The 56554-nt window shown below is 70.0% G+C and carries 50 protein-coding genes, 1 tRNA gene, 4 pseudogenes and 1 riboswitch (2 of these 56 only partly in view); of the genes and pseudogenes, 24 read left to right on the top strand and 31 right to left on the bottom strand.

Features of this window, described 5'->3' with window-relative positions:
- Nucleotides 1–1501, bottom strand: partial view of a urocanate hydratase gene (hutU, locus tag ABZV38_RS09400; protein ID WP_352265590.1) — the 5' portion only. The gene continues 161 nt to the left of window position 1, outside the view; 1501 of the gene's 1662 nt are visible here — the first part of the coding sequence; its start codon is at nt 1499–1501; its stop codon lies off the left edge, out of view.
- A 266-nt stretch (nt 1502–1767) separates the two neighbouring features.
- On the opposite strand from hutU, the gene ABZV38_RS09395 reads away from it, so the two are divergent.
- The 4 genes from ABZV38_RS09395 to ABZV38_RS09380 all read left to right on the top strand — a co-directional run bounded on the left by ABZV38_RS09395 (nt 1768) and on the right by ABZV38_RS09380 (nt 4000).
- Nucleotides 1768–2196: a hypothetical protein gene (locus tag ABZV38_RS09395; RefSeq protein ID WP_356326165.1), complete on the top strand. Its 429-nt coding sequence runs from the start codon at nt 1768–1770 to the stop codon at nt 2194–2196.
- 101 nt (nt 2197–2297) lie between these two features.
- Nucleotides 2298–3041, top strand: coding sequence for a helix-turn-helix domain-containing protein (locus ABZV38_RS09390; RefSeq protein ID WP_356326220.1), 744 nt, complete (start codon nt 2298–2300; stop codon nt 3039–3041).
- A 38-nt stretch (nt 3042–3079) separates the two neighbouring features.
- A complete protein-coding gene (locus ABZV38_RS09385; RefSeq protein ID WP_356326164.1) occupies nt 3080–3547 on the top strand; it encodes a roadblock/LC7 domain-containing protein in 468 nt (155 codons plus the stop codon).
- Between the two features lie 78 nt (nt 3548–3625).
- Nucleotides 3626–4000, top strand: a complete 375-nt coding sequence (locus ABZV38_RS09380; protein WP_356326162.1) for a hypothetical protein — start codon at nt 3626–3628, stop codon at nt 3998–4000.
- A 16-nt stretch (nt 4001–4016) separates the two neighbouring features.
- On the opposite strand, the pseudogene ABZV38_RS09375 reads toward ABZV38_RS09380, so the two are convergent.
- From ABZV38_RS09375 to ABZV38_RS09365, 3 genes and pseudogenes are all read right to left on the bottom strand, one after another.
- Nucleotides 4017–4253: pseudogene (locus ABZV38_RS09375) on the bottom strand (hypothetical protein); the annotation flags it as partial.
- Nucleotides 4254–4328: 75 nt separating this feature from the next.
- Nucleotides 4329–5183 (bottom strand): MurR/RpiR family transcriptional regulator, encoded by an 855-nt coding sequence (locus ABZV38_RS09370; protein WP_356326161.1) that lies wholly within the window; start codon nt 5181–5183, stop codon nt 4329–4331.
- Nucleotides 5180–6757 (bottom strand): aromatic amino acid ammonia-lyase, encoded by a 1578-nt coding sequence (locus tag ABZV38_RS09365; protein ID WP_356326219.1) that lies wholly within the window; start codon nt 6755–6757, stop codon nt 5180–5182. The genes ABZV38_RS09370 and ABZV38_RS09365 overlap by 4 nt, the downstream gene beginning before the upstream one ends.
- A gap of 156 nt (nt 6758–6913) precedes the next feature.
- Between ABZV38_RS09365 and ABZV38_RS09360 the strand changes: the two are divergent.
- The 6 genes and pseudogenes from ABZV38_RS09360 (at nt 6914) to ABZV38_RS09335 (ending at nt 11280) form a co-directional block, all read left to right on the top strand.
- Nucleotides 6914–8043: pseudogene (locus tag ABZV38_RS09360) on the top strand (ABC transporter ATP-binding protein).
- Nucleotides 8040–8684, top strand: coding sequence for an ABC transporter permease (locus tag ABZV38_RS09355; protein ID WP_356326160.1), 645 nt, complete (start codon nt 8040–8042; stop codon nt 8682–8684). The pseudogene ABZV38_RS09360 and the gene ABZV38_RS09355 overlap by 4 nt, the downstream one beginning before the upstream one ends.
- Nucleotides 8685–8687: 3 nt before the next feature.
- The gene (locus ABZV38_RS09350; protein ID WP_356326159.1) at nt 8688–9350 is read left to right on the top strand and encodes an ABC transporter permease; all 663 of its coding nucleotides are present in this window, start codon (nt 8688–8690) and stop codon (nt 9348–9350) included.
- Between the two features lie 11 nt (nt 9351–9361).
- Nucleotides 9362–10321 carry an ABC transporter substrate-binding protein gene (locus ABZV38_RS09345; RefSeq protein WP_356326158.1) on the top strand — a complete coding sequence of 320 codons (960 nt, stop codon included), beginning with the start codon at nt 9362–9364 and terminating at the stop codon, nt 10319–10321.
- A pseudogene (locus tag ABZV38_RS09340) lies at nt 10322–10792 on the top strand (cytosine permease); the annotation flags it as partial.
- Between the two features lie 65 nt (nt 10793–10857).
- Nucleotides 10858–11280, top strand: a complete 423-nt coding sequence (locus tag ABZV38_RS09335; RefSeq protein WP_356326157.1) for a hypothetical protein — start codon at nt 10858–10860, stop codon at nt 11278–11280.
- 434 nt (nt 11281–11714) lie between these two features.
- Here ABZV38_RS09335 and ABZV38_RS09330 read toward each other — a convergent pair whose 3' ends face one another.
- The gene (locus ABZV38_RS09330) at nt 11715–13118 is read right to left on the bottom strand and encodes a cystathionine beta-synthase (protein ID WP_356326156.1); all 1404 of its coding nucleotides are present in this window, start codon (nt 13116–13118) and stop codon (nt 11715–11717) included.
- A 155-nt stretch (nt 13119–13273) separates the two neighbouring features.
- Between ABZV38_RS09330 and ABZV38_RS09325 the strand changes: the two genes are divergently transcribed.
- The 3 genes from ABZV38_RS09325 (at nt 13274) to ABZV38_RS09315 (ending at nt 16955) form a co-directional block, all read left to right on the top strand.
- The gene (locus ABZV38_RS09325) at nt 13274–14425 is read left to right on the top strand and encodes an SGNH/GDSL hydrolase family protein (protein WP_356326218.1); all 1152 of its coding nucleotides are present in this window, start codon (nt 13274–13276) and stop codon (nt 14423–14425) included.
- Between the two features lie 149 nt (nt 14426–14574).
- Nucleotides 14575–15795 carry an acetyl-CoA C-acetyltransferase gene (locus ABZV38_RS09320; RefSeq protein ID WP_356326155.1) on the top strand — a complete coding sequence of 407 codons (1221 nt, stop codon included), beginning with the start codon at nt 14575–14577 and terminating at the stop codon, nt 15793–15795.
- A gap of 299 nt (nt 15796–16094) precedes the next feature.
- Nucleotides 16095–16955 carry a hypothetical protein gene (locus tag ABZV38_RS09315; RefSeq protein ID WP_356326154.1) on the top strand — a complete coding sequence of 287 codons (861 nt, stop codon included), beginning with the start codon at nt 16095–16097 and terminating at the stop codon, nt 16953–16955.
- A 91-nt stretch (nt 16956–17046) separates the two neighbouring features.
- On the opposite strand, the gene ABZV38_RS09310 is transcribed toward ABZV38_RS09315, so the two are convergent.
- On the bottom strand, nt 17047–17364 hold the full coding sequence (locus ABZV38_RS09310; protein ID WP_356326153.1) for a hypothetical protein: 318 nt from the start codon (nt 17362–17364) through the stop codon (nt 17047–17049).
- A gap of 100 nt (nt 17365–17464) precedes the next feature.
- Here ABZV38_RS09310 and ABZV38_RS09305 point away from each other — a divergent pair, with 100 nt between their 5' ends.
- Nucleotides 17465–17692, top strand: coding sequence for a DUF4287 domain-containing protein (locus ABZV38_RS09305; protein ID WP_030976961.1), 228 nt, complete (start codon nt 17465–17467; stop codon nt 17690–17692).
- 77 nt (nt 17693–17769) lie between these two features.
- On the opposite strand, the gene ABZV38_RS09300 is transcribed toward ABZV38_RS09305, so the two are convergent.
- From ABZV38_RS09300 to ABZV38_RS09285, 4 genes are all read right to left on the bottom strand, one after another.
- A complete protein-coding gene (locus ABZV38_RS09300; protein WP_356326152.1) occupies nt 17770–18672 on the bottom strand; it encodes a Bax inhibitor-1/YccA family protein in 903 nt (300 codons plus the stop codon).
- 148 nt (nt 18673–18820) lie between these two features.
- Nucleotides 18821–18906 (bottom strand) — tRNA-Leu (locus ABZV38_RS09295).
- Between the two features lie 252 nt (nt 18907–19158).
- Entirely contained in the window at nt 19159–19812 is a 654-nt protein-coding gene (locus tag ABZV38_RS09290) for a hypothetical protein (RefSeq protein WP_356326151.1), read from the bottom strand.
- Nucleotides 19813–20102: 290 nt separating this feature from the next.
- Entirely contained in the window at nt 20103–20447 is a 345-nt protein-coding gene (locus ABZV38_RS09285; protein ID WP_356326149.1) for a hypothetical protein, read from the bottom strand.
- Between ABZV38_RS09285 and ABZV38_RS09280 the strand changes: the two genes are divergently transcribed.
- The 3 genes from ABZV38_RS09280 (at nt 20437) to ABZV38_RS09270 (ending at nt 24535) form a co-directional block, all read left to right on the top strand.
- Complete coding sequence (locus tag ABZV38_RS09280; protein WP_356326148.1) at nt 20437–20940, top strand: substrate-binding domain-containing protein; 504 nt, start codon at nt 20437–20439, stop codon at nt 20938–20940. The genes ABZV38_RS09285 and ABZV38_RS09280 overlap by 11 nt on opposite strands.
- 231 nt (nt 20941–21171) lie before the next feature.
- Nucleotides 21172–21942, top strand: coding sequence for an ABC transporter ATP-binding protein (locus ABZV38_RS09275; RefSeq protein WP_356326147.1), 771 nt, complete (start codon nt 21172–21174; stop codon nt 21940–21942).
- A 70-nt stretch (nt 21943–22012) separates the two neighbouring features.
- On the top strand, nt 22013–24535 hold the full coding sequence (locus tag ABZV38_RS09270) for an FtsX-like permease family protein (protein WP_356326146.1): 2523 nt from the start codon (nt 22013–22015) through the stop codon (nt 24533–24535).
- A gap of 92 nt (nt 24536–24627) precedes the next feature.
- Here the strand turns inward: ABZV38_RS09270 and ABZV38_RS09265 are convergent, their stop codons facing one another.
- From ABZV38_RS09265 to ABZV38_RS09205, 13 genes are all read right to left on the bottom strand, one after another.
- Nucleotides 24628–25932, bottom strand: coding sequence for a cyclopropane-fatty-acyl-phospholipid synthase family protein (locus ABZV38_RS09265; RefSeq protein ID WP_356326145.1), 1305 nt, complete (start codon nt 25930–25932; stop codon nt 24628–24630).
- Between the two features lie 298 nt (nt 25933–26230).
- The gene (locus tag ABZV38_RS09260) at nt 26231–27616 is read right to left on the bottom strand and encodes an NAD(P)/FAD-dependent oxidoreductase (protein ID WP_356326144.1); all 1386 of its coding nucleotides are present in this window, start codon (nt 27614–27616) and stop codon (nt 26231–26233) included.
- 464 nt (nt 27617–28080) lie between these two features.
- Nucleotides 28081–29022, bottom strand: a complete 942-nt coding sequence (locus ABZV38_RS09255) for a Ppx/GppA phosphatase family protein (RefSeq protein ID WP_356326143.1) — start codon at nt 29020–29022, stop codon at nt 28081–28083.
- Nucleotides 29023–29068: 46 nt separating this feature from the next.
- Nucleotides 29069–29626 carry a DUF501 domain-containing protein gene (locus ABZV38_RS09250; RefSeq protein ID WP_356326142.1) on the bottom strand — a complete coding sequence of 186 codons (558 nt, stop codon included), beginning with the start codon at nt 29624–29626 and terminating at the stop codon, nt 29069–29071.
- 70 nt (nt 29627–29696) lie between these two features.
- Complete coding sequence (locus ABZV38_RS09245; RefSeq protein ID WP_356326141.1) at nt 29697–30167, bottom strand: septum formation initiator family protein; 471 nt, start codon at nt 30165–30167, stop codon at nt 29697–29699.
- Between the two features lie 102 nt (nt 30168–30269).
- Nucleotides 30270–31550 carry a phosphopyruvate hydratase gene (gene eno, locus ABZV38_RS09240; RefSeq protein WP_352265547.1) on the bottom strand — a complete coding sequence of 427 codons (1281 nt, stop codon included), beginning with the start codon at nt 31548–31550 and terminating at the stop codon, nt 30270–30272.
- Nucleotides 31551–31832: 282 nt separating this feature from the next.
- A complete protein-coding gene (locus ABZV38_RS09235; RefSeq protein ID WP_356326140.1) occupies nt 31833–32531 on the bottom strand; it encodes a transglycosylase family protein in 699 nt (232 codons plus the stop codon).
- A gap of 3 nt (nt 32532–32534) precedes the next feature.
- A riboswitch (cyclic di-AMP (ydaO/yuaA leader) is annotated at nt 32535–32705 on the bottom strand.
- Between the two features lie 300 nt (nt 32706–33005).
- The gene (locus tag ABZV38_RS09230) at nt 33006–33929 is read right to left on the bottom strand and encodes a transglycosylase family protein (protein WP_356326138.1); all 924 of its coding nucleotides are present in this window, start codon (nt 33927–33929) and stop codon (nt 33006–33008) included.
- 94 nt (nt 33930–34023) lie between these two features.
- Nucleotides 34024–35337, bottom strand: coding sequence for a cytochrome P450 (locus ABZV38_RS09225; RefSeq protein WP_356326137.1), 1314 nt, complete (start codon nt 35335–35337; stop codon nt 34024–34026).
- A gap of 9 nt (nt 35338–35346) precedes the next feature.
- Complete coding sequence (locus tag ABZV38_RS09220; RefSeq protein ID WP_356326136.1) at nt 35347–36309, bottom strand: nucleoside triphosphate pyrophosphohydrolase; 963 nt, start codon at nt 36307–36309, stop codon at nt 35347–35349.
- Nucleotides 36310–36415: 106 nt separating this feature from the next.
- A complete protein-coding gene (locus ABZV38_RS09215) occupies nt 36416–37072 on the bottom strand; it encodes a SurA N-terminal domain-containing protein (protein WP_356326135.1) in 657 nt (218 codons plus the stop codon).
- Between the two features lie 138 nt (nt 37073–37210).
- On the bottom strand, nt 37211–37612 hold the full coding sequence (locus tag ABZV38_RS09210; protein ID WP_356326134.1) for a GtrA family protein: 402 nt from the start codon (nt 37610–37612) through the stop codon (nt 37211–37213).
- A complete protein-coding gene (locus tag ABZV38_RS09205; RefSeq protein WP_356326133.1) occupies nt 37609–38568 on the bottom strand; it encodes a glycosyltransferase family 2 protein in 960 nt (319 codons plus the stop codon). Before ABZV38_RS09205 ends, ABZV38_RS09210 begins: the two co-directional genes overlap by 4 nt.
- Nucleotides 38569–38702: 134 nt before the next feature.
- Between ABZV38_RS09205 and ABZV38_RS09200 the strand changes: the two genes are divergently transcribed.
- On the top strand, nt 38703–41273 hold the full coding sequence (locus ABZV38_RS09200) for a YfhO family protein (protein ID WP_356326132.1): 2571 nt from the start codon (nt 38703–38705) through the stop codon (nt 41271–41273).
- A 115-nt stretch (nt 41274–41388) separates the two neighbouring features.
- On the opposite strand, the gene ABZV38_RS09195 is transcribed toward ABZV38_RS09200, so the two are convergent.
- From ABZV38_RS09195 to ABZV38_RS09180, 4 genes are all read right to left on the bottom strand, one after another.
- Nucleotides 41389–42225 (bottom strand): glycoside hydrolase domain-containing protein, encoded by an 837-nt coding sequence (locus tag ABZV38_RS09195; RefSeq protein WP_355763619.1) that lies wholly within the window; start codon nt 42223–42225, stop codon nt 41389–41391.
- Between the two features lie 460 nt (nt 42226–42685).
- The gene (locus ABZV38_RS09190) at nt 42686–44218 is read right to left on the bottom strand and encodes a protein kinase (RefSeq protein WP_356326131.1); all 1533 of its coding nucleotides are present in this window, start codon (nt 44216–44218) and stop codon (nt 42686–42688) included.
- On the bottom strand, nt 44215–44883 hold the full coding sequence (locus ABZV38_RS09185) for a hypothetical protein (RefSeq protein WP_356326130.1): 669 nt from the start codon (nt 44881–44883) through the stop codon (nt 44215–44217). The genes ABZV38_RS09190 and ABZV38_RS09185 overlap by 4 nt, the downstream gene beginning before the upstream one ends.
- Before the next feature lie 129 nt (nt 44884–45012).
- Nucleotides 45013–47187 carry an N-6 DNA methylase gene (locus tag ABZV38_RS09180; RefSeq protein ID WP_356326129.1) on the bottom strand — a complete coding sequence of 725 codons (2175 nt, stop codon included), beginning with the start codon at nt 47185–47187 and terminating at the stop codon, nt 45013–45015.
- 235 nt (nt 47188–47422) lie between these two features.
- Between ABZV38_RS09180 and ABZV38_RS09175 the strand changes: the two genes are divergently transcribed.
- On the top strand, nt 47423–48274 hold the full coding sequence (locus ABZV38_RS09175; RefSeq protein ID WP_356326128.1) for a DUF4190 domain-containing protein: 852 nt from the start codon (nt 47423–47425) through the stop codon (nt 48272–48274).
- 43 nt (nt 48275–48317) lie between these two features.
- Nucleotides 48318–49043: a hypothetical protein gene (locus tag ABZV38_RS09170; protein WP_356326127.1), complete on the top strand. Its 726-nt coding sequence runs from the start codon at nt 48318–48320 to the stop codon at nt 49041–49043.
- A gap of 46 nt (nt 49044–49089) precedes the next feature.
- Here the strand turns inward: ABZV38_RS09170 and ABZV38_RS09165 are convergent, their stop codons facing one another.
- The gene (locus ABZV38_RS09165) at nt 49090–49836 is read right to left on the bottom strand and encodes an N-acetyltransferase (RefSeq protein WP_356326126.1); all 747 of its coding nucleotides are present in this window, start codon (nt 49834–49836) and stop codon (nt 49090–49092) included.
- 379 nt (nt 49837–50215) lie between these two features.
- A pseudogene (locus tag ABZV38_RS09160) lies at nt 50216–50488 on the bottom strand (HNH endonuclease family protein); the annotation flags it as partial.
- Nucleotides 50489–50621: 133 nt separating this feature from the next.
- On the opposite strand from ABZV38_RS09160, the gene ABZV38_RS09155 reads away from it, so the two are divergent.
- From ABZV38_RS09155 to ABZV38_RS09145, 3 genes are read left to right on the top strand one after another with little or no spacing between them, the layout of a single operon-like run.
- Entirely contained in the window at nt 50622–51797 is a 1176-nt protein-coding gene (locus tag ABZV38_RS09155) for a tyrosine-type recombinase/integrase (RefSeq protein ID WP_356326125.1), read from the top strand.
- A complete protein-coding gene (locus tag ABZV38_RS09150; RefSeq protein WP_356326124.1) occupies nt 51787–54039 on the top strand; it encodes a tyrosine-type recombinase/integrase in 2253 nt (750 codons plus the stop codon). The genes ABZV38_RS09155 and ABZV38_RS09150 overlap by 11 nt, the downstream gene beginning before the upstream one ends.
- Nucleotides 54036–54443 (top strand): DUF6262 family protein, encoded by a 408-nt coding sequence (locus tag ABZV38_RS09145; protein ID WP_356326123.1) that lies wholly within the window; start codon nt 54036–54038, stop codon nt 54441–54443. Before ABZV38_RS09150 ends, ABZV38_RS09145 begins: the two co-directional genes overlap by 4 nt.
- Nucleotides 54444–54467: 24 nt before the next feature.
- Here the strand turns inward: ABZV38_RS09145 and ABZV38_RS09140 are convergent, their stop codons facing one another.
- Both ABZV38_RS09140 and ABZV38_RS09135 read right to left on the bottom strand, forming a co-directional pair.
- Nucleotides 54468–55958, bottom strand: a complete 1491-nt coding sequence (locus ABZV38_RS09140; protein ID WP_356326121.1) for a hypothetical protein — start codon at nt 55956–55958, stop codon at nt 54468–54470.
- A gap of 195 nt (nt 55959–56153) precedes the next feature.
- Nucleotides 56154–56378, bottom strand: a complete 225-nt coding sequence (locus ABZV38_RS09135; RefSeq protein ID WP_356326120.1) for a hypothetical protein — start codon at nt 56376–56378, stop codon at nt 56154–56156.
- Between the two features lie 165 nt (nt 56379–56543).
- On the opposite strand from ABZV38_RS09135, the gene ABZV38_RS09130 reads away from it, so the two are divergent.
- On the top strand, nt 56544–56554 hold the 5' end (the start) of the coding sequence (locus ABZV38_RS09130; RefSeq protein WP_356326216.1) for an HNH endonuclease family protein. Its footprint extends 631 nt past the window's final position; the window shows 11 of its 642 coding nt (coding positions 1–11); it begins with the start codon at nt 56544–56546; its stop codon lies off the right edge, out of view.

Raw genomic sequence — 56554 nt, 5'->3', positions numbered from 1 at the left:
CGGTCACCTGCCCCGCGTGGATGGAGCGTCCCATCCCGACGCCGCCGCCGTGGTGGATGGAGACCCAGGAGGCGCCGGACGCCACGTTGACCATGGCGTTCAGCAGCGGCCAGTCCGCAATCGCGTCGGACCCGTCGAGCATCGCCTCGGTCTCGCGGTACGGGGACGCCACCGACCCGCAGTCCAGGTGGTCGCGGCCGATCGCGAGCGGTGCGGCCAGCTCACCGCTGGCCACCATGTCGTTGAACCGCTCACCGGCGCGGTCGCGCTCGCCGTAGCCGAGCCAGCAGATCCGGGCGGGCAGCCCCTGGAAGTGGACGCGCTCACCGGCCATCTTGATCCACCGGTGCAGCGACTCGTTCTCAGGGAAGAGTTCGAGCATCGCCTTGTCGGTCTTGTGGATGTCCGACGCCTCGCCGGACAGCGCGGCCCAGCGGAACGGGCCCTTGCCTTCGCAGAACAGCGGCCGGATGTACGCGGGGACGAACCCGGGGAAGTCGAATGCCCGGTCGTAGCCCGCGAGCCGGGCCTCGCCACGGATCGAGTTTCCGTAGTCGAAGACCTCGGCACCGGCGTCCATGAAGCCGACCATCGCCTCGACGTGCTTGGCCATCGCCTCGCGCGCCCGCTGCGTGAAGTCGGCGGGCTTCTCGGCGGCGTACGAGGCCATGTCGTCGAAGTCGACGCCGATCGGGAGGTACGCGAGCGGGTCGTGCGCACTGGTCTGGTCGGTGACGATGTCGATCGGGGCGCCCTCGGCGAGCATCCGGGGCAGCAGCTCCGCCGCGTTGCCGAGCAGCCCGATGGAGAGCGGCTTGCGCGCGTCGCGCGCCTCGACGGCGAGCTGGAGTGCGTGCTCCAGGGAGTCGGCGCGCACATCCAGGTAGCGGTGCTCGATGCGGCGCTCGATGGCCCGCGGGTCGCAGTCGATACAGATCGCGACGCCGTCGTTCATGGTGACCGCGAGCGGCTGGGCGCCGCCCATGCCGCCGAGTCCGGCGGTCAGGGTGATCGTCCCGGCCAGCGTCCCGTTGAACTTCTTCGCGGCGACGGCGGCGAACGTCTCGTACGTGCCCTGCAGGATGCCCTGCGTGCCGATGTAGATCCACGACCCGGCCGTCATCTGGCCGTACATGGTGAGTCCGAGCGCCTCCAGGCGGCGGAACTCCTCCCAGTTCGCCCAGTCGCCGACCAGGTTGGAGTTGGCGATCAGGACGCGCGGCGCCCACTCGTGGGTCTGCATGACGCCGACCGGCCGCCCGGACTGGACGAGCATCGTCTCGTCCTGCTTGAGCGTCTGCAGCGTGCGCACCATCGCGTCGAACGAGCGCCAGTCGCGGGCCGCCTTGCCCGTGCCGCCGTAGACGACGAGCTTGTCGGGGTGCTCGGCGACCTCGGGGTCGAGGTTGTTCTGCAGCATGCGGAGGGCGGCTTCCTGCTGCCATCCCAGGGCGCTCAGTTCCGTACCGCGCGGTGCCCGTACGGGGCGGGGTCCTGACATGGCAATGCCTCCTCGCGTCTGTGATGCTTCTATTCACATCCTGTCGCTCTGAATACTTATAGTCAACAGGCGCGCCCGAAAGAGCTGCCCGAAAGACGGGGAGCGGCACCGAACAGGGACAGAACACGACAGGGGCGACAGCGGGTCCGACCGTTTCCGACCACCTTCCGCATGTACCAATGGAAAATGCCAGAACTCCCACCTGGGGCGAACACGTTGCGTAGCCTCGGGGTCACAGACGCAAGTCCGGTCGGGAGGGAGTCCGCGTGCCCGGAATCGACGAGTGCCTGCTCGAAGTCATGAGGCTGCCCGGTGCCCGCGGCGCCGCGGTGGTCGACTGGACGAGCGGACTCGCCCTAGGCACCATCGGCGACTCACCCAACGGCGATCACGAGGCTACCGCCGCCGAGACGGCCGAGGTGGCGCGCATGGCTGCGGAGCAGCCCGCGTTCGCCCTCTCCGTCCCGGAACCCTCAACAGGCCCGGGAGAGAACGCCGTTACGGGGCCGGGAACGGCGCCACCGGTGGAGGACGTCATCGTCACCACCCCCGCCGGCTACCACATCCTCCGATTCGTCGAGACGGCCTTCGACAGCAGCGTCTTCCTGCATCTGTGGCTCGACCGCTCCGACGGCAACCTGGCGCTCGCCCGGATACGGCTGGGCGAGATGGCGGAGCGGCTGGTCCTGGCATGAGAACCACCACGCCCGGGAGAACACTCCCCGGCAGACTCCCTTCCGAGAGCACCTCACCCGAGAGAACCTCCCCCGTGAGAGCAGCCTCCGCCCTCTCCCCCATGCTCCAGCGCCTCGCCGCCGAGCGTGCCACCGGCGCCCTGATGCGCGATCGCGGCACGCTCTACCTCGCCGACGGCCAGGTCGTGCACGCCGAGAGCCCCGCGACGCCCGGCATCGACATCCTGCTCACCACGAGCGGCACCGTGCATCGCGACGGCTGGTGGGACGCGGTCGCCCAGGCAGGCGCCGGGCAGCGGGTCGGCCGCTACCTCGTGGACAGCGGACGGATACCCGGCGGCGCACTGGAGCTCTGCCACTTAGGGGCGTTGTACGACGCCGCCTTCTTCGCCCTCGCCCCCTCCCGGACCCCGGCCCGGTTCCGTTACGGGGTCTCGCACTGGATCGGTCCCGTGCACCCCGTCCCCGTCGATGCCGTGCAGCGCGAGACGCTCCGGCGCCGGGAGCTGCTGGACCGGATCTGGCCCGACGCGACGACCGACACCGCCCCGCTCGTCCGGGCGGCCCATCCCGTCGACGCCCCCGTCCCGTCGCGCCGACGCCGCGTACTCGACCTGGTGGACGGAGTGCGTACGGCCTCCGACATCGCACAGCACCTGGGCCGCTCGGCGTTCCACATCCTCGTCGACCTGCGGCGGCTCACGGCCGCCGGACTGGTCGAAGCGGTCCGGCAGACGGCGGTCCCGTCCGCCTCCGCGCCCGGCCGGATCACGCTTCCCGAGGTCACGGCCGACCCCGACGTCGCCCTGCTGCGCCGGCTCAGAGACGCATTGGAGGCCCTGTGATACGCGCGCTCAGACAGCGTGCCGGGAGGAGACAACTGATGGTTCCCGAGGCCGAAGTCCAGGACGTCCTGGCCGAACTCCAGCGGCTACGCGCCCGGGTTCCGCTCCTCGCAGGCGCGCTGGCGGCCAGCACCGACGGACTCGTCCTGGCCCAGGACACCCCGGGAGTGGAGGCGGAGGGCGTCGCCGCACTGACCGCGGCCTCGCTCGGCGTCGCGCTCCGGATGGCGGAGGCGACCGGCCGGGGCGGCTTCCGCGAACTGCTCGTACGAGGCGAGAGCGGCTACATCGCCACGTACGCGGCGGGCTCCTCCGCCGTCCTCACGCTCCTGGCCGAGGACCGGATCAACGTCGGCCGGCTCCACCTGGAAGGCCGCCGGGCGAGCACCCGGATCGGCGAACTGGTCGACGCCGCACTGCAACGCACCGCACAGCCCGCGCCCGCGTCGCACGCCCCGCGCCCACGCACCCCGCCCCCCGGCGGCCCCCTCCCGCACCGCACGTAATACCAGTCACATCCGCATCAGGAACGCCAGATAACGGAGCCGGTCACCTCGGCCGGCAAGGAAAGGAAACGAGCACTCATGGCCAACACCGAAGCGTCACTCAAGGAAGCGATGACCTCCATCGAGGGCACCCTCGGTGTCGCACTCGTCGACTACACCAGCGGCATGGCGCTGGGCACCCTCGGCGGCGGCAAGGACTTCAACCTGGACGTCGCGGCCGCGGGCAACACCGATGTCGTACGCGCCAAACTCCGCACCATGGAACACCTCGGCATCAAGGACGAGATCGAGGACATCCTGATCACCCTCGGCGCCCAGTACCACCTGATCCGGCTGCTCAAGGCGCGCGGCACCAACGGTCTCTTCCTCTACCTGGTGCTGGACTCCGCCCGCGCCAACCTGGCGATGGCCCGCCACCAGCTGAAGCGGATCGAGGCCGAACTGGAGGTCTGACCTCCGCAGCACACCCTCAGCGACGCCGCGCCCCACCGGGCGCGGCGTCGCCCGCCACCGGCCCGGTCGTCCGGTACGCCGCGACCTGCTTGCCCGCCGGCCGCCCCTTCTCCACCCAGTCGGTCCGCACCCAGTACAGGACGTCGTCCTTGCGCTCCCGCTGTCCGATCCAAACCGTCTTGAGCCAGAGCCCGGCCCCGGCACCCGCGAGCACCAGCCCACCGGCGCCGGGCAGCAGGAACCCACTGGCGATCCCCTCAGTTCACGGCGTCCGCCATGCAACCCCCGCCCGGCAGGACCCAGCCCATCCCCGGCCCCGGCCCCGCGCTCACTCGGCGAACAGCCCGCGCGCCGCCGCGCGCGCGTCGAACTCCTCCAGCCGCGCCTGTGCGTCGGGCAGGTCGTCGCACATCGCCTCCAGCAGCACCCGCCCCAGCAGCATCGGCGCACACGCGGTGTCGAAGGCGAGCCCGGTGCCGACGGCCCCCGGAATCAGCAGATCGCTGTGTTTGGCAACCGGGGCGAACGCCGAGTCGGCGATCGACACCACGGTCAGCCCCTGTTCCTGGGCGTACGCGAGCGCGTCCACGACCTCCTTCGGGTGGCGCGGCAGCGCGAAGCAGACCAGCGCGCTGGCCCCGGCCCTCCGGGCGGCGTCGATGCGGTCGCGCAGCATGCTGCCGCCCTCGTCGAGTACCCGCACGTCCGGGTGGACCTTGGCGGCGAAGTAGCCGAAGCCACGGGCCTGGGAGGAGGCCGCGCGCAGCCCGAGCACGGGCAGCGGCCGTGATGCGGCGAGCAGCCGGCCCGCCCGCTCGACAGGAGCGGGGTCGGCGAGCAGCTCGGCGAGGTGCTGCAGGTTCTCGATCTCGGCGTGGACGGCCTGCTGGTATTCGTTGTACGTGTCGTCGGCGGCGCCCACCGCTGCCTCACCGGGTCCGGGCGCGACCTCTCGCAGGTGCTTGCGCAGCGCCGGATACCCGTCGAACCCGAGCGCGACGGCGAACCGGGTGACGGACGGCTGGCTGACCCCGGCCAGCTCGGCCAGTTCCACGCTCGACAGGAACGCCACATCGGCAGCCCGCCGGACCATGGAGTGCGCGATGCGCCGCTGGGTGGGCGTGAGCCGGTGCCCCTCGAAGAGCTGCTGCAACCGCGCGGCCGGGCTGCTCCCGCTGCTCATGCTGTCCCCCTTGTACTGGTGAGTCCGGTGTCCGGGCTCGTTCCGGTGAGTCCGGTGTTCCACAGATCCGTGCAGCGGTCGAGCAGCTCCCCGGCCGCCGTCTTCACATCATCGGTGAGCGGCCGGTCCGCGAGGTCCGCGTCGAGCAATGAATCGGCCAGCGAGAAGGCCCGCCCGACCGGCAGATCAGGATCGGGCCGCAGGTCGCGCAGGCGCAATGCCCGTACGGCGGATACGAGTTCGCAGGCGACGACCTGCCGGTAGGCACCGCAGGCGCGCAGTGTCTGACGGGCGGCCAGCGAGGCGAAGCTGGCCTGCTCCTCGACGCCGCGGGAGAGCACCGCGTGCCCGAGCGAGGCGGGCGCGGAGAACGCCCGCAGATCGCCGAGGGCCGCCCCGGCCGCGTACTCCAGGATCATCACGCCCGAGGAAGCGGGCTCGCCGTCCGCGAGGAACGGCCGCAGCCGGGTGAAGGTCGGCTCGTTGAGCGCCGAGAGCCGGGATGTGGAGAGCCGGGCGACCTGGGTGACCGCGAGCCTGAAGTGGTCGAGAGCCAGGGCCAGCTGGGCCATGTAGAAGCCGCCGTGGTGGTAGGCGGCGGGGCTGTCGTTGAGACCGGCGTCCGGGCAGATCAGCGGGTTCTCGGCAGCAGCGTTGATCTCGATGGCGAGAACGCGCTCGAGCGCGTCGGCGGCGTCCTGCGCGGGGCCGTGGATCTGCGGCAGACAGCGGAAGCCGTACGGGTCCTGGATCCGGCCGAGCGGCGGCCCCGGACGGTCGTGGGCGCCGAGCAGCTGCCGCATCCGCGCTGCGACCTGGTACGAGCCGGGGTGCGGACGGGCGGCGTGGACCGGCTCGGCGTACGCCTCGTACGAACCGTCGACCGCGAGCAGCGAGAGTGCGGCAACCGCTTCGGTGGCGGTGACGAGCCGGCGCAGTTCGTCGAGCGCGAGGGCCGCCTGGCCGAGGGTGAGGGCGTTGCTGCTGATCAGGGCGAGGGCGTCGTTGTTGTCGAGCGGCTGGGGCTCAGGGGCGGCGCCGGGCCCCTGCCAGGGGTGCTCCCCGGCGAGCGCGAGGCCGACCTGGGCAAGGGCCGCGATGTCACCGGTACCGACCGAACCGAACTCGTTGACCACCGGATGCGCGCCGGCCTCCAGCGCCTCGCAGAGAGCGACGACGACGGTGGGCCGCAGTCCGGCGCCGCCCGCGAGCAGCTGATTGGCGCGCACGGCGAGCATGGCGCGGACCTCGCGGGCGGGCAGCGGGTCGCCGATGGCCCCGGCGTGGCTGCGCAGCAGGCGCAGCCCGTGACCGGCGGCGGCCTCGGTCGGCACGCCCTCGTTGCGATTGGCGCCGACCCCGGTGGAGCGCCCGTACACCCGCCCGGTCGCGGCGAGCTCGCAGGCGGCTGCCCATGACCGGTCGACGCGCTTCATGGCCTCGACGCCGGGCACGGGCCGGGCGGTGCCACGGGCGATCCGGACGATGTCGGCGACGGGAAGGGTCTGGCCGTCGAGCTCGACGACGGCGACGGCATGGTCCGCGGCCCAGCCACCGAAGGGTGAGGAGTCCATCATGTGGGACGGCATCATGTGCGAACCCTCCTTATTCGGACACCGAGTCTCGCTGCTCGGGCTTCCGTAACCAGTGTTTTACCCCGAAGCATTGACAACCTATTCAGTCAACGAGAACTCTGCATGACTATATGCAGCCGGGGCAAGGGACGATTGATGATCAAATTCGACGCAGTGAACAAGCGCTTCCCGACCGGCACGACAGCGGTTCATGAGCTCAGCCTGACCATGCCGGAGGGCGGTATCACCGTTCTGGTCGGTTCGTCCGGCTGCGGCAAGACCACCACGCTCCGGATGATCAACCGTATGGTCGATCCGAGCTCCGGCACGATCACGCTCGGCGGCCGGAACATCCTCGAAGCGGACGCCGCCGAGCTCCGCCGGGGCATCGGATACGTCATCCAGCAGGCCGGACTCTTTCCGCACCGCACGATCCTCGACAACATCGCCACGGTCCCGCTGCTGCTGGGCCACGGACGCAAGCGCGCCCGGGCCCGTGCGGCCGAGCTGCTGGAGACGGTCGGACTTCCGGCAGACGCCGCCAAGCGGTACCCGCACCAGCTCTCCGGCGGCCAGCAGCAGCGCGTCGGCGTGGCCCGCGCACTCGCTGCCGATCCGCCGGTCCTGCTGATGGACGAGCCGTTCGGCGCGGTCGACCCCGTCGTACGGACCCAGCTCCAGGACGAGCTGCTCCGCCTCCAGCAGGAGCTGAACAAGACCATCGTCTTCGTCACCCATGACATCGACGAGGCGGTACGCCTCGGCGACCGGATCGCCGTCTTCCGCACCGGCGGCCATCTGGTGCAGTGCGCACCGCCCGCCGAACTCCTCGCCCGCCCGGCCGACGACTTCGTCGCCGACTTCCTGGGCGCGAACGCGGCCTGAAGCTGCTCTCGTTGAGCACGCTCGCGGATCTCCCCCGGCAGGCGGCGACGACGGTACGGGCCGACGAACCCGCCCCCGCCGGGCGCGCCGACTGGCAGCTGGTCGTCTCCGCCAAGGGCGAACCCCTCGGCTGGCTCGACCCGGCAGCCACCCCGCCGGGCTCCGCGGGCGACGCCCCGCTCCTCACCGTACGGCCGTTGCGCGACACGGACTCGCTGCTCTCCGCGCTGAACGAGTCGGTCGCCTCTCCGGCCGGCCTGATAGCCCGGGTCGACGACGCGGGCGTACTGACCGGGGTCACCGCGCGCGAGGCCGTCCACGCCCGGGCGGGCGACGCCCACACCGCAGCGATCGCGGCCCCTCGGCCCATGACGGCGCCGGCCGGAAAGGGCAGCGCATGACCATCGACTGGCCGTGGATCTCCGGCCACGCGAGCGACCTCGCCACCCTCACCGTCTCCCACCTCCAGGCCGCCCTGACCGCCGTACTCCTCGGCCTGCTGATCTCGCTCCCGCTGGCCGTCCTTGCCCACCGGGTACGCCCCCTGCGCGGCTTCCTCCTGGGCCTGTCGAACATCCTCTTCACCATCCCGTCCATCGCGGTCTTCGTCCTTCTCCTGCCGGTGTCCGGCCTCACCCGCACCACCACAGTGATCGGCCTGACCGTCTACACACTGGTCGTGCTCCTCCGCAACACCGTCGAGGGCCTGGACTCCGTCCCGGCGCGCACCACGGAAGCCGCCAAAGCGATGGGCACCCGCCCGCTGCGCATCCTGCTCACCGTCGAACTCCCCCTCGCCCTCCCCGTGATCATGGCGGGCGTACGGATCGCCACGGTCATGTCGATCTCGCTGGTCAGCGTGGCCACGTACATCGGCGACGGCGGCCTCGGCCAGCTCTTCACCGACGGGTTCCAGCGCAACTTCCCGACCCCGGTGGTCGTCGGCATCGCCCTGACCCTGCTGCTCGCGCTCGTCGCGGACGCGGCTCTGGTGGCCGTGCAGTACGTGCTCACCCCCTGGAAGCGGAAGCAGAGGGCCTGACCGATGTACGAACTCTTCGCGAACCTCGGCACCTGGCTGACCAGCGCCGAACAGTGGCAGGGCCCGGACGGCATCGCACACCGCCTTGCCGAGCACCTCCAGTACTCGCTCCTCGCCACCTTGATCGCGACGGCGATCGCGCTCCCGATCGGCCTGCTCATCGGCCACACGGGGCGCGGCGCGTTCCTCGCCATCAACCTCTCGTCGTTCGGCCGGGCGCTCCCCACGGTCGGCCTGGTGGTGCTGGTCTTCCTGGCCAGCGGCCTGTCGATGACCCCGGTGTACGTGGCGCTGGTCGCCCTCGCCGTCCCGTCGATCGTCACCAATACCTACGCCGGGATGACCGCCGTCGACCCGGAGGTGAAGGACGCCGCCCGCGGCCAGGGCATGCGCGGCCACCAGATCCTGTGGCAGGTGGAACTCCCCCTCGCGCTCCCCCTGATCATGACCGGCCTGCGCCTCGCCCTGATCCAGGTCGTCGCCACCGCCACAGTCGCCGCGTACGTCAGCTTCGGCGGCCTCGGCCGGTACGTCTTCGACGGCCTGGCCCAGCGCGACCTCGTCCAGGTCCTGGGCGGCGCGGTCCTGGTGGCGGTCGTGGCCGTCGCCCTCGACCTGGCCCTGTCCGGACTGCAGCGCATCCTCTTCCGCCACCGCACCGTCTGAGGAGACCACCCATGACCCGCCAGCCCCACAGCACCACCCGCCGCTCCCTGCTGGGCGGCCTCCTCGCCGCGGCCGCCGTCCCCGCACTCGCGGCCTGCAGCAGCGGCATCACCTCGCTCGACGGCCAGGGCGGAGGTGACAGCAGCGGCGGCGGCTCCAGCGCCGGCGGCATCACCATCGGCACGGCCAACTTCACCGAGAACCAGGTGCTCGGCTACTTGTACGCCGAAGCCCTGCAGGCCGCCGGCGTGAAGACGAAGGTCCGCGCCAACCTGGGCACCCGCGAGATCCTCATCCCCGCTCTCAAGGGCGGCGACATCGATCTGCTCCCCGAGTACCAGGGCGCCCTCCTGCACTACCTCGACCCGAAGGCGAAGGCCACCGAGGAGGGCGAGATGCAGAACGCCCTGGCCATCGCCCTGCCCAAGGGCCTCCAGATCCTCCCGTACGGCATGGCCGAGGACTCGGACGCCTTCGTGGTCACGCCGGGGACCGCCAGGAAATACGGCCTGTCCTCCCTCGCCGATCTGGCGAAACAGAACGGGAAGCTCATCATCGGGGCGGCCCCCGAGGTGAAGAAGCGGACGGTCGGAGCGGTCGGTCTGAAGGACGTGTACGGAGTCGAGTTCAAGGAGTTCAAGTCGCTGGACTCCTCCGGCCCGCTGGTCAAGGGCGCCCTGAAGAAGGGCGACGTCGACGTCGCCAACCTCTTCACCACCGACACGGACATCACCGCCGAGGGCTGGGTGGTCCTCACCGACCCCAAGAACCTGATTCCCGGCCAGCATGTGGTCCCCCTGATCGCGGACCGCGCGGCGGACTCCACGGTCCGCAAGGCGCTGGCCCGCCTGGGCGCCACGCTCACCACGAAGGACCTCACGGAGCTGAACCGCCTGGTGGACAAGGACAAGAGGGACCCGGAGGACGTGGCGCACGAGTGGGCCGCGGCGCACGGCCTGGCAGAGAAGTAAGGGCAGCGGGCGCTCTCGCAGCGCGGCCGCTCCGCGTACATCGCCGTGATCATGGTCGCGGGCACGGCGGTCGCGCTGCTCGGCAAGGACAGCTTCCTCACCTCGTTCAAGGACTTCCTGCTGTTCCTGCTGACCTTCTTCACCCCGTGGTCGGCGATCAACCTCGTCGACTACTACCTGATATCGCGCGAGCGGTACGACATCCCGGCCCTGTCCGACCCGGGCGGCCGCTACGGCGCCTGGCGCTGGGACGCACTGACCGTGTACGCGGTGGGCATCGTCGCCCAACTCCCTTTCCTGGCGACGAGCTTCTACACCGACCCGCTGGTGGAGCCGCTGGGCGGCGCGGACATCTGCTGGGTGATCGGCCTGCTCGTACCGGCCCTGCTGTACTGGCTGCTCGCCCGCCGCGACACGACACACGTCCCGGCGGCCACGATCACCGCGCCGGACCGGGTCCCGGCTGCCTGAACCCGACCACCAACAGGGGGGTTAGCCCCCGTGTGCCGGGCTCCTTCGCTCCGTAACGTCGGGGCATGGAAGCCCGTGACTCCGAGCTCGAGAAAGAGCTCAATGCCACCCTGCAGGCCCGCAGCGAGCTGGGGCCCGAGTACGAGTCCGCGCTCATCGACTCGTTCCTGGAGAAGGTCGACCGGCGTCTCGACGAAACGCTCGACCGTCGCGTCCGGCGTCATCTCGCCGAGCAGCAGATCGCGGTCACCCGAAGGGCCCGGACGCCCCAGGAGCCGCTGGGGCACTTCGGTGAACGGTTCGGGTTCGGGATCATCTCGCTGATCCTGGCCATCGCGCTGTCCGCGATCGGGGTCGCGAACGCGGGTATCGAGGGGCTCGCCGTCGCCTGGCTGGGAATCGTCGGGGTGAACGCCTTCCAGGCCGCCCGCAGCCGGCCGTTGTTCCGGCACTCCAAGGCGCGTGCAGAGTCCGACTGGGAGGACTGAGCAGACCGCTGTGCACGGGGCCCCGGCGGTGCACCCGCCGGGTGGGCACCACGATCAGTCGGCGCTACGGCATGTCCGCAGGGGCGGGTGAAACCGCGCCGACGCGCGCCCAAGGGGCGCCGGAGGGAGCGGACAGACAGACGCGACGCCGCACTTGGACACGCATGGATATATCGCGGGGACCGCCGCACCCCCGGTTTCCCAGGGGGCGGGACGACGGCGGTCCCCGCGAGGGACGCGAGTCCGGGTCAGGGCCGGCTTGGTCGCGTCCGGGCGACAGTGGAGGTCCGGGAGCCGCTCCGTAGTCCGTGTCGCCGTCTCGGGTGCCGGCGGGTTTCCCTGCCGACACCCACTAATGTGCCGGAGCCTTGTTAAGCCGGTGCTGCGGGTACGTGTCGTGCTCGTACCGTTTTCACGAAGCCCCGATTCCGGCTCTACTGCTTCGGACCGGCGTCCTTCGCCAGGAACGACAGCAGGTCCTGCCGGCTCACGACGCCCTTCGGCTTGCCCTCCACCAGCACGATCGCCGCGTCCGCCGCGTCCGGACCGCTGAGCACCGACATCAGGTCCTCGACCGGTTCGCCCGAGCCGACCTGTGGCAGCGGCGGCGACATGTGCTTCTCCAGCGGGTCGGTGAGCGAGGCGCGCTGCGCGAACAGCGCGTTCAGCAGCTCCCGCTCCACCACCGAACCGATGACCTCTGCCGCCATCACGTCCGGGTGCCCGGCACCCGGCTTCACGATCGGCATCTGCGAGACGCCGTACTCGCGCAGGACGTCGATCGCCTCGCCGACGGTCTCCTCCGGGTGCATGTGGACGAGCGTCGGGATCGGGCCTTCCTTGTGGTCGAGTACGTCCCCGACCCGCGCCGACGGGCCGGTGTCCTCCAGGAAGCCGTAGTCGGCCATCCACTCGTCGTTGAAGATCTTGCTCAGGTAGCCGCGACCGCTGTCCGGCAGGAGCACGACGACCACGTCGTCGGGGCCGAGGCGCTCCGCGACCTCCAGGGCCGCCACGACCGCCATGCCGCAGGAGCCGCCGACGAGCAGGCCCTCCTCCTTGGCGAGCCGGCGGGTCATCTGGAAGGAATCCTTGTCGGACACCGCGACGATCTCGTCCGTGACCGTGCTGTCGTACGCGCTCGGCCAGAAGTCCTCGCCGACACCCTCGACCAGATACGGGCGTCCGGAGCCGCCGGAGTAGACCGAGCCCTCCGGGTCCGCGCCGACGATCTTGACCGAACCGCCGCTGATCTCCTTGAGATAGCGGCCGGTGCCGGTGATCGTGCCACCCGTGCCCACGCCCGCCACGAAGTGGGTGATCTTCCCGTCCGTCTGCTCCCACAGCTCGGGACCGGTGGTCTCGTAGTGCGAGCGCGGGTTGTTCGGGTTCGAGTACTGGTCGGGCTTCCAGGCGCCCGGCGTCTCCCGGACCAGCCGGTCGGACACGTTGTAGTACGAGTCCGGGTGCTCGGGATCAACGGCCGTCGGGCAGACGACGACCTCGGCGCCGTAGGCGCGCAGCACGTTGATCTTGTCCGTGGACACCTTGTCCGGGCAGACGAAGATGCACTTGTAGCCCTTCTGCTGCGCCACGATCGCGAGTCCGACGCCCGTATTGCCGCTCGTCGGCTCGACAATCGTGCCGCCGGGCTGCAGCGCTCCGCTCTCCTCCGCCGCCTCGATCATGCGCAGGGCGATGCGGTCCTTGACCGAACCGCCCGGGTTGAAGTATTCGACCTTGGCCAGCACCGTCGCCTCGATGCCGGCCGTCACACTGCGCAGCCTCACCAGCGGGGTATTGCCAACAAGACTGATCATCGAATCGTGAAATTGCACCGTGTTACTCCGGGGTCTCCGAGATGGTGCGGCCAGCGTATGCGTACGGGGATGAGATTGGGCGAAGCGATTGGGCGACGGTCATTACGGGGCAGTTAGCTGTAGTACGGCGGTACGGCGACGAGGAGGTGGACCGGACTGTGTCAAGGGCAAGGGTGGCACGGCGGATCGCGGCGGGCGCGGCCTACGGCGGTGGCAGTATCGGACTGCTCGGTGCGGCAGCGGTGGGCGTGGTGCTGGCGGAGGTCCAGCTGGCGAAGCGGCAGGTGGGTGGCGGTGTCGCACCCGTCCCGCCGAGTGCTGACGGGCGGTACGGGGTGGCCTTCACCGGTCCGGCGGAGCCGTTGCTGCTCGGCCTGCTCGGCGACTCCACCGCGGCCGGCCAGGGCGTGCGCAGGGCCGGACAGACCCCCGGGGCGCTGCTCGCCTCGGGGCTCGCGGCGGTCTCCGAGCGTCCGGTGGATCTGCGGAATGTCGCGCAGCCGGGGGCCCGGTCGGATGATCTGGAGCGGCAGGTGTCGGTGCTGCTGGCCGACACGTCCCGTACGCCCGACGTCTGCGTGATCATGATCGGGGCGAACGATGTGACGCACCGGATGCCCGCCACCCACTCGGTGCGGTGCCTGACCACCGCCGTGCGCAGGCTGCGCACGGCGGGCGCGGAGGTGGTCGTCGGCACGTGCCCTGATCTCGGCACGATCGAGCCGGTCTACCAGCCGTTGCGGTGGCTGGCCCGCCGGGCGAGCCGCCAACTGGCCGCGGCCCAGACGATCGGTTCGGTGGAGCAGGGCGGCCGCACGGTGTCGCTGGGCGACCTGCTGGGGCCGGAGTTCGAGGCGAACCCGCGCGAGCTGTTCGGCCCGGACAACTACCATCCGTCGGCCGAGGGGTACGCGACGGCGGCGATGGCGCTGCTGCCGACCCTGTGCGCCGTGCTCGGGCTGTGGCCGGAGTCCGACCGTCTCGACGGCTCGCGCCGCGAGGACATGCTGCCGGTGGCCAAGGCGGCGTCCCAGGCGGCCCGGGAGGCCGGTACGGAGGTCACGGGGGCGCGGGCGCCCTGGGCCCTGCTCAAGCACCGCAGGCGGCGGCGCCTGCCGGCAGCCACGGAGCCGCAGCCGGAGCCGGAGCCCCTTGCGCTGTCCCATCCGCATCCGGACGGCCGGCCGCACCCCGACGGACAGCACCCCGACGTACCGCTGCCGGACGGACAGCACCCCGACGGACACCTGGACGGGGACCGCCGCGCGGGCGGGAAACCTCAGCATCCGCTCGACCCCGTTCACCGGCCCCGTCCATTCGACTGAGCGGTCGCTTAGAAAAGAGGTCCGCATCACATGGCCTGCCGGGTGACCTCAGCGATACGGCCGGGTAACTTCCAAAGCAGTCCTGTCCGTCAGGTCTGCCGGTCAGTCCTGCCGGACAGCCGGCCTTCCAGCCCTCATGGAGCCGCGTGATGCCTGAAGCCGTGATCGTCTCTGCTGCCCGTTCCCCCATCGGCCGGGCCTTCAAGGGTTCGCTGAAGGACCTGCGGGCGGACGACCTGACCGCCACGATCATCCAGACCGCGCTGGCCAAGGTCCCCGAGCTGGACCCGAAGGACATCGACGACCTGATGCTCGGCTGCGGCCTCCCCGGCGGCGAGCAGGGCAACAACCTGGGCCGCATCATCGCCGTACAGATGGGCATGGACCACCTTCCCGGCTGTACGGTCACGCGCTACTGCTCGTCCTCCCTGCAGACGAGCCGCATGGCGCTGCACGCCATCAAGGCCGGCGAGGGCGACGTCTTCATCTCGGCCGGCGTCGAGATGGTGTCGCGCTTCGTGAAGGGCAACTCCGACAGCCTGCCGGACACGCACAACCCGCTCTTCGCCGAGGCCGAGGCCCGCACCGCCGCGCGCGCCGAGGAGACCGGTGCGAGCTGGCACGACCCGCGCGAGGACGGCCTCGTCCCGGACGCGTACATCGCGATGGGACAGACCGCCGAGAACCTGGCCCGGCTCAAGGGCGTCACCCGTCAGGACATGGACGAGTTCGGCGTACGGTCGCAGAACCTCGCCGAGGAAGCCATCAAGAACGGCTTCTGGACGCGCGAGATCACTCCGGTCACGACCCCCGACGGCAGGGTCGTCTCCCAGGACGACGGCCCGCGCGCGGGCGTCACACTGGAGGGCGTGCAGGGCCTGAAGCCGGTCTTCCGCCCCGACGGCCTGGTCACCGCCGCCAACTGCTGCCCGCTCAACGACGGCGCCGCCGCGCTCGTGATCATGTCCGACACGAAGGCGCGCGAGCTGGGTCTGACCCCGCTGGCCCGGATCGTCTCGACCGGTGTCTCCGGCCTTTCCCCCGAGATCATGGGGTACGGACCGGTGGAGGCCAGCAAGCAGGCGCTGAAGCGTGCCGGGCTGACCATCGACGACATCGACCTCGCCGAGATCAACGAGGCGTTCGCCGCCCAGGTGATCCCCTCCTACCGCGACCTCGGCCTGCCGCTGGACAAGGTCAACGTCAACGGTGGCGCGATCGCCGTCGGCCACCCCTTCGGCATGACCGGTGCCCGGATCACCGGCACGCTGATCAACAGCCTGCAGTTCCACGACAAGCAGTTCGGTCTGGAGACCATGTGCGTGGGCGGCGGCCAGGGCATGGCGATGGTCATCGAGCGGCTGAGCTGAGCTGAGCTGAGCTGCGGCGAAGCTGATCCGAGCCGGGTGCTTCCGGAACCGCCGGGCCGGGCTCTCCCGGCGGCTCACCCACCCGCGACATGGCCGGTTCCGAGCCCCGACCGTGACCGAATCTCCCCCAGGATGTGACCTATCTCCTGGGGGAGAGGTGTTTTTGCAGGTCACACCTGCATCAGGGGTAAACAACCATCCCAAAGACCTGTCCAATTCGTGACGTAATGCACTGACACCGGGCACAGGTGCGGTCCAAGCTGATGTAGGAAGTCGAGGGATCAATTGAAACCGGGAGTATGTCAGTGAGCATCATGCCTCTTGCCCTGTTGCTGACCACCGCCGCTGCGACGGCTGTGGGTGCTGCTGCTCTGCACGCTGCACACGGGCTGCGCAAGCAGGTCACGGCGCTGCGCACCGAGCTGGCCGCGGGCCGCGCCCGTACCGCCTCGGTACCGCCGCAGAGCCGTGCCGCGGCTACCCCCGCCGCCGAAATACGCGCTGCTGTGGCCGAAGCACTCGCAGAGGAGCGCGAGCGCGAGCTCGCCGAGGCCCGTGCCTTCTGGGCCTCCCAGGAGGCACGTGACGACGCCGACGCCCCGTCCCTGCTGGGCGGTCTCTCCGGGCTCGGCGAGGATGCGCCGTTCTTCATGCCGCGCCAGGCCGACTTCGCGGGCCTGGAGGCCATGGACCTCGACGCCACCGAGGCGCTCGAAGAGCTGACGGAACTGGCCGAGCTGGCGGAGCTAACCGAGCTGCCCGAGACGGCGGAGTTCGCCGAGGACTCCCCCGAGCTGGCCGCTGCCCGTCGCCGCCACCCCTCGCACCCCGATTTCGTGCCGGTGCAGACCCCGGTCGTCACCGACCACGAGCGCACCGTGCGCCGGCTGGAGGAGCTCGCCGACAGCCGTACCGAGCTCGCCGATGTCCGCCCCGGCCCGCTCGGCACGCTCGATGTCTATGTCTTCGCCGACGGCACCACGCTCTGTATGACCCCCGGCCACCGCGAGACGGCCGAGCAGCTCGGCCGAGCGCTGCTGGCCGGCGAGCACCCGGTGCTGCTGGGCGGCTCCGGTGTCTCCGGCGCGTACGCGCTGACCTTCTCCTGCGGCAGGGAGAACGTCTACATTCTCGCCGACCGCGTCATCGCCTCGTTCTGACCCACCGGGAGAACGCCCGGAACCCCGTGGAACCCTCCGGGCAGCCCGGGTTTTCCCGCAGCGGCTCTCGCCGGCCGGTGCCCGAAGGCCGCTAAGCGAATGCCCGAGCGGTCGCTTCCTCGACGAATCGCACGGCCTCATCCAGCTCCACGGACGGGGCCGTTTCCAGTGCTACCGCCAGATCCCGCCCCGCGACCGCGAGTTGGTCGCCGATTGCGAACATCCCGACGTCCGGCACGATGCGCGGCTCGCGGTCCGGTGCCTCCAGGCGCTGGGCCCGTACGGCCAATTCCCTGGCCGTGGCCAGCCCTTCGGCAGCGGCTCCGCGCTGCAGCCTGCTCTGCGGAGCGGAACGCAGCCGGTCGGCAAATCGGTCCACGGCGGTGATCAGCGGGGTCGTATCGAGCACTCCGTGACCCTACGCGCCGGTCCGGGATGGTTGCCAACGGGCCAACGCTCAGGCACGGTGTCGGAAAGGACCAGCAACGCGCAATGCGTCGGAGGCGCCGATGAACCATGTCTTCTCCGAAGAGACCCATCGCAATCTGCTCTCCCGAATCCCCCGCTGCACCGGTCGTGAAGTCTCCGACTGGCTCCGCACCGTCGACGAAGGCCCCGCCCTCCGGTTCGACGAGAAGGTCAGCTGGCTGCGGAGCGAACACGATCTCGCCTACGGGCACGCAAAGGCACTCATCCACGAGTACGACCTGAGGCGGGCGGCGCGGAAGCTGCTCTAGGCGTACGAGACCCGGACAAGCGGAACGGCCCGCAGGCGGTGTGCCTGCGGGCCGTTCCGTCGTGCGGGGCTGTGCGGTCAGTCGTCGCCGCTGAGGATGGAGAACAGACGCAGCATCTCCAGGTAGATCCACACCAGGGTCATGGTGAGACCGAAGGCCGCCAGCCAGGACTCCTCGCGCGGCGCGCCGTACGCGATGCCGTCCTCGACCTGCTTGAAGTCCAGGGCCAGGAAGCACGCACCGAGGATGATCCCGATGACGCCGAAGAGGATGCCGAGACCGCCGCTGCGGAAGCCCAGACCGTCGCCCCCGCCGAAGACGGCGAACAGCAGGTTGACCACCATCAGGAGCATGAAGCCCATGGCGGCGGCCATCACGAAGCCGTAGAAGCGGCGGGTGACGCGGATCCAGCGCATCTTGTACGCGAGAAGCACACCGGCGAAGACACACATGGTGCCCAGCACCGCCTGCATCACCACGCCGGGACCGATGTACGTGGAGACGGCGCTGGAGATCACCCCGAGGAAGACACCCTCGAAGGCCGCGTAGGAGACGATCAGCGCCGGGACCGGCTTGCGCTTGAACGACTGGATGAGCGACAGGACGAACGCCACCAGGGCGGCGCCGATCGCGATGCCGTAGGACTTGCCGAGGTTGGCCTCGTCGACCGGCAGCAGGGCCCAGGCGAGCGCCGCGCCGAGCACCACGGTGCCCAGCGTGATCGCGGTACGCGTGACGACATCGTCGATCGTCATCGCGCCGGTGCGCGCGGGCGCCTGCGGGGCGCCGTACTGGGTGTCCTGCTGGGCGTAGGGGTTGGTGGCGTAGGGGTTCGCGGCGTAGGGGTTCGCGGCGGTGCCCTGCGCGGACGGGTTGCCGCCCGTCGCGGGGGCCCCGGCCTGCGGCGCCGCGTTGAAGCCCGCGTAGCCGTTGTCGCGGCTGAACCCCCGTCGCGAGAAGACCGGGTTGCTGCTCCTCATTGCTCTCCTCCATGGCCACCCTGCGTGGCCTTCCCATAAGAGTAATGGGTAGGCAAAAGAATCACCCTCGTGCCAGGGGAGGATCTTTATGGAGGTTGATCGCTGAAGTAATACCTGTCCGGACCGGTGCCGTCACTGAGTGTCGCAGTGGTGCCCGGAGCCGGACTCGAACCGGCACGCCCCCGAGGGGCAGCGAGGTTTAAGCTCGCCGTGTCTGCATTCCACCATCCGGGCCTGGCGCGCGGCTCCGCGTTGGCACATGACCCTATCCGTGGACGTCCCCCGATCAGCGGAACAGTGGCTCGATGTTGTCTTATTTTATTGACCGTTTGAGGGTCCGTCAGCACAGCTGGGAGGGCATCGGCACATGCCTGGCCGGGGTAATGGGTACCAAGACGCACAATCGGGATTGACGGAAACTCGCCGCACCCGGACGGCCCTGTGCGCCATGGTTGCGCCATGGATCGCCATGGGTCCGCCACCCGTCTAGGCAATGGCGTCATTGACGCACCTCAGCACCGGGCGGGCCCCCAGTGCCCCCGGGTCCTCGATCACCGCGCCGGTCACCCTGAAGACAGCGCTCTCCCCCGGCAGCATTGTGACGAGCATCTCGTCCACCTCGGCCGCCGGATCGAGCCGGTCGGGGAAGAGCGCGACATCTCGCAAAAGTGTGCGAGCGGTGACCTCGACGCGATATCCGGACGCTTCGCCGTCACCCTGTGTGATTTTCACGTCGTAACGGGCGGGCGGCAGGGCCAGCCGGGGGTCCTCCTCGTAGAACTCCACTGCCCGCACCTCGCCCATCCGCGCCACCAGCAGCTCCCGCGTCCGGTCCGCCGGCTCCGCGACGGACGGCGGCAGCGGGAGCCGGGTGACCTGGCGCGGGGCCGTGCTCACCCTCAGCTCCTCCTCGGCGAGCACAGTTCCGTCCAGATCGTGCCGGGCCAGCCGGAGCGTGCCCTCCCACGGCCGGTCGGCGTCGTTGACCAGGTGCAGCGCGCCGTCGCGCACGACCAGCAGCCGGTCCGCGTACACGGCGCGCAGCGCGTACCAGAGGGGCTTGCAGCGGCCGTCACCGTCGACGGCGGCCCAGGAGACGACCGGCCAGCAGTCGTTGAGCTGCCAGACGACGGTGCCCATGCAGTACGGGGTGTGCGAACGGAAGTGCCGGAATGCCGAAGGCGACCGCGCGGGCCTGGTTGAGCTGGGTGAGCCGGTGCCAGTCGTCGAAGGAGCCGCCCGGCTGCGGCAGGTGGTCGCCGAGGCCGCGGAGCAGTTTGGCGTTGCCGTCCTCGGCCTTCTGGTGGTGGGCGAGGAGCGGGGCGTCGGGCGTGAGGGGGCCGCTGACGGCGCGCCGCAGGGTGGCGTGCGCGGGCGGGCCCTGGAAGCCGAATTCGGCGACGAATCGGCACGCGGTCCGCGTAGGCGCGTTAGTCGGCCCGGTTCCAGACGTCCCAGATGTGGATCGTGCCGCGGGCCGGGTCCTGCGGGTGCAGTTCCGGCGAGCCGGAGTAGGGCGAGCCGGGCCAGTACGGGCGGGTGGGATCGTTCTCGGCGCAGATCGCGGGCAACAGCTCGTGGTAGTAGCCGCGGCCCCAGGTGCGGTCGCCGAGCTCCTTGCGCCAGCCCCAGTCCGTCGCCGACCTGCGCAGCCCCGACCCGCGGATCGAGGGCGTCGCCGAACTCGGGATGCCGGCCGTGGTGATCGGCCACCCCTCGGCGGCCGGCCCGCTCACTTCCGTGTGGTCGGACGACTCCGCGGCGGTGCGCGACACCCTCACGTATCTGACCGCGCTGGGCCACCGGTCCGTCGCCCGCGTGGCGGGGCTCCCCGACCTGATCCACACTCAGCTGCGCGACCGGGCCCAGCGCGAGATCTGCGCCGAGCTGGGTCTGGGCGAACCGGTGATCGTCCACACCGACTACTCCGGCGACGACGGGGCACATGCCACGTGGCGGCTGATCAGCTCCGCCGCGCGGCCCACCGTCGTCCTCTACGACAACGACATCGTGGCCCTGGCCGGCCTCTCGGTCGCCCAGGAGCTGGAGCTCGACGTCCCCGGCGACCTCTCCCGGGTCGCCTGGGACGACTCCCAGCTCTCCCGGGTGGTCCGGCCGCCGCTGACTGCGCTGAGCCGGGACATCCCGGCGTACGGAAGTCATGCGGCGCGCACCCTGATGGCGCTGGTCACAGAGGGCACCGCACCCGGATTCGAGGATTCCGCCGCCCGCCTCGTCCCGCGCGGCTCCACGGCGCCGCCGCGCTGACCGCCGGGTGCGGGGTGCGACGTGCTGGACGTGCCGGACGTGACCTGCGGAGTACGGGCTCAGGGTCGCCGTCATACCGCAGGAGGACGCGCGGACCCTGCCGATGCGACTCAAGAGGGCCTCCGGAACGGGCACGGGGACTGACGACCGGCGGCGAATCGGCGGCAACGATGAAGCGGTGCCTTGCAGAAGGCCCCGTACCTGAACCGAGCCCCGACCCAGGAGTCTCCCGTGACCACCATGTCCACCGCTCACCGCGCCACCGCGGTGGCCGCCCGCGCCACGGAACTGTCGAAGATCTACGGAGAGGGCGAGACCAAGGTGACCGCCCTGGACCGGGTCACCGTGGACTTCCCGCAGGGCGAGTTCACCGCGATCATGGGCCCGTCGGGCTCCGGCAAGTCCACGCTGATGCACTGCGTGGCCGGCCTCGACAGCTTCAGCAGCGGTTCGGTTCGGATCGGCGAGACGGAGCTCGGCTCCCTCAAGGACAAGCAGCTCACCCAGCTGCGCCGGGACAAGATCGGCTTCATCTTCCAGGCGTTCAACCTGCTGCCGACGCTGACCGCGCTGGAGAACATCACCCTGCCGATGGACATCGCGGGCCGTAAGCCGGACGCCGAATGGTTGCGCGGGGTGATCGACATGGTGGGCCTGTCCGACCGGCTGAAGCACCGGCCGGCCGAGCTCTCCGGCGGCCAGCAGCAGCGCGTCGCGGTGGCCCGCGCCCTGGCCTCCCGGCCGGAGATCATCTTCGGTGACGAGCCGACCGGGAACCTGGACTCCCGCTCCGGCGCCGAAGTCCTGGGCTTCCTGCGCAACTCCGTGCGCGAGCTGGGCCAGACCGTGGTCATGGTGACGCACGACCCGGTCGCCGCCTCCTACGCGGACCGGGTGATCTTCCTCGCGGACGGGGCGATCGTCGACCAGATGATGCGTCCCACCGCGGACGGGGTCCTGGACCGGATGAAGGCGTTCGACTCCAAGGGCCGTACCAGCTGAGCGCCGTACCAGCTGTGCACGGACCGCCTCCCCCGATCCCGCTTCCGGACCCATCCCAGGACTGACAGACATGTTCCGTACCGCCCTGCGCAATGTGCTCGCGCACAAGGCCAGGCTGCTGATGACCGTGCTCGCCGTGATGCTCGGCGTGGCCTTCGTCTCCGGCACCCTGGTCTTCACCGACACCCTCGGCAACGCCTTCCGCAACCAGTCGGCGAAGAGTTACGACGACGTCGCCGTCGCCGTCACCACCCACGCCGACCGGCGCGACGACAAGACGTCCGGCATCGACGCCGCCACGCTCAAGAAGATCCGGTCCCTGGACGGGGTGGCCACCGCCACCGGCCGGGTCTCCGGCTTCGCCGGGGTCGCCGACCCGGGCGGCAAGCTGATCGGCAACGGCTGGTCCAACACCGGCGGCAACTTCTCCCCCGGCGCGAACGGCAAGGACGCCTCGTACACCTTCGTCGACGGCAGGGGCCCGGCCGGTGACGACCGGATCGCGCTCGACAAGGAGACCGCGAAGAAGGGCAGGTACGAGGTCGGCGACCGGGTCCGGGTCGCCACGAACGGGCCGGTGAAGGAGTACACCCTCGCCGGCATCTTCACCACCGAGGACGGTGCGGTCAACGCGGGCGGCAGCCTGGTCCTCTTCGACACCCCGGTCGCCCAGCAGCTCTATCTGAAGCCCGGCTGGTTCCAGGACGTCACCGTCACCGCCGCCGGCGCCTCCGACCGGAAGCTGCTGGACGCGGTGGAGCCGCTGCTGCCCAAGGGCGCCACCGCCAAGACCGGCCAGGTCCTCGCCGATGAGCAGGCGAAGCAGATCGAGAGCGGCCTGGGCAACCTCAACACGATGCTGCTCGCATTCGCGGCCATCGCCCTGTTCGTCGGCATCTTTCTGATTGCCAACACGTTCACCATGCTGGTCGCCCAGCGCACCAGGGAACTGGCGCTGCTGCGCGCCGTCGGCGCCTCCCGCCGCCAGGTCAAGCGGTCCGTACTCCTCGAAGCGGCTGTGGTCGGCGCACTCGCCTCGGTGATCGGCTTCCTGCTCGGTCTCGGTCTCGCCACCGGACTGCGCTCGGCCATGAGCCTGATCGGCGGGAAGATCCCGGCCGGACCGCTGGTGATCTCCCCCGTCGCGGTCGGCGCCGCGCTCGGCGTCGGCATCCTGATCACCGTGCTCGCCGCCTGGCTGCCCGCCCGCCGCGCCGCGAAGATCGCACCGGTGGCCGCGATGAGCAGCGTCCACGCGGTGGCCACCACCAAGTCGCTGGTCGTACGGAACTCGATCGGCGGGGTGCTCGCCCTGCTCGGTGCGGCCGGCATCGTCGCGGGTGCGGCGGCCGGTTCGGACGGCCGGACGATCATCGGGGCCGGTGCCTTCGTGGCGCTGATCGGTGTGATCGTGCTGATCCCGCTGCTGTCGCGGCCGGTCATCGCGCTGGTGCGGCCGCTGCTGCTCAAGCTGTTCGGCGTCTCGGGGAAGCTGGCTGCGCAGAACGCGGTCCGTAACCCCCGGCGTACCGGAGCAACGGCCTCCGCGCTCGCGATCGGCCTCACCCTGGTCACCGGCATCTCGGTGCTCGGCGTCACGCTCGGCCAGGCCGTCGACCGGATGACGACGGACAACATCAAGGCCGACTACATGATCTCGATGGCGAGCGGCGACTCGCTCGACGAGTCGGCGCTCATCGCCCTGGAGAAGTCCGGCGCCGTCTCCGCGGTCTCGCCCCAGCAGGCCGCCTCCCTCAGGGTCGAGGGCGACTACCACGCGGTGTCCGGGGTCACGCCGGGCGATGTGCAGAAGGTCTTCTCCGTGAAGACGGTCTCCGGTTCGCTGGACTCGCTGGCCGACGGCGAGATCGCCGTCGGCGACAAGACCGCGAAGTCCAACGGCTGGAAGCCCGGCACCTCGCTCCCGGTGACGTACGACGACGACAAGAAGGGCACCCTGAAGGTCGGCGCGGTCTACGAGGAGAACGAGTTCCTCTCACCCGTCCTGATGCCGAAGAGCATCCTGGACGCGCACCAGATCCATCCGGACATCCGCGAGATCTGGCTGAAGACGGACGGCGGCGCGTCGAAGGCCAACGAGCAGGCCGTGGTCGACGCCCTGGGTGACAACCCGGCGATGTCCGTGATGGACCGTCAGGACATCCGGGACATGTTCGGTGGCTTCATCAGCATGGCCCTGAACATCATGTACGGGCTGCTGGCGATGGCCTTGATCATCGCAGTGCTCGGGGTCGTCAACACCCTGGCGATGTCGGTCTTCGAGCGCCAGCAGGAGATCGGCATGCTGCGGGCGATCGGTCTGGACCGGCGCAACGTCAAGCGCATGATCCGGCTGGAGGCCGTGGTCATCTCGGTCTTCGGTGCGGTGGTCGGGGTCGCCCTCGGTACGTTCCTCGGCTGGGCGATCGGCCGGACGCTGGCCTCCGCCATCCCCGACTACGCCCTGGTGATCCCGTGGGACCGGATCGCGGTCTTCCTGGTGCTGGCAGCACTGGTGGGCGTGCTGGCCTCGCTCTGGCCGGCCCGCAGCGCCGCGAAGCTGAACATGCTGACGGCGATCAAGACCGAGTAGCGGTCAGCCACTGACGGCCGGCCCCTGATACGGAGGGCCGGTACCCGCAAGCTGGAGCTGCGGGTACCGGCCCTCTCTGCACTCGTACGCGCTCAGCCGGCCGCGGACGCCTTCCATGCGCGGGCACGCAACGGCATCCGGGACGCCCCGCCGTCCATCGGGCGCACCACGAGGATCTGGTTGACGCCGATCTTGTTGTGCTCGAAGGAGAGCGCGGAGGCCGCCATGTAGAGCCGCCATACCCTGGCCCGGCCGGGCGAGGTCATGGTGACCGCGCGGTCCCAGTGCCTCTCCAGGTTGGCGACCCAGTGGCGCAGGGTCAGTGCGTAGTGCTCACGGAGCGACTCGACGTCGCGGGCCTCGAAGCCGGCTTCCTCGAGCGTGGCGACGGTCCGGCCCAGCGGGGCGAGTTCGCCGTCGGGGAAGACGTATGCGTCGATGAACTCATCCACGTGGTACGCGGACTCGTCCTTCTCGGGGCGGCGGGCGATCTGGTGGTTGAGCAGCCGGCCGCCGGGCTTGAGCAGTGCGTAGAGGTCGTCGGCGTATTCGCGGTAGCGGACCGAGCCGACATGCTCGGCCATGCCGATCGACGAGATGGCGTCGTACGGGCCGTCCCTGACGTCCCGGTAGTCCTGGACCCGGATCTCGATCCGGTCCGTCAGCCCCTCCTCGGCGATGCGCTTGCGGGCGTATGCGGCCTGTTCGGTGGAGAGGGTCACTCCGGTGACCCGGGCGCCGTACTCGCGGGCCGCGTGGATGGCCATGGAGCCCCAGCCGCAGCCGACGTCGAGGAGGCGGTCGCCCTCCTTCAGGGCGAGCTTGCGGCAGACCAGGTCGAGCTTGTCGCGCTGCGCGTCCTCCAGGCTCCCGTCGTCCTCCCAGTAGGCGCAGGAGTAGACCATGGACGGGCCGAGGACCAGTTCGTAGAAGTCATTGCCCACGTCGTAGTGGTGGCTGATGGCCTCCTTGTCGCGGCGCCTGGTGTGGAGGGGGCCGGTGCGGCGGCGGACCTCCTCGGCGGGCGGCGGCGGTGGCGGCCAGGGCCCGGCCAGCTGCAGCAGGCTGCGGGCGGCGGCCCGCACCTTGGGGTCCCGGATCGGGTGGACGGTGTCCTTCGCGTCCGCCCCGCGCTCCCAGAGCAGCCCGGCCATCAGGTCCAGGGTCTCGTACAGATCGCCTTCGATGTCGAGTTCGCCCGCCACCCAGGCGCGGGCCAGGCCCAGTTCACCCGGCTTCCAGAGCAGCCGGCGCAGTGCGCGGCGGTTCCGGATGACGAGTACGGGGGCACCTGGCGGTCCGGATTCGCTACCGTCCCAGGCCCGGATCCGGACCGGTACGGGTTCTCCCAGCAACTCCTCGGCGAGAGCGGTCAGCCGCAATGCGGCGTCTGCCATGGCGTACACCTCCGTGATGGTGTTTCCCAACGTGCCCGAACATGCCCAAACATGCCGTGAACCACGCCCTGCATCCGTGATGCCACGACGAGGTATACCCACGTCAACACTCTCCGGCGGCAACGCCATCCCGCACCGGCGCAATGGAACGGCAAAATACCTGCAGCCCACACACACTTACCGGACGGACGGTCGGTTCCTCCCGGGTACGCCGAAGGGGCCGCCCGCACCACGGATGGCGGACGGCCCCTTCGGGCATCGTGCACAAGCTGCGCGGATGCGAGCATCCACGGGCGGACTAGGAGGCGTTGGCCTTCTCGCCCTCGGCCTTGGCGACGGCCGGAGCCGGGGCCGGCTTGGCGGCCTCGTAGAACTCCTCGCGCGGCGTCTCCATGGCGCCGAGCGAGACGACCTCGCGCTTGAGGAACATCGCAAGGGTCCAGTCGGCGAAGATCCGGATCTTACGGTTCCAGGTCGGCATCGCCATGCCGTGGTAGCCACGGTGCATGTACCAGGCGAGACGGCCCTTGAGCTTGATCTTCATCTTGCCCATGACGATCATCGCGACGCCCTTGTGCAGACCGAGACCGGCGACCGCACCCTTGTTGGCGTGGCTGTAGTCCTTCTGCGGGAAGCCGCGCATCCCGGCGATGACGTTGTCACCGAGGACCCTGGCCTGACGCAGTGCGTGCTGGGCGTTCGGCGGGCACCAGGCGTTCGGGTTGCCGGCCTTGCGGCCGACCAGGTCCGGAACCTGGGCGTTGTCGCCCGCGGCCCAGATGTAGTCGGTGCCCTGTACCTGAAGCTTCTCGGAGGTGTCCACGTGACCGCGCGGACCGAGCGGCAGGCCGAAGCGGGCCAGCGCCGGGTTCGGCTTCACGCCGGCCGTCCACACGATGGTGTTGGAGTCGACCTCGAGGCCGTTCTTCAGGACGACGTGACCGTCGACGCAGGAGTCCATGGAGGTCGAGAGGAAGACCTCGACACCACGGGACTCCAGGTGCTCCCGGCCCCAGGTGCCCAGCTTCGGGCCGACCTCGGGAAGGATCTTGTCGGCGGCGTCGACGAGGATGAAGCGCATGTCCTCGCGCTTCACGCTCGTGTAGTACTTCGCCGCGTCGCGGGCCATGTCCTCGACCTCGCCGATGGTCTCCGCACCGGCGAAGCCGCCGCCCACGAAGACGAACGTCAACGCCTTGCGGCGGACGTCCTCATCGGTCGTCGAGTCGGCCTTGTCCAGCTGCTCGAGAACGTGGTTACGCAGGCCGATGGCCTCCTCGATGCCCTTCATACCGATGCCCTGTTCGGCCAGGCCGGGGATCGGGAAGGTGCGAGAGACCGCGCCCAACGCGACGACCAGGTAGTCGAAGGGCAGCTCGTAGGCCTCGCCGACGAGCGGCGCGACCGTGGCGACCTTGCGGTCCTGATCGATGGTGGTGACCCGACCGGTCAGAACCTCCGCCTTCGGCAGCACGCGTCGCAACGGGACGACGACATGCCGCGGGGAGATGCTGCCGGCGGCGGCTTCGGGGAGGAAGGGCTGGTACGTCATGTACGAGCGCGGGTCGACAACCGTGACGGTCGCCTCTCCGTAGCGCATCTTCTTCAGAATGCGTCGAGCTGCGTACAGGCCTACGTACCCACCGCCTACTACGAGGATCCTGGGACGCTCCGTGGTGCTCATGCCATCGAGTATCCACCCCACCCGGGGGGCACGCTCGTGAGCCCCTTCACAAGGTATTCCCCACCCTCTGCTACACTTCGCCGCCCACGTGACCGAGGTCATGACAGCGCGAGGGAACCACCGCGCCGTGGCGAACGTTGTTCACCGCTTGTGAGCAGGCCCTTGAGCCCCGCGAGCGGAGTGAACCACCCCCTTCGCCCGCCCCCCTGAAACACACCCGGAACCGTCCCGCATGCGCCGCCGGCGGGCCCGTCGGCGGCCCTGGAAGCCCGTACGGAGCAGAAGTATGGCCCGGAGCGCCGAATTCCTTGTGAAGAAGTTCACGAACTTCGTCGCGGCGTGTCCGCGGAGGGGATCCGCGAGGAGTCCACGAGGAGCCGATGCAGGCTCAAAGGTGCAGGCGGGAGTGCGCGTGAGCGGGATTGTGGCCGCGCTCATCCGCACTCCTCCCCGGCCGCGTTCGCCTAGGCGATCGACCAGCCGATGCCGTCAAGAATGTCGTGCTCGCTGACGACGACCTCGCGGGCCCCGGTCCGCTGCATCACGGCCAGCAGGACGAGCGCCCCGGAGGTGATCACATCGACGCGTCCCGGGTGCATCGCGGGGATCGCGGCGCGCTCGGCGTGCGTCGAGGTGACGAGCCGCCCGGTGATCTCCTGGACCTGCTCGAAGGAGATCCGGGAGTGGTGGATCGCTTCGGAGTCGTACTCCTGCAGTCCCAGCGCGATCGCGGCCACGGTGGTGACGGTGCCGGCGAGGCCGACGAGCGTGGCGGCCTCGGTGAGCGGGACGCTCTCCTCGGCGAGGTCCAGGGCGGCGTCGATGTCCGCGCGGATCGCGGTGATCTGACCCGGTGTAGGCGGATCGGTGACGAAACCGTCGCGTACGAGGTGGCGCTCCGTCATCCGTACGCAGCCGATGTCGACGGACCGCGCGGCCAGGACCCGGTCGTCGCCGACGACGAACTCGGTGGAACCGCCGCCGATGTCCACCACCAGATACGGCTTGGCGAGATGGTCGCGGCCCGCGAGCTCCTTGGTGGCGCCCTCGAAGGAGAACTCCGCCTCCTGGTCGCCGCTGATCACCTCGGGCTCGACGCCGAGGATGTCCAGCACGCCGCGGACGAACTCGTCCCTGTTCTCCGCGTCGCGGGAGGCGGAGGTGGCGACGAACCGGAGTTTCTCCGCGCCGTGCTCCTTGATGACGGCCCCGTACCGGCGGCAGGCGGCGAAGGTCCGCTCCAGCGCGTCGGGGGCGAGCCGGCCTGTGCGGTCCACGCCCTGCCCGAGCCGGACGATCTCCATCCGCCGGTCGAGCTCGATGAGTTCACCGGTGGCGGGGTCGGCGTCGGCGACGAGCAGTCGGATGGAGTTGGTTCCGCAGTCGATGGCGGCAACGCGGGTCATGGACTCTCCTGTCGTGATACCGGGGTTCCGCCCCGGACCCTGGTGCTCAATCGCCGGACGGGCTTGCTGTGCCGGACTCGGCCGCGGGTTCGCACGGCGTCACACACGGACCCTTGCGCCACCACTCCGGCAGCATCGCAATCGCCTCGTCCCCCAGCGGATTCACGCCCGGACCCGCCGCCAGCGAGTGCCCGACCAGCACATGCAGGCACTTCACCCGGTCCGGCATGCCCCCCGCACTGGGGAAGCCCTCCAGCACCTCGATCGCGTCGCGCCGGGCGATGTAGTCCTCGTGCGCGTTGCGGTACGCAGCCGCCAGCTCCGGGTCCGCGGCCAGACGCTCCGTCATCTCCTTCATCACGCCGTTCGCCTCCAGCGTGCCGATCGCGGACGCCGCGCGCGGGCACGTCAGGTAGTACGTCGTCGGGAACGGCGTACCGTCCTCCAGCCGGGGCTGCGTCTCGACCACGTCCGGGTTGCCGCACGGGCAGCGGTGCGCGATCGCGCGCAGCCCGCGCGGCGGGCGGCCGAGCTGCTGCTGGAACGCGGCGATGTCCGCCTCGGTGGGCGTGGTGGATTCGGTCTGGGGAGGGGGCGTTTCCATGCCTGCCTTGGTTCTACTCGGGATGCTGAACTGCGGTTCCGCAGAGGAATAAGAGGAAAAGGAGAAGAGGTCAGTCGCGGTCGGCGGAGTCCACGCCGTCCCACAGGTTCGAGTGCCACGGCCGGTCGGTCTCCTCCGACCCTCCGCTGCGCTCCCTGGCCGCGTCCGGGTCGACCACCGTGTAACCGGTCTCCCCGGGACGGACGTAGTGCAGGTGCTCCCGGGCCAGCCGCCGGATGTACGCGTCGTCCTGGAGGCGCGCCTTCTCGTCGCGCAGCTCCTCGGTGCGTGCCTCCGCCTCCTGCGCCAGCCGCTCCTGGTCGGCGATCTCGTCGCGCTGCGACACGTACTGCCGCATCGGGTACGCGAGCGCCACCACCAGGGAGCAGACGACAAGGGCGAGGAACGCGGCCCGGCCGGTGAGCCGGGAGCGGCGGGCCTGGCGACGGTTCTGGGACCGGTAGACGCGGGCGGCGGTCTGCTCTCCGAGCAGCCGCAGCCGGGTCGCGGTGGAGAACCGGTCCCGCTCCTTCGCGGCCATGTCTCCGCCTCCCCACTACGCACGTCCGTCCCCGCACACGGTACGGGACCGAGTGCGGGGACGGACGGAGGCCGGGGCCTTCGGCCCGTGACGGGCCTGCGATCAGCCCTTGAAGCGCGGGAACGCGGAACGGCCCGCGTACACCGCCGCGTCGTCGAGGATCTCCTCGATGCGCAGCAGCTGGTTGTACTTGGCGACACGGTCCGAGCGGGCCGGGGCGCCGGTCTTGATCTGGCCGCAGTTCACCGCGACGGCGAGGTCGGCGATGGTGACGTCCTCGGTCTCGCCGGAGCGGTGGGACATCATGCACTTGAAGCCGTTGCGCTGCGCCAGCTCGACGGCGTCCAGGGTCTCGGTCAGCGAACCGATCTGGTTGACCTTGACGAGCAGGGCGTTGGCGGAGCCCTCCTCGATGCCACGGGCCAGGCGCTCCGGGTTGGTGACGAACAGGTCGTCGCCGACGATCTGGACCTTGGCGCCGAGCTTCTGGGTGATGACGTTCCAGCCGGCCCAGTCGTCCTCGTACAGCGGGTCCTCGATGGAGACCAGCGGGTACGCGGAGACGAGCTCCTCGTAGTACTCGGTCATCTCGGCGGCCGAGCGGGACTTGCCCTCGAACTCGTACTTGCCGTCCTTGTAGAACTCCGAGGCGGCGACGTCGAGAGCGAGCGCGATGTCCTTGCCCGGGGCGTAACCGGCCTCCTTGATGGCCTCGAGGATGAGGTCCAGGGCGGCGCGGTTCGACTCCAGGTTCGGCGCGAAGCCGCCCTCGTCGCCGAGACCGGTCGACAGGCCCTTGGTCTTCAGGACCTTCTTCAGCGTGTGGTAGACCTCGGCGCCCCAGCGCAGGGCCTCGGAGAAGGACTCCGCGCCGATCGGGGCGATCATGAACTCCTGGATGTCCACGTTGGAGTCGGCGTGCGACCCACCGTTGAGGATGTTCATCATCGGGACGGGCAGCAGGTGCGCGTTCGGGCCACCGAGGTAGCGGAACAGCGGCAGGTCCGAGGCTTCGGAGGCGGCGTGCGCGACGGCCAGCGAGACGCCGAGGATGGCGTTGGCCCCGAGCGAGCCCTTGTTCTCGGTGGCGTCCAGGTCGAACATGGCCTGGTCGATCAGCCGCTGCTCGGTCGCGTCGTAGCCGACGAGCTCCGGGCCGATCTGCTCGATCACGGCGAGGACGGCCTTCTCGACGCCCTTGCCGTGGTAGCGGTTGGGGTCACCGTCGCGAAGCTCAATGGCCTCGAACGCACCGGTGGAGGCGCCGGACGGAACAGCAGCACGGCCGGTGCTGCCGTCGTCGAGGCCAACCTCGACCTCGACCGTGGGGTTTCCGCGGGAGTCGAGGATTTCCCGGGCTACGACGACGTCGATGGACGGCACGAGGCATCTCCTTCTGGGATATGACGCTGGTGGTGCAGGGTCGCTTTGGCCTTGCGCCAAGAGCCTAACCGCCTTGGCCCACTGTGTTCGGCGACCGCCCGCCTCCTGGGACGAAAAAGGACCCAAGGGCACCCCTAGACGGGCAAATGTCCAGAAATCTACTGAGCAGTAACTACAACAGTTGAACAGTGAGCGCAAAAACCCCGACCCGGCACGTACGGGGGAATCCGCGCCGGGTCGGGGTGCTCAGGGAGGAGAGAGCCTTTTCTGCTGAGGCTCGTCCTACTTCGTCAGGTGGAGCTGCTGACCCGGGAAGATCAGGTCGGCGTCCTTGACGATGTTCTTGTTCAGCTTGAACAGCTGCTGCCAGCCGCCCTTCACCTTGTGCGCCTCGGCGATCTCGCTGAGCGAGTCGCCGGCCTTCACCTTGTACTCGCCGTCGCCCTTCGCGACCTTCTGGCCCGTCGGCGTGGTGACGGTCTTCGCGACCTCGGGGGCGGTGCCGCGGTCCGAGCGGGAGGCGGTGGGGGCCTCGGTGTGCTCGGCCGGCTTCGGCGCGGCCGGCTTCACGGCGGCGGAGCCGGTGTCGACGCCCGGGTCGACACCGTCGTTGGTCAGGTTGCCGGCGCCGGCGCAGGCCCAGGCACCCGGACCCTGCATGTCGAGGAGCTTCTCGGCGGTGGCGATCTGCTGGGCCTTGGTGGCCAGGTCAGCCCGCGGGGCGTACTGCGTACCACCGGCGGCAGCCCAGCTGGACTGCGAGAACTGCAGGCCGCCGTAGTAGCCGTTGCCGGTGTTGATGGACCAGTTGCCACCGGACTCGCACTGGGCGACGGCGTCCCACGTGGCGACGGAGGCGGCGGAAGCGCCCGTGGCACCCATCAGGGGAACGGCGATGGCGGCACCGGCAACACCCGCGAGCGTGGCGACACGGACGGCCTTGGACGGGCGGCGGTGCTTGCCCTTGCTGTTCAGCAGCATGGAACTTCTCCTCACCGACGCCTACGAGGTGAGCTGTCGGGTTCGGGCCAAGTGAGTTGCCCGGTCGCACGTCCTAGCGCACGACTTCACCCCAAGCCGGTCCTGACGGTCCTTCGACCATCGGGCCCGGCGCTTACCTGGGTCCCCCGCTCCTGCCTACGGCGCTTTACGCGTCTGTTCCCTTCGACCGACGGCAGGATTCGGCGTGACGGTCGACGGGGCCCGCGGTGCGAGCAGTTCCGACCGTAAACACACACAACCCCTACATTCAAAGATGGACACGCCGGACAATCACCCCTTACTTGCATCCCGCCGACCCTCGTTTTCGCAGGTGGGGGGCGATGCGCGCGGACCCGGCAGGCGCGACACGTCAATTGACGCAAAGAGACCCATGTCTCACTTACACATAAGCGGACATAGGCCTCTGAACTACCCCGATTTTTGGGGTGTATTTAGCTGTTGATCAGACCGCTCTCACTCTGCTTTCACGCCAAGATCGAGGCTCTCGCCAGGCAGGATGAGGTCCGGGTCGTCGCCGACGGCAGCCTTGTTGGCCTCGTAGAGCGCGGGCCACCCGCCGGGGACCTTCTGTGCATCAGCAATCGCCCACAGGTTGTCGCCCGGCCGGACCGTGTACGCGCCGTCGGCCTCCTGGGCGCCCGTGTCGCGTCCCTCGCTGTTGCCGCGGGAGGCATGTCGGCCCGACTCGCGGTCATTGCCCGCGCCCGCACCCTGGCTCGCCTCGGGGGCCGGCGTGCCACGGTGCTTACCGCCCACCTCACCGCCCGAAGAGCCGGAGGAGCGGGACGAGTCGAACGAACCGGATGCATCCGACGCGTCGCTCGACGCCTCGCCGGAGGACTTACCCGACGACTTACCCGACGACTTGGCGGACGACTTGGCGGACGACGACTTCGATCCGCCCGAGGGGCCCGCCTCGTCCGACGCCCCGTCGGACGGGTCCGCGCTCTGCGTCGGGTCGGCCGAGGGCACACTCCCCGGATCGACACCCGGCAGCGCTCCGTCCACCGTGAGCCCGGAGATCACCGCGCAGCTGGGCCACGCCCGCGGCCCCTGGTCGTCGAGAACCTTCTCGGCGACCGCTATCTGCTGAGAGCGGCTGGCGAGGTCGGCACGCGGGGCGTACGCGTCGCCGCCGTACGACTTCCAGGTGTCCTGTGAGAACTGGAGACCGCCGTAGAAGCCGTTGCCGAGGTCGGCACTCCACATGCCGCCGCTCTCGCACTCGGCGACCCGGTCCCAGGTCGTGGCGTCGGCCGCGTGCGCACCGGCTGCGCCGAGCAGCGGGATGGCGATGGCCGAGCCGGCCACGCCTGCGGCGACGACGATGGCAGGTGCCTGCCGAGGGCGACGGTGTCTGCCGTTCGCGGAGCCCATGGAGTTGCCTTCCGTGTGACTGATGAGTCGAACGGTGAAGGTAGCGGCAGTCGAACGCTTGTCACAAGTCGATGCAGCGCAGATCACGTGAAAGTCACGGAGTTGACAGAGCGTCACCTTCGTCGGAACGGTGTCCGGGATCGAACTTCACGGGAAGAGTGCGCAGTCCGCGCATGATGAGCCCTCCGCGCCACCGCAAATCGGTAGGTTCTACCGCAAGTTGCAGATCCGGAAGGCGCCTCAGAAGCGTGGCCAGCGCGGCCTGTCCCTCCAGCCGGGCAAGCGGCGCCCCCAGGCAGTAGTGGATGCCGTGCCCGTAGCCGAGGTGCTGATTGTCACGCCGGGCGAGGTCGAGCGTGTCGGGGTCGGCGAACCGTTCCGGGTCCCGGTCCGCGGCGGCGAGCACCACCAGTACGGGGTCGCCCGCCGCGATCCGCTGCCCGCCGAGCGTCAGCGCTTCGGTAGCGAACCGCCAGGTCGCCAGCTCCACCGGACCGTCGTAGCGCAGCAGTTCCTCGATGCCGGTCTCCAGCAGCCCCGTCTCCCCCGCGTCGAGCGAGCGCTGCAGCCGCTCCCGCTGAACGGGGTTGCGCAGCAGGGCGTACACCCCGTTGCCGATGAGGTTGACCGTCGTCTCGAAGCCGGCGAAGAGCAGGATGAAGGCCATGGCGGCGGCCTCGTTCTCGGTGAGATGCTCGCCGTGGTCGCTGGCCCGGATCAGCCCCGAGATCAGATCGTCCCCCGGGTTCTCCCGCTTCCGGTGGATCAGTTCGGCGAGATAGCCGCGCATCTTCTTCACCGACCGGGCCACCCCGCCGCGTGGCCCGCCGCCGTGGCGGATCATCATGCCCGCCCAGTCCCGGAAGTCGTCCTGGTCCTCACGCGGAACACCGAGAAGATCGCAGATCGCGTAGATGGGCAGGGGGAACGCGAAGTCGTGGATGAGGTCCGCGCTTCCCTCCTCGATGAAGTTGTCGATGAGGCGGTCCGTCAGCTCCTGCACGCGCGGCGCGAACTCCGCGATCCTGCGCGGCGTGAACGCCTTCGAAACGAGGCGGCGCAGCCGGGTGTGGTCGGGCGGGTCGATGTTCAGCAGATGCGTCATCAGCTCCGCCTGGCGCTCGCCCGGGATACCGGTCTTCCCCTTGGCGTGCGCCGGCTCGTCGTGGTGCGCCGGGTTCTTGGAGAGCCGGCTGTCGGCGAGAGCCTGCCGGGCGTCCTCGTAGCGCGTCACGAGCCACGCCTCGACCCCGCTGGGCAGCGCGGTGCGGTGCACGGGGCTGTGCTCGCGCAGCCACGCATAGGCGGGGTACGGGTCGGTGGCGAACTCCCACGTGAAGAGTTCGGGGGCGTCGGTGGGAGCGTCTGCGGGGCTGTCGGCAGGGGTGTCGGCGGGGCTGTCGTTCACCCCCTGACGTTATCCGTTGCCCTCCGCCGCGAGGATCGCGTCCCGGTAGGCGCGACCGGCGGCCCGCAGTGCGGCCTCAGGGTCGGTGCCGTCCTGTTCCGCGCGTACGGCGAGGGCGAGGAGCTCGTACCCGATGCCGTCCCCCGTCGGGAGCGCCACATCGAGTCCGGCGGCACGTACCCGCCCGGCCAGCTTCGCCGCCAGCGCCAGACCGGGCTGGCCGAGCGGCACGCCGTCGGTGACCGAGTCGCGCTGCTTCTCGATGGCCTTGGTGCGCAACCAGTGCGCGTGCACGTCCTCCGGGGTCTCGGCGGTCTCGTCGCCGAAGACATGCGGATGGCGGTGGATCAGCTTCTCGACGAGGGTGGCCGCGACATCGTCGACGGAGAACGGCTGGTCCTCGTCCTCCTCCGCGATCCTGGCGTGGAAGACGACCTGAAGGAGTACGTCCCCGAGTTCCTCGCGCAGCTCGTCGCGGTCGCCGTCCTCGATCGCCTCGACCAGCTCGTACGCCTCCTCGATGGCGTACTTGGCGAGCCCCTGGTGGGTCTTCTGCGACGTCCAGGGGCACTCGGCCCTGATCCGGTCCATGACCTGGACGAGATCGAGGAGACGGGCGCCCGGCAGATCGTACGAACCGGGCAGCAGCTCCAGGTTCGGCATCTGCACCCGGCCCGATCCGGCGAGCCGGGCCAGCCCGTCCGTCAGCGGCTGGTTGCCCTCGCCGCCGGTGAGGACCACGACGGTCCGGCCGCCGGCGCAGGCGTCGACGAGCTCCTGCGCGGTGGGCGCGCCGTGCTCGACGGTGACGCCTGCCTCGCGCAGATACGGCAGCTGGGGGTGGTCCTGCTCGGCACAGAACACCCGGTCGGCGGCGTGCAGCGTCTGCCAGGCCGGCCAGGACAGCAGCCCGGGTGCGACCCGGTGGCTGGCAGTGAGCAGGACGATACGGCCGGGATCTTCAGCGTTCACCCCACCAACTTACCTACGGGGTGTCCGGTCGGTCAGGCGGGATCAGGGAGCGGGTCGGACGTGCGTGCCGGGGCACGCGCGCCCGGCCCGACCGACCGGACACCCCTTAAGCGCCTGCTGCGGCTTCCTGCTGGGCCGGCTTGGTGACCTGGGTGATCCACGGGGCCTTGTAGTTGGCGAGCTGGGTCCGCTTGTCGTCCCAGGTGCCGAAGCGCGGGTTGACGTCGATGTGCAGCGACTTCGAGGCCGCGGTGAGTGCGTCGCCGACGACCTTCTGTCCGGCGGGCTGCTGCAGGTCCGCGCCGAGCGCCTGGGCCAGCTTCGTCAGCTGGACCTGCTCGCGCAGAACGGCCTCGATCTGGTCCGGGGCGACCCAGCTCTGCTGAAGCATCGCCGTCCGCAGCTGCGCCTCTCCCCCGGACTGGGAGGCCGCCGACTGCCGCATCTCCTGGATCTCCTTGCGGCTGACCGTCACGCCCGCGTCCGCGGCGGCCTTGTCCAGGATCCGGTCGAAGATCATCCCGTGCAGTTTGGCCCGGCCGAGCTGGCCGGACTTGCTGATGAGCTGGACGGACTGGTCGGAGTTGCGCTGTGCGGTACGTACGTCCGCCACCTGGGCCTGCACGGTGGACACCTCGATCCGGTCCCCGCCGACCACGGCTGCGGCACCTGGGTGGGCCTGGTTGCCGCAGGCGGAGAGCAGCGGCGCCGCGGCGAGCATGGCGGCGGAGACGACGAGGGCGGTGCGACGGCGGCGGTGCAAAGGAGCCTCCCGGGGAGAGATTGTGCGGCGGTGCACAAGACCTGGCGGTGATCGATGGTAGGCAGTGGGCGTGATCCGGGCCACTGATTCGACCAACGATTCGGCAGGAGTGGGGGATGTGGGCCGAATCCGGTGCGCTCAGCGCACGCGTTCGACCGCTTTGGGCCTCACGTCCGGCCTCAGCATGATCGCGCGGGAGACCACGAAGGTGATCGGAATGGCCGCCACCGCCGCGACCAGCGGTGCGTAGCGGCTGTTGAAGCCGGCGCGGTCGACCAGCAGCCAGACGCCGCCGGTCGTGATGACGAAGTTGGCGGCGTTGGTGAGCGGGAAGAGCAGGAACTTCCGCCAGGTGGGCCGGGTCCGGTAGGTGAAGTACGAGTTCAGCAGGAACGAGCCGGTCATGCTCAACGCGAACGCCATCACATGCGCGGCCAGGTACGGCAGCACGGCCAGCAGGGCCAGGTAGCAGCCGTAGTACGTACCGGTGTTCACGACGCCGACGAGGGCGAAGCGGGCCACCTGGGCCGTGACGGTCATCGGCGTACGAACTGCCGGGAACGCTGTTGATTCGGTACGCCGGTATTGGATGCCTTCACCAAGAAGTGCGGGCGCCGCTTCACCTCGTAATAGATACGGCCCACATACTCACCGACCACGCCCACTATCACCATCTGAACCCCCGCGAGGGCCGTGACCACGACGATCAGCGTGACATAGCCGGGCGTGTCCACCCCTTTCACCAGGGCGACACCGACGATCCAGGCGGCGTAGGCGAAAGCGACGGACATCAGCGCCATTCCCAGGTAAAGGGCGGCACGCAGCGGCTTGTTGTTGAAGGAGAGCAGCCCGTCGAGTCCGTAGTTGAGAAGTTTCCCGATGGTCCAGGCGGAGCTGCCCTTCTCGCGGACCGCATTCTCGTATCCGAAGGTCGTCGTCCGGAATCCGACCCAGGCGAACAGGCCCTTGGAGAACCGGTTGTACTCGGTGAGTTCGAGGACGGCGTCGACGCTACGCCGGGACAGCAGCCGGAAGTCACCGACGCCGTCGACCAGTTCCACGTCCACCAGACGGTTGACCAGCCAGTAGTAGGCGCGGGCGCCGAGAGTGCGGGTGACGCGGTCGCCCTTGCGGGTGCGGCGGGCGATCACCTGGTCGTAGCCGTGGGTGTGCTCCTCCAGCATGCGGTCGATGAGCTCGGGCGGGTGCTGGAGGTCCGCGTCCATGATGACGACCGCGTCGCCGTCGGCGTGCTGGAGGCCGGCGAGCATGGCAGCCTCCTTGCCGAAGTTGCGGCTGAAGGAGAGATAACGGATCCGCGGGTCCGCGGCGGCCAGCTCCTCCAGGATCGGCAGCGTGCGGTCCGCGCTGCCGTCGTCGACGTAGACGAGCTGGAAATCATGCCCCAGCCGCATCAATTCGTCCGTGGCGCGCGCATGGAAGCGTTCGAGGATCTCTTCCTCGTTGAAACAAGGCACTACTAACGAGATCAGCACAGGAGTATCTCACCCTGTCGGTACATCAGGCACAGAGGACGGACATGGACAACGGGCAACCATTAAGTGAATTGAACTATTGAATGAGCAGTTCCACACCGCTCATCACATTCGCGGCTGCGATATTCGTCCGTATGCCGACCTTCCGTCCCCGCACGGCTGCGGCCACGCTCGCCGCATTGATCACCACGGCCACCGTGTGCGCGGGCGACGCCAGAGCCCGCAGCTTTCCGTTCGGGCCGCGCACCCGAAATGTCAATGACCTCGGCAATCAGTTCGTGCCGTTCCACACCCGGCTCTGGGACCTGCTGCACGGACGCGGCGACGGCGGATTGTTCCTGAACTGGTCGTCGGGGTACGGCACCAGCTTCCTGCCGGATCTCGGCACCTATCTGACCAGCCCGTTCGCACTGCTCGTCGGGGTCTTCCCCCGGGACCGCATCGACCTCGCGGTGTATGTGGTGACCGTGGTGAAGACGGCGTCCGCTGCGGCAGCGATGGCATTCCTGCTGCTGACACTGCGGGGCGGGCGCTGGTGGGTGGCCGGGGTGCTGGGCGGTTCGTACGCGTTGTGCGGCTGGTCGGTCACCGAGGCGTCGTACAACCCGATGTGGCTGGACGGTCTGATCGCCCTGCCGCTGCTCTGTCTGGCCGGTGAGTGGGCCCGTACGGGGCGCCGTCGCGTGGTGGCTCCGCTGCTCGTCGCAGTGGTGTGGATTGCCAACTTCTATACGGCGTACATGGCGACCCTGGGGGCCGCGCTGGTGCTGGTGGTACGTCTGCTGACGGAAGGCGAGCCAGCGACCGGGAGGGCGAAGGCTGCGGTGCGGGGGCTCGCGCGGGCGGCCGGGACCGTGCTGCTGGGGGTCGGGCTCGCGGCGCCCGTGCTGCTTCCCGTCTACCTGGGCACGAAACACGCCTACCCCGGCTGGGACCGGACGTTCCGGCCCGCCGCCTGGCCCGATGTGCTCGCCCGGCTGCTCCCCACCACGTACGGCTTCTTCACCCCCGCCCTCTTCCTGAGCACCGTCGCACTGCTCCCGGCCTGCGCGCTCGTCTTCCATCGGGGTGTGCCGCGACGCGAACGGTGGGCGTGGGCGGTGCTGTTGGCGGGGGTCGGGCTGTCGCTGCAGTGGGAGCCGACCCATCTGCTCTGGCACGCGTTCGCGACGCCCAACGGCAGTCCGTACCGGCAGACGTTCGTGCTCGCCGGTCTGGTGGTGATCGCCGCCTGGATCTCGGTCTCGTACGGGCAGCCCGGGCGCCGCGCCCTGGTCGGCGGATGCGCGGTGCTGGTGCTGACCACGGCGGGGGCGGCCTTCAGCGACCTGGCCACGCACCGGTCGTACCTGCTGTTCGCGGCCGGTCTGGTGGCGACGGCCGCCGCGCTCGCCCTGCCCGGCCGGGGCCGCTGGGCAGGGCTCGCCGCCGTGCTGCTGACCGGTGTGCTGGCGGGGCAGGCCGCGGCGACCACTGCGTTCGCCGACCGGCAGCGCCTCGCCCAGCTCGACCATTACGCGCCCTGGGGCGAGCGGCAGCGCGTACAGGCCGACGCGGTGGCCCGCGCGGACGGCTGGCCGCGCTACCGCACCGACCCCGGCGGGGAGCGCACCACCGCCAATGATCCGCTGCTCGTGGGCGGTCAGGGCGCCGCGTACTACAGCAGCCATACGCCGGCCGTGCTGACCCGCACGCTCGCCGCCCTCGGCGCCGGCTGGACGTCCAGCGGGCGGGCCGTGCAGAGCCTGGACAACCCCGTCAGCGACGCGATCTTCTCGGTCGGTGCTCGGGTCCACGGGCCGCGCGACCCGCACCAGCGGTGGAACGCACCGGACGACCGGCCGGTGACGGTGGCGCGGCAGCAGGCGCCGCCGCTGGCGACCGTGCGGCAACCGGGCGCGGCGCCGTCCTTCGGCCGGTCGGCGTTCCGGAACCAGGAGGCGCTGCTCGGTTCACAGGTCTACACGGTGCCGCGGACGGCGCTCCGCGCGGTGAGCGGCGCTCCGGTCGAGGACCGGGGCGCGCACACCCACCGGGTGGGGCGCGGCACCTACCGGCTGACCGGCCGCTGTCCGGCGGGCAGCGAGGTGTACCTGTGGACGCCCGGGCTGTTCGGCTCGGCGCGGATGAGCGATCCGCCGGGGGCTCAGCCGGGCGATCAGCCGGGCGGTGACCGGCCGGGCGCTGGCCGGGAGACCGAGCTCCGCGGTCTGCTGCCGGCCCGGCGTGCGGCGATGGAGCCGCTTGGCCGGGTGATGGGCGCCGACGGGCAGGTCGTGGTCACGCTGCGGTCCGTCCGCGCGGGGACCGTGCCGGGCGAGGCCCTCGGCTGTCTGGACCGGGAGCGGCTGGCCGCGGCCGTGACCGGGCTGCGGCGCACAGGAGCGACGTCCGTCCGCGTCACCGATGACGGCGTCCGGGCCGAACTGCCGCCCGGAAGCCGCGGAACCGTCGTCCTCGCCGCACCCCGGATCGCGGGCTGGAGCTGCGAGGGGCGCCCCGCCGACTCGTATCTGGGACTGGTCGCCGTGCCGGTACCCGCCCACGGCACATCCGTCGACTGCGCGTTCCGTCCCCCCGGCCTGCGGGCCGGTTCGGCGGTCGGAGCGGGCGCGCTGCTCGTGCCGGCCGGGGCGGTGGTGTGGGGTGCGCTGGTGCGACGACGCGCCGGGCGGCAGGACCTTGGACTGGCGGGACCGGACTGACCCGGCCCCCGCCCGCGGCAGGTCCGTCGACGGCACGTCCCGTCAGACCGGCCTGCGGGCGGGAGCGACGGTGGGGAGTTCGGGGTGGTCGATCAGTCAGCCATGACCGGCGGCCTCAGTTCCCCACGATCGCGACCGGGGCGTCCCAGGCGTTCCGGTCGATCGTGAGCGTGCCACCGGTGTGTGTCACCTTCTTGTTGACGGCGTACTGGTGACCGCGGCGGTGCCCGGTGTACAGCGTCGAGGCGTACGGGAAGCCCGTGGTGGTGGAGTACACGTCGTCGTAACGGGCGTACCAGAGGATCTCCGGCAGGTCCGTGCGGTTCGTGGCGTTGGCCACGACGGCGGCGCTGGAGTTGCTGAAGCCGTAGAAGCCGGACCAGTACCCCTTGGCCTTGACCGTCTTGTCGAACGATCGGATGTACGAGAGCACCGTGTTCACGCAGGAGGTGTTCTTCGGGTCGAAGTACTCCATGTCGAGGTAGACCGGGCTGCCCGGCTTCATGCCGAGCGCGGCCTCCTTCGCCACGGCGTCGTTGGCGTCGGTGACGGCCAGTGAGGTGGCGTTGGCGGCGGTCATCTTCTCGGGGTTGGCGCTCGTCTGGCACGGCGGCTGCGCGCCGACGTACAGCGGGACGAGCTTCCAGCCGGTGGCGCTGACGGCCTTCACCCAGGAGGCGGTGAGGTTGGGCTGCGCGCAGCCGCGGTTCTTACCGCCGACGTACACGGCGGCACCGTGGTAGACGGAGGAGCTGTACCAGCCCTTCATGGTGGTCAGCGACGGCGCGGTGCAGGTGTCGAAGACATGCCCGGTGTAGATCTTCGGCGCGGGCCTGGCGACCGTGGTGGCGGTGGCGGCCTCGGCGGCGAACGCACCACCGGCGAGAACAGCGACGCCCGCCACGGCCATGGAGATGCGGCGACGCTTCTTGGATATGCGGTGAGAAGGCACAGAGACCTCGACAGTGCTCGGAAGAAGGATCGAAAGAAGTGAGAGGCCGACGGGGCAGGCGAGTCGTCAGCCGGCCCGGCGGCAGATCACAGTCTCACGCCGTGATCGACGTTTCGCCGACGAATGGGGCATTCCGTGCAGCAATTGCAGAAATTTGGCGTGCTCATTGCTTTCACGGCCCATGCCGAGGCCGGCGCGAGCCGCGACCTGTCGCCCTGCGCGGTCCGTGTTTGAACCTCCTCACGGAAACGGCAGGAACGCGTTCCTGCCGCGCGCCGCCGTGGAGCCAAGGCTGACGGAATGCTGTCGACCTCGGCGCCGTTCCCGCCCACACGTCCTCCGTGCTGCTGCGCCGACGCCCCCGCCCAAGGGCTGTCCCGTAATCCCTGGCGGGACCGGACTGACCGAGCTCGTCCCGTCGCGTCGGCGGGACCGGACCGACCGGCCCCGTCCGGTCCGCTCAGCCGCCGCGGACCTGCACCTGGCGATCGAGCTGGCGGCGCAGCTCCACCGGCAGCGGGTGGTGCGGCCCGTACATCCGCTCGGTGTCGTACAGCAGCGCCTGGAGCTGCCCGCGCGCCGCCGCGTGGTCGCCGACCGCGAGCAGCAGATAACCGATGCGCTGACGGATCTCGAAGGAACGGGCCGGGTCGTTGCCCGCCGCGTACTGGTTCTCGTAGTACGGCAGGACCGCGCGGTACTCCGCGAGCGCGGCGGCCGGTTCGCCCAGCTGCTCCAGGCACTGCGCCGCGTCGTAGCGGTACTGCAGCGTCTGGGTGTCGGCCGGGCCGGCCTCCGCCGCGCGGTCGTCGGCGAGGCGGCGCAGTTCGGGCAGGGCACGACGGTACTGGCCGTCGTCCATGAGCGTCGCCGCGTACTGCTTGCGCAGGATGCGGACCACCGGCGAACCCTCACCGTGCTGTTCGGCCGCGGCCGGGAGGATGCCACCGAGGATGTCCACGGCCTGGGTGATCCTGCCCTGCCCGAGCAGCTGTTTCACCTCGTCGACGGCGGCCGCGACATCCGGTTTGGCGGCCACCGGTGCCGGCTGCGCGGCGGGCGGGGTGGTGACGAGGTCGGGCCACGGGGCGTGCGGCCGCAGAAACGGCCGGGTCGGGTCGAGCGGGCCGGACAGCAGCCCGCTGGAGCGGGACGGAAGGAGCGGCGTGAGGTGTTCGTACACCTCCTGGGCGCTCGCCGGACGGTGCTGCGGATCCTTGGCGAGCAGCCGCAGCACGAGTGCCTCGAGAGGCTCGGGGATCTCGGGCCGGATCTGCCGGACCGGGAGCGGCGGCTCGTAGAGGTGGCGGTGCAGCACACCGAGGGCGGTGGAACCGGCGAACGGCACGTCCCCGCTGAGCAGTTCGTGCAGGAGCACGCCGAGCGCGTACAGGTCGGTGTACGGACCGACGGCGCCGCCCATCGCCTGCTCCGGCGCCATGTAGGCCGGGGAACCGATCGGCGTACCGGTGTGGGTGAGGCGCGTGGTGTCGTTGTCCAGGACGGAGGCGACGCCCAGGTCCAGGACGGTGATCGTGCCGTCCGGGCGCACCATCAGATTGCGGGGCTTGAGGTCGCGGTGGACGATCGGCACGGCGTGCACGGCGGAGAGCGCGGCGCAGAGCTGGGCGGCCACGGCGACGGACCACTGCCAGGGGTACGGGTCGTGCTCGGCGAGATGGTCGGCGAGGTCGGAGCCTTCGACGTGCTGCATGACGAGGAACAGGTCGTCGCCGTCACTGCCCGCGTCATGGACGGTGACCAGGCCCGGATGGTCGACCTGGGCGGTGACCCGGCACTCGCGCACGAACCGGCGCCGCAGCTCGTCGGCGGCGCCGCTGCCGCCGGGACCGGCGACCCGGTCGGGCCGGAGCAGCTTCACCGCGACCCTGCGGTCGAGGCGCTGGTCGTAGGCCGTCCAGACCTGGCCCATGCCGCCCTGGCCCAGGATGGTCGCCAGCTCGTACCGCCCGGCGATGACGCGTCCGTTCAACGGTCCTCCTCCTTGCGGAGGTAGTCGCTCAGCTCGTCGAGCTCGGCGCGGACCTGGTCGATGCGGTGGGGCGGGGTGGGCCCGGACGCGTGCGGCACGGGCGGGGGCTGGGGAGGCTGCTGCTGGGGCTGCGAAGGCTGGGAGTAGGGCTGCCGCTGGGGCTGGGGCTGGGGCTGGGGCTGGGGCTGGTACTGCGGCGGCTGATGCTGCGGGTACTGGGGCGGCTGAGCGGGCAGCGGCTGCCGTACGGGCATGGTCGTGTACCCGTACCCCGGCGGCAGGTAGCCGCGGGCGCCGAACTGCTCCTTCCTGAGCTGCTCGTAGTGGCGGATGTCCCCGACCAGGTAGTACGCGGGGGCGGCCACCATCGCCAGCAACAACAGCGGTATGAGGACGTTGTCGACGCCACTGGGGTCGTCGCTGCCCTCCCTGCCGATGATCGGCAGGAGCACACAGATCAGCACGAAACCGGCCCCGGTCAACCACCAGTCGGACGTCTTGCGGCGCACGATCGCGAGGCGCAGCAACGGAGTCCACAGCAGCAGGCCGATCGAGCCCACCGCGAGCACGACGAACAGCACACGCATCGACACGATCCAGGCCCGGCTGGGCATCCGACGCGGCGGCATCGGCGTCGGCGTCGGCGGATGACCCGGGGCGTACATGGCTGCTCCTGGTACCTGGTCGGGGAAGTGCTGAACGCACCCGTCAGCGCGCGCAGATCTGGCAGACCTGAGCGTAAAGGGCGACACCGACAACGGTCCCGGGGTTGTACGGAACCGTTGTGGTTCAGCTCACTTCGGCGTGACCGTACCGTCCGTCAGCCCGTCGTACATCCCCTGGACCAGCTGTCCGCCGAGCCGGCCGGTCAGCCGGAGCGCGTCCTCGAACGCGGCGAGGGCGCGGAACTGCGCCCCGTACCGCTGCTGTTCCGCGAGCGGCAGGCGCGGCAGCTGGAGGCGGCGGGCGTCGAGCCGGGTCGCGGTAGACGCGTAACTGCTGGCCTGCCGGTTGTTGGCGGTGCCGCGCAGGAAGCCGGCGAGGAACCACGGGTCCAGGGCCGCCGGATCGGGGCGCAGCAGCTGAAGGTTGCGGCCAAGCGCGGCGCCCGCGGTGGCCTCGTCGATCACCCGGGCGACGGTGCCGCCGCCGAGTACGGGGACGACGACGTCACCGGGCTCGACGAGGACCGGCTCCTCGGGCGGCCGGTCGGTGTTCGCGGGGGTGGCGGGAAGCGTTCCGGAGGGGGCGGCGGAGCCGAGGACGTCGTATTCCGTGAGGACGGGCCCGGGTCCGGTGCCGGAGCCGCCGGCACGGAGCTGGAGGGCGCCGGCACGGGCGAGTTCGCCGACGGTGGTGAGGGGCCAGCGGGCCGGGTCGGAGAGGTCCGCGAGCGGCGGGGTGAGAGTGGTGGTCAGCCGCAGCGTCTCGGTCAGCCGGTCCCGTACGCGGGTGAGTTCGGCGGGTCCGCCACCGGCCGTCGGCGGGGGCAGATGGCGGGCGGGGGCCAGGTCCACGTCGTCGTCGAGGAGTTCGATGACGGGGACGACCCGGCTGACACCCGGCCGGTCCCGGCCGGTTCGGCCGACGGCGGTATCGGACCCCGCTCCGGTCCGATCCGCGCGGTCGAACGACTCCCAGGCGTCCAGCACGGCGCTGCGCACCGCCTGCCAGTCGAGCCGGTCACGCCCGCCCGAAGCGGGGGCGGCAGCGGTCGCCGCAGCCGGTTCGGCGGGCTCGGCGGTGTCCACGAGCAGCAGCTCGGGCGAGGGGCGGACACCGGCGCCGGGCTTGCGCAGCACCCAGAGGTGGAGCGGAATGCCGTACGGGGGTGCGGCGCCGGCCGGGAGGGCGACGACGGCGCGAAGGGCGCCGCGGCGCAGCAGATCGGCGCGGATCCGACGGCCGGAACGGCGCGACGCGGCGGCCGGAGGCATCAGCAGAACGGCGGTGCCGCCCTCGCGCAGATGGGCCAGGGCGTGCTGGACCCAGGCGAGTTCGGACTCCGTACGGGCGGGGAAGCCGTACTCCCAGCGGGGGTCGTAGGCGAGCTCGTCGTGCCCCCAGTTGCGCTCGTTGAACGGCGGGTGGCAGAGCACGGCGTCGACAGCAAGCTGCGGGAACGCATCGGCACGCAGGGTGTCGCCGGTCCGCACGGCGAGCGCGCAGCTCTCGGCGGTGGAGTTCAGGGCGAGACGGAGCGCGGTGAGCGCGGCGAGGTCGGGGTCGGCGTCCTGCGCGTACAGGGCGGTCGGACGGCTGAGGGCGCGCAGCAGGGCGCCGGTGCCCGTGGCCGGGTCGAGGACCGTACGGGCGGCCCGGCTGCCCGTCTCCACGAGGGCGGCCATCAGTTCGGCAAGGCCCGGCGGGGTGAGGGTGAACTGGCGCGGGTTGGCGTCGAGCTGGCGGCCGAGCAGGAACTCGAAGGCCTGGCGGGCGCCGCTCTCGGCGGCGAGTTCGGCGGCGGCGCGCAGCAGGGGAACGGACGGAAGGAGTTCGTCGGTGGTGGGGGTGTGAACCGCGCGTACGTATCCACTCGTCCCGTCTCCACTCTTGTCGCGCTCGTCGGTGGCCGGACCGAAGCGTGCGGTGAGCAGATCGTTCAGGGCCAGGTGCAGCACCTTGGCCATCCGCCCGTCCGACACGGCGGTGATCTCCAGCCAGGCGGTGGGCCTGTCCCGGACGAGCAGCAGGGCGCAGCCCGTGTGGACGAGGGCGGGGACGGCGCCGGCCGGGTGTCCGGCCAGCTGCTGCCAGACCCGTTCACGGAGTGGGACCTCGGCGAGCTTCCCCTGGTCGCGCAGCCATTGTTCGACTTCGGGCAGGGCGAAGGACGGGCTGGTCTCGGTGCCGCCGACCGGCTTGGGGAAGTCGGCGTGGCGGCGTCGCCAGTTGCTGACGGCGGCGCGACCCACCCCCGCGAGCCGGGCGATCCCGGCCGCGGTCACCTCTGTCGAGTTCTCCGGCACTGACTGTCTCCCTGGTCCTGGGCGTCCTGGTCGTGATCCGTCCGCGCTCTCTGCTCTGTGTAGCCGAGCATACCGAGCCGTTCTTACGACATCGATTCACACCGTGCACGAGTCTGTTTCGCGTGAATCGTGTTGACTCGGTTCACAAGCCCTGCTGTTATTGACCTGTCGCTACACCAAGCGGCGCAGCATTTCCGCTCACCACTCATCCCTGCACTTGCCGGAGGGCACAGCCATGTCCCAGTTCACGCAGCCGCCGCAGTCCCCGCAGCCCCAGCAGCCGTACGCCCCGGCCCAGACGCCGGGCCTGCGCCCGGCCCGCAACGGGCTCGGCATCTCGGCGCTGATCCTCGGCATCATCGGCGCCGTCTCGGGCCTGATCCCGTTCCTCTTCTGGCTGGCGGGCATCCTCGGCGTCATCGCCCTGGTCCTCGGCCTGGTCGGCCGGGGTCGGGTCAAGCGCGGCGACGCCACCAACAAGGGCGCGACCACGTTCGGCGCCGTCCTCGGCCTGATCGCGCTGATCCTCTCGGTGGTCGGTGCGGTCATCACGTTCAAGGCAGTGGGCGACGCGGTGGACGAACTCGACAAGGCCGTGTCGGACACCACGGCCACCTCCGGGCCGAAGGCCGGCGACACGGGCTCCGGAAAGGACAAGGGCAAGAACTCCGGGGGCAACGAGAAGCCGGACGCCGGGAAGGCGCTGGAGGCCGGTGACTCGGCCGTCTACGACGACGATCTGACGGTCACGGTCGGCGACGCGACCTCGTACACGCCCGACTCGTTCGCCGCCGGTCACACAAAAAACAACAAGACGTACCGGATCGCCGTCGTCATCGAGAACGCGGGCAAGGAGAAGTTCGATTCGGCGCTCGTCAACGTCGAGGCGCGGGCGGGCAAGGACGGTGTGAACGCCGAGCAGATCTTCGACGGCAAGGTCGGCGAGGGCTTCAGCGGCACGGTCCTGCCGGGCAAGAAGGTCACCGTCCAGTTCGCCTTCGACGCCCCGGCGGACGCCAAGAACCTGACCGTCGAGGTCAACCCCGGCTTCACGTACGACGCCACCCAGTGGGACCTGAAGCTCTAGACCGCCCCGCCCCACCCTGCCCCTCCCCGACCGGAGCCCGACCATGCGCCCTCTCGCCCGGATCGCCGCAACCGCTCTGCGCACCGCAACAGCGACGCTCTGCACCGTCACGGCCCTGGCCCTCACGGCCTGCGACCCGGTGTTCGCCCAGCAGCAGGACACCGGGGCGTTCGCCCGGCTGACGGGACCCGAAGTCGCCAACAAGGCCCTCGCGGCGACCCGGGCCGCCACGTCGGTACGGATCACCGTGGAAGCGAAGGCGCCCGACGGCACCCCGGTCGAGGCTTACGTGGCCACCGACATCAGGGGCGCGTGCACGGTGACCCTGTCCATGGGCGCGGCAGGCACGATGGACCTGGTCAGGACCGGCGGCACGGTCTACACCCAGTCCGACGAGGCGATGCTGCGGGCGGCGTCCGCGGGCCGGCCGCGCACGGACGCCGAGGTCAAGAAACTGACGGGCCGCTGGGTGAAGGCAGGCGACGCCGACAGGTTCACGGCGCAGACCCTGAGCTACTGCGACCGGAAGGGTTTCCTCGACCGCCTGGCGGAGAACAGCGACTCCGCGCGCAAGGGGAGGGCAACCACTGTCGACTCCACGCCCGCTCTGTCCCTCACCGGCCGGGCAGGCAGGGGGTCATGGCAGGCGGCGGTCGCCACGGAGGGCAGGCCCCACCTCCTGAAGCTGCGCTTCAGCACCGGGACCCCGCTCACCGTCGAGTTCACCGAGTTCGACAAACCGTTCACGGTAAAGAGACCGGCCATCTGACACACGGACCCGCCTGTACACACACGTACAGGCGGGTCGTTCGTTTTCACACCCGGTGCCGCACCCACACATTGGGCTCCACATACACCGCATATCCGTGCGCCGCCGAACAGTGCACCGGCACCAACGCCCCCGGAACCTCCACCGGACCGTCCTCGTCGAACGGCAGCCCGGTCCAGGACCGCCACCGCTCGAGGGAGCCCGACACCGTCATGGACACCGGCGCCACCGCCTCGATCACACCGCCCGCCCGCACATGGACGCGCAGCCACGGGTCGTACGGAAGCCCGTCCTCCGCCCGGGTCCGGCGGGCGTACTCCTCCATCGGAGCCGAGGCGTCCAGGTGCTTGGCGCTCGGCCGCACCGGGGCGACGAGCTCCCGGAACCCGAGCCTTCCGGCGTTGTCCCGCATCGCGGCGACCATCTGCCCCGAAATCCCCTCCCCCTGCCGCCCCTTGGCGACGGCGATCTCGACCGCGCCGACCGTGTCCGGCGTACGCCCACGCCGCAGGTCGGAGAAGGCCCACAGCAGCGACTGGTCCCAGCCGCCCTCGGGCAACTCCCCACGCCCCGGTGCGTGCAGCGCGAACGGCACGCTGTACGCCCGTGCGACCACGTCACCGTCCGGGTCCGTCGCAACGAGCGCGTACTCCGGGAACTCGACGGCGAGTCTCGGGTAGTTCGCCCACCCGACGAGGTCCTCCAGGACGAACTCCGGCCAGGTCTCGGGCATCTCCTGCATGGGCCCGGCGAGATCGGGGCGCGCGGCGAGGGTGGTGATCTTCAGCTCCATCCACCACACGCTAGGCAGCGGAACTCCCGAAGCCGACGTGTTTACCGATGCCCCCGCTGCACGGCCGCGGCCGCGTGACCGTGCGTACGCCCGGCACCGTCCGGCCCCGTCAGCGCCGGAGCCGCCAGGAAAGGCGTCTGCCTCCAGGGCCTCGTGCGTGTCCCCTTCTCAGCGGCCCGACGCCGTCAACCGCCGCGCTGCGCCAGCATCGCCCGCTTGTGCGAGAGTCCTCAGAGCGTCCCGGAGCCGGTCACGTTCTCCCAGGTCACTGAGGTGCTATCGGCAATGGATGCTGATGCTGAGTCATGGCGTTTTGCGGTGCGGTCTTCCCAGAGCGGAACAGGCCGAGGGCCGAGGCTGACGCGCCCCGGCTTCTCTTTCAGCCTCCGCACTGCCGCAGCATCATCTGCTTGTCCGCGGCCGTCACGGGCATCTCGTACTTCACAGCGACCTGAGCGAAGCGGACTGCATACGCGCACCGGACCGACTTGTTCGGCGGGAGCCAGGACGCAGGGCCGGAGTCCCCCTTGGCCGAGTTGGCACGCCCCTCCACCGGAATCAGATTGAGCACGTCGTTCGCGAGTTGCTTGCGCTTGGCCTCCGCCCAACGGGACGAGCCCATTTGCCAGCTGTACGACAACGGCACCACGTGTTATCCGCACCCTGAATTGAATGCCGTTGACGTCTGCGACAGATGGTGGATGGCCGTTTCCTTTCCGTCAGCTTTCCGTTATCCGGTACAGCGACTGTCTGCCGCTGACAGCGATGACATGCAGGAGGAAGTGTTGGCGATCACGCAACGGGTGGCGATCGGGGAGGGGGCTACGTGGACGGTCCTCGCGGGTGACTACCGGGTCGCGGAGCCGATCGAGCAGTATCTCGAGTACCTGAGGTCGACCGACAGCTCACCCAACACGATCAAGAGCTACGCCAGAGGTCTCGCCCTCTGGTGGTCCTTCCTGGAACACCGATCGCAGGCGTGGGACGCCGTCGGTGTGACCGAACTCGGAACATTCGTAGGGCAGTTACGGAGAAAGAGCGTGGCGGAGGAGGTCGTGCCGCTTCGGCTTCAGGAGCGGGCCGCCGACGCCACGGTCGCAAGCCGGATCAGAGCGGTAATGGGCTTCTACCGCTATCACGCGGCGCGTGGGGTCGAGGTCGCGGGCCAGTTGTACGAGACGGTGCACGCCCGGCCGGGCAGCTATCTGCCGTTCCTGGAGCATGTGGCGCGCAAGCACGGACGGCGATCGAGTGTGGTGAAGGTAAGGGTCCGGGCGAAGCCCGTCCCTGTTCTTCTTCCCGGACAGATGACGTCACTCCGCGAGGCGGAGGCGTCCTGGGACCCGGCGGACGGCATCTGGTCGGGTGAGCTGCGCTACCGGCTGTTGTGGATGCTGTTGGAGGAGACCGGGCTGCGGCTCGGCGAGGCGCTGGGGCTGCGTCACCGCGACTGGAAAACCGGGACCGGCACAACCGCCCAGATCGAGGTTGTCCACCAGGAGGGCCATCCCTATGGTTTGCGGGCCAAGAGCGGCTACCGGCGGATCTTCATCGGCTCAGCACTGGACCGGCTGTACGGGGACTGGGTGTGGGCCCTGTGCGAGGCCGGCGCCGATGTCGAGCTGGACGACTGGGACGGCGCGTACATCTTCTGCAACCTGCATCGCGGTCGCCGCTTCGCTCCGCTGAGGCCGGAGAGCGTCTACAAGCACCTGAACGCGAGGAAATCCCAACTCTCGGCGCTGCCAGTGGAGATGACCCCTCACTGGTACCGCCACACGCATGCCACCGCCTTGCTGCTGGCCGGAGTTCCGATGCATGTCGTCAGCCGCAGACTCGGACACGCCGATGTTCAGACCACGATCAACACCTACGCCCATGTGACCGAGGATGCCGAGCTTCGGGCGTGCGCGGACTGGCAGAAGATCACGCAGTCCTGGGGGAGCTGGAATGAACGCTGAACCGACCATTCTCCCGGCCGCTGGAGCGCGGGTACTGCCGTCGCCACGGACCGAGGGGCGGAAGCGCCTGGACAAGCGGGACCCTCGCCTGTCGATCGCTCAGCTCTTCAGCGAGGAGCGGGCCCGGCAGCTGTGGGAGAGCCTGCCGGAGGAGCACCGCCGAGACCACTTTGATGCCACGAACATGCCCGAGGACTACGGACAGGCCTTCGCCACGCGGACCATTGACAGCGAGCGCGGCTGGTTCACGCAGGCGCTCAGCTTCCGAGGTCTGCCCGAGCCGATGGTGTGGGAGCTCGCTTGGTGCGTCCACCAGCAGGTTGCCGACGGATACTCCATCAACATCGATCGCTTCCAAAAGCTTCGGCGGGGACTGAACCTGGCCATCGAACACGGTGGCCCGTCGGTGCATTCCGTCAGATCGCTCACGACGCTCACGCACGAAGAATGGGCACGGGAGGTGCGGGGTGCGGTGATGCGCACCGACACTTCGCCCACCGCGAATCTCTCCACCCTCGTCCTGCACAGCGTCAAGCATATTCAGGATCGGCTGGCCTACGCCTATCACGACGGCGAGTGGTGGCGGCTGAACGTGTGGAATCCGGGCCTGGACCGGCGCATTCCTCAGAGGGAGCACGAGCCCAGCGGCCGGAAGTTGGCCAACTTCAGCCAGCTGACCACGGACTGGTTCCGGGAGGCTGCGAAATGGTGGCTGTCGGTCCAGCTCTCGACTGAGCAGTACGTGTGGTCGTCGGTGAAGAGCCGGCTGGACCATCTGAAGTGGTTCCAGTGGTACATCGACCAGGCGGGCTGCGCGGGCCCTCAACTGGTCGGCTCACCGGAGGAACTGCGTCCCTGGTTGCGTGGGCTCGTGGACTCCCTGAACAGCCATGTCGCCATAACCGGGCCGAACAAGGGCGGAAAGCTCGCGAAGAACAGCCGTCGGGGGCCGCTGGTGACCATCGAGGTGTTCTACCGCTGGATGTACGACAACCGGGCAGAGGCGGTCTCAGTGCTCGGCGAGCCGCGTTGGGCACGGCTCGGTCTCCATCACACGGTGCTGTTCCGCCTGGAGGACAAGCCCAGACTGACCAACCAGCTCCCCGACGACATGGCACTCGAGGACGAGGTGATCAGCCAGATCGCCGCAGGCTCCGGCGCCCTTGCCGCGCCCAAGGCCGAGGGCGGCCTCGACGATCGGCAGGCATTCCACGCGCTCATGCTCCTGATCCGCACCGGCCGCCGGATGAACGAGGTCCTGATGATGGACTTCGAACCGCTCCTGCCGCTCCTGACCGCCGGCAAGGAGGACAGTCAGGGGCCGGACGGCTTCGTCGCGCGTCTGCGCTACCAGCAGACGAAGATCACGGGCGGAGATCCGCCGACCATTCCGGTGGACCAGGAGGTCGTAGACATCATTCGTGTCCAACAGCAGTGGGCACGGGAATTCGTCGCCACGCACGGCGCGCCGGAGGGGACAGTCCCCCGCTACCTCTTCCTGGGGATCCAGAACAACCGGCTCGGCCTCCGCCCCTATGCTTCGGCAACCTTTCACATGCGACTCAGTGCGCTGACCGGCATGCTCACCATCACAGACAGCGTCGGGCGCGCGGTAGCCATCTCCAAGACCCATACATTCCGGCACACCCGCGCTACCGACCTGATCAATGCGGGAGTGCCGATCCACGTGGTCATGCGCTATCTCGGACACCTGACCCCGGCCATGACCATGCATTACGCGAAGACCCTTGCCGTCACTGCCGAGCGCGAGTTCCTCCGCTACAAGAAGGTGACGGCCGACGGCCGGACTGCCGAGGTGAATCCGAGCGACCTCTACGACCTCCTGCACCTGGACCAACGAGCCGACCGCGTCCTTCCGAACGGCTGGTGCATGCTGCCGCCCCGGCAGGTCTGTTCCAAGGGGAACGCCTGCCTGACCTGCGACAAGTTCGTCACCGACGCCAGCCATCGCGACGAACTGCAGCACCAGCTCCAACAGTCGGAAGGGCTGATCGCCCGCCGCCAGACCCAGTTCACCGCCCGCCACGGCGAACCGATGGGCGAGGACAACGTCTGGCTCGCCGGTCGCCTCGCCGAGACCCGTGCCCTCACCAAGGTCCTTGTCGCCCTGGACCAGGTCAGCGTCCACGAGGACGGACAGCTCCGGGCCGTTCGCGGAGCGGGCGCGGCTGACCGGCCCGAACCGCTGCCTGCTACTCAACGACAGGAGCCGACCGCATGACGCCACTGCCCGACCACCTCCAGCAGGCCACCCGCGCCCGGAGCCAGGGGGCCGAGAAACGAGCTCGCACAGCCCTCGCTGAACTGGCCAAGGCCGGTAAGCCCGTCAGCTTCACCGCCGTGGCCCGCCAGGCCGGGGTGAGCACCGACTTCCTCTACCGGAGCCCAGAACTGCGCAACCAGATCGAGCGATACCGCACCAAGGCCGGATCGGCTCCGGCAGCTCTTTCAGATCCGCCGGGCGACTCGTCGACCTCCGCCGCCGTGAGGGCGCTCAGTGCCCGTCTCACCCGTCAGCAGCAGGTCCACCACGAGGAGGTGGCCAGGCTCCGCAAGGCCCTGGAAGTCGCGCAGGGCGAGAACCTCGACCTCCGTAGGCGCCTGGCCCGCTACGAAGCCGATTGAACAGGTGACGACGCCACACAAGGGTCAACTCATCGACGCGCTCCAGCCGTCACTGGTCACGATGAGCAGAGCCCCCCGGTGCAGGTCGAGGCTACAGGCGGCAGTGGGCTTCCCCACCTGGAAGAACGGGCCGGGGCCCTGGAAGGCGACGGTGTCCAGGTGGAAGGCATCGGGTTCGGTGCAGCTGACGGTACGCAGCCTCCAAGGTGCCGAGGAGTCCTCGCCTGACCGGGGCGGCAGGGCGAGCTGGAGCTGCGCGGTGGCCGGACGCTCCGTGCCGTAGTCGGTGTGCCCCGCGGTCCAGGAAGCCATAATGAGGGCGGCCTGTGGGGGCACACCAGGTGCGGGTGGGCTGTCGGTGAGGGAGTGGGGAGTTCGTCGGCCCGTCTGCGGGACCGCAAGGAGGTCCGAGCGGCCGGCACGCGCCTTGAGTATGCCCGCGAACCAGCGGGTCAGTGTCGGGCCACCCTGGTCAGCCCAGGTTCGGATCACTTTACGGAAGGCTGTCTCGCGGTGGCGGGAGCCGCTTCGAGATCCCGCGTCCAGGATCGCCTCGCCCGCTCGGGAGAAGGCCCGGCACAGGTCGAGGACGGGGACATGATCGGCGTGGTCGGCGTAGCGCACCGAACGCAATTCCCACATGGCGTGGCGCAGAAGGACGGCGGCAGCACGGGCATCGGTTCCCAAGTCCGCAGCGGGGGGCTGGCGCAGGCGGCTCGGGCGGCCGGTGCGGGGCGGGGTGACGGCGTCCGCGTGCCGTCCGGCAGACGATAGGTGCCATGAGCGGTCGTCAAGGCGGTACTCGCCAGCGGTGGCGCGGAGTCGGCCGCCCGTGCCCAGGGATATCGCGGTCTCCGGCAAACCAGCGTCCAGGACCACGCCCCGCTTGTAGGAGAGGTCAAAGACGGCATCGGTGACGCCATCCAGCCAAACGTTCAGCAGGGCAGGTGGCGCGGGCGCGTCCTCCCCGACGGCGAACATGCGGTCAACAACCAACTGCAGGAAGGTGGTCAGGCGAGTACCGGCACGCTCTACTTGAAGGTGGCGGACGGACGCCGTCGCCAGGTCGTAGTCGGGGGCCAGATCGTCCACGCTCTGGCGGGTGAGTCGGGACTGCGGTGGCATGACGTGTCCGAGGTAGTCGCGGCCCGGGATGTACGGCTCGGCCGGCGGTAGGAGCGACCCGATGTCGTAGCCGGCGATCGCGGCCTGCTCGGTCATCCAGCTGCGCCGCCGCTCTCCGAGGCCCGCCATCCACTCCAGCGCCGTCATCGCCCGGCGCTCGCGTTCATCGGCGTCGGACGTGCTTACGGCCCAGAACAGCGGAAACAGGTTGTTGTCCCACACATCCGCTGCCGCACGAATCGTTTCCCGGTCGAACTGGCGGACCTCTGCAGCGGCCTCCGCAATCTGCTCCACCGAGCGGTCCAACAGTGCCACCAGCGCGGAAGCGGCCGACGTACGGCTTTCCGGCAAACACAGCGAGTCGGACAGTGGACGGGTACGTCTGGCCATGGCGTGATCCTCGCATACCGCCGTATCCACCCCGCGGGATAGCGTCAGCGGTATACCGCTGAGGCTATGAGCTGCTTGGTCATCAACTCATAGGACAAGGCCCGCCAGCCAGCGGCGGGTATCGGCGGCCAAGAGATCTTTCCCGCCGCGTGGCCCGGGATGAATGCGGCCGGGGCGCAGGTCGCGTCGACGAGGTTACGAACCCTCCGTGAACGCGGTGGCATGGTCGGCGGCCCACTGGCGAAACGTTCGCGGCGCCGTCCCAAGGATGTCGGCCACGGCACTGGTGACGTACGCGGGCTGACCGACCGCCGCGCTCCACGCGGCGAGCAGCATGTCGACGACCGAGCTGGGCGCCGTGCCCTGGCCTCGCGTGGTGGGCAGACGCAGGTCACGGCATGCCCACATCGCCGCGGTCACGGGTGGCGCTGGAATGGAGAATCCGACCCCCTCCCAGCCGCGAACTGCTCCCGCTCAATACCCTGGTTCGTTGTGATACCTCACCACGCCTCACATGCTTCCCGCCGCCTGCTTCCACTCACCCCGTTTCTGCTGTCGGGCTTGCTCGCCCTGGGCGGGTGCGACATCGGGAACAG

The organism is Streptomyces sp. NPDC005181, assembly GCF_040608395.1.
Taxonomy (GTDB): Bacteria; Actinomycetota; Actinomycetes; order Streptomycetales; family Streptomycetaceae; genus Streptomyces.
The sequence above is the reverse complement of the archived record's forward strand: the minus strand, read 5'-3'. Positions and strand labels throughout refer to the sequence as shown.

What these genes read in the sequence shown, in the direction of transcription:
- ABZV38_RS09390 (WP_356326220.1), top strand. Translation starts at nt 2,298, where the DNA reads ATGCTCCAGCGCCTCGCCGCCGAGCGTGCCACCGGCGCCCTGATGCGC.
- ABZV38_RS09385 (WP_356326164.1), top strand. Translation starts at nt 3,080, where the DNA reads ATGGTTCCCGAGGCCGAAGTCCAGGACGTCCTGGCCGAACTCCAGCGG.
- ABZV38_RS09380 (WP_356326162.1), top strand. Translation starts at nt 3,626, where the DNA reads ATGGCCAACACCGAAGCGTCACTCAAGGAAGCGATGACCTCCATCGAG.
- ABZV38_RS09370 (WP_356326161.1), bottom strand. Translation starts at nt 5,183, where the DNA reads ATGAGCAGCGGGAGCAGCCCGGCCGCGCGGTTGCAGCAGCTCTTCGAG.
- ABZV38_RS09365 (WP_356326219.1), bottom strand. Translation starts at nt 6,757, where the DNA reads ATGGACTCCTCACCCTTCGGTGGCTGGGCCGCGGACCATGCCGTCGCC.
- ABZV38_RS09355 (WP_356326160.1), top strand. Translation starts at nt 8,040, where the DNA reads ATGACCATCGACTGGCCGTGGATCTCCGGCCACGCGAGCGACCTCGCC.
- ABZV38_RS09350 (WP_356326159.1), top strand. Translation starts at nt 8,688, where the DNA reads ATGTACGAACTCTTCGCGAACCTCGGCACCTGGCTGACCAGCGCCGAA.
- ABZV38_RS09345 (WP_356326158.1), top strand. Translation starts at nt 9,362, where the DNA reads ATGACCCGCCAGCCCCACAGCACCACCCGCCGCTCCCTGCTGGGCGGC.
- ABZV38_RS09335 (WP_356326157.1), top strand. Translation starts at nt 10,858, where the DNA reads ATGGAAGCCCGTGACTCCGAGCTCGAGAAAGAGCTCAATGCCACCCTG.
- ABZV38_RS09320 (WP_356326155.1), top strand. Translation starts at nt 14,575, where the DNA reads ATGCCTGAAGCCGTGATCGTCTCTGCTGCCCGTTCCCCCATCGGCCGG.
- ABZV38_RS09315 (WP_356326154.1), top strand. Translation starts at nt 16,095, where the DNA reads ATGTCAGTGAGCATCATGCCTCTTGCCCTGTTGCTGACCACCGCCGCT.
- ABZV38_RS09305 (WP_030976961.1), top strand. Translation starts at nt 17,465, where the DNA reads ATGAACCATGTCTTCTCCGAAGAGACCCATCGCAATCTGCTCTCCCGA.
- ABZV38_RS09300 (WP_356326152.1), bottom strand. Translation starts at nt 18,672, where the DNA reads ATGAGGAGCAGCAACCCGGTCTTCTCGCGACGGGGGTTCAGCCGCGAC.
- ABZV38_RS09290 (WP_356326151.1), bottom strand. Translation starts at nt 19,812, where the DNA reads ATGGGCACCGTCGTCTGGCAGCTCAACGACTGCTGGCCGGTCGTCTCC.
- ABZV38_RS09270 (WP_356326146.1), top strand. Translation starts at nt 22,013, where the DNA reads ATGTTCCGTACCGCCCTGCGCAATGTGCTCGCGCACAAGGCCAGGCTG.
- ABZV38_RS09265 (WP_356326145.1), bottom strand. Translation starts at nt 25,932, where the DNA reads ATGGCAGACGCCGCATTGCGGCTGACCGCTCTCGCCGAGGAGTTGCTG.
- ABZV38_RS09260 (WP_356326144.1), bottom strand. Translation starts at nt 27,616, where the DNA reads ATGAGCACCACGGAGCGTCCCAGGATCCTCGTAGTAGGCGGTGGGTAC.
- ABZV38_RS09255 (WP_356326143.1), bottom strand. Translation starts at nt 29,022, where the DNA reads ATGACCCGCGTTGCCGCCATCGACTGCGGAACCAACTCCATCCGACTG.
- ABZV38_RS09250 (WP_356326142.1), bottom strand. Translation starts at nt 29,626, where the DNA reads ATGGAAACGCCCCCTCCCCAGACCGAATCCACCACGCCCACCGAGGCG.
- ABZV38_RS09245 (WP_356326141.1), bottom strand. Translation starts at nt 30,167, where the DNA reads ATGGCCGCGAAGGAGCGGGACCGGTTCTCCACCGCGACCCGGCTGCGG.
- ABZV38_RS09235 (WP_356326140.1), bottom strand. Translation starts at nt 32,531, where the DNA reads ATGCTGCTGAACAGCAAGGGCAAGCACCGCCGCCCGTCCAAGGCCGTC.
- ABZV38_RS09230 (WP_356326138.1), bottom strand. Translation starts at nt 33,929, where the DNA reads ATGGGCTCCGCGAACGGCAGACACCGTCGCCCTCGGCAGGCACCTGCC.
- ABZV38_RS09210 (WP_356326134.1), bottom strand. Translation starts at nt 37,612, where the DNA reads ATGACCGTCACGGCCCAGGTGGCCCGCTTCGCCCTCGTCGGCGTCGTG.
- ABZV38_RS09200 (WP_356326132.1), top strand. Translation starts at nt 38,703, where the DNA reads ATGCCGACCTTCCGTCCCCGCACGGCTGCGGCCACGCTCGCCGCATTG.
- ABZV38_RS09185 (WP_356326130.1), bottom strand. Translation starts at nt 44,883, where the DNA reads ATGTACGCCCCGGGTCATCCGCCGACGCCGACGCCGATGCCGCCGCGT.
- ABZV38_RS09175 (WP_356326128.1), top strand. Translation starts at nt 47,423, where the DNA reads ATGTCCCAGTTCACGCAGCCGCCGCAGTCCCCGCAGCCCCAGCAGCCG.
- ABZV38_RS09170 (WP_356326127.1), top strand. Translation starts at nt 48,318, where the DNA reads ATGCGCCCTCTCGCCCGGATCGCCGCAACCGCTCTGCGCACCGCAACA.
- ABZV38_RS09165 (WP_356326126.1), bottom strand. Translation starts at nt 49,836, where the DNA reads ATGGAGCTGAAGATCACCACCCTCGCCGCGCGCCCCGATCTCGCCGGG.
- ABZV38_RS09150 (WP_356326124.1), top strand. Translation starts at nt 51,787, where the DNA reads ATGAACGCTGAACCGACCATTCTCCCGGCCGCTGGAGCGCGGGTACTG.
- ABZV38_RS09145 (WP_356326123.1), top strand. Translation starts at nt 54,036, where the DNA reads ATGACGCCACTGCCCGACCACCTCCAGCAGGCCACCCGCGCCCGGAGC.
- ABZV38_RS09140 (WP_356326121.1), bottom strand. Translation starts at nt 55,958, where the DNA reads ATGGCCAGACGTACCCGTCCACTGTCCGACTCGCTGTGTTTGCCGGAA.